The sequence below is a fragment of the Lentzea sp. NPDC020367 genome, assembly GCF_044387305.1.
Taxonomy (GTDB): Bacteria; Actinomycetota; Actinomycetes; order Mycobacteriales; family Pseudonocardiaceae; genus Lentzea.
This window is the reverse complement of sequence record NZ_JBIRVV010000007.1, coordinates 171,878-226,946: the sequence shown is the minus strand read 5'-3', so window position 1 is coordinate 226,946 and position 55,069 is coordinate 171,878. Positions and strand designations below refer to the sequence as shown.

The following is a 55,069-nucleotide window of genomic DNA, read 5'->3' as shown; positions in this document are numbered from 1 at the left end:
GTTCTCGAAGACCTGCTCCGGACGCGACGCGCCGATGATGGCGGACGCGACGTTCGGGTTCTTCAGCACCCACGCGACGGCGAGCTGCGCCAGCGTGATGCCCGCTTCCTCGGCGATCGGCTTGAGCTGCTGAACGGCGTTGAGCACGTCGTCCCGCATCCAGCGCGCGATCATCTGCGACCCGCGCGCGTCGGCCAGGCGCGACCCCTCCGGCACCTCGGCGCCCGGCAGGTACTTGCCGGTCAGGATGCCCTGCGCGACGGGGGAGAAGACGATCTGGCTCAGGCCCTCGCGCTCGCACGCCGGGATGACCTGCGGCTCGATCACGCGCCACAACATCGAGTACTGCGGCTGGTGCGACACGAACGGGACGTTCAGCTCACGGGCCAGCGCGGCACCGCGGGTGATCTGCTCGGCGGTCCACTCGGAGACACCGACGTAGAGGACCTTGCCCTGGCGGACGAGGTCGGCGAACGCCAGCATCGTCTCCTCGAGCGGGACGCTGTAGTCGAACCGGTGTGCCTGGTACAGGTCGACGTAGTCGGTCTGCAGCCGCTTCAGCGACGCGTTGGCCGACTCCATGATGTGCTTGCGGCCGAGCCCGCGGTCGTTGGGGCCGCCAGGACCGGTCGGCCAGTAGACCTTGGTGAGGATCTCGAGCGACTCGCGCCGCTGACCCTGCAGCGCCCGGCCGAGCACCGACTCCGCGGCGGTGTTGGCGTAGACGTCGGCGGTGTCGAAGGTCGTGATCCCCGACTCCAGCGCCGCCTTCACACAGGCGTGGGCCTGGTCCTCTTCGACCTGGGAACCGTGCGTGAGCCAGTTGCCGTACGAGATCTCACTGATGGACAGGCCGCTGCGGCCCAGTCGACGGAACTTCATACATCCGAGCTTAAACCGAAATCGTTCGTGCTGCTAATGAACTTCGGGCGCGTGCCACACCATGGAATACCGCCAGAACAGGTGCCTCCGCACGCATGCGCCGGGCACGATCTCCGCCGCGGCCGCGCGGATCTCCGGCAACGTCGGCGCCGTCATCACCATCGGCATCTCGGCGTCGTGGGGATTGCCACCGGTGCCGTTGATCGCTTTCACCAGACCGACAACGGCGTTCGCCGGCAACGTCACGAACTCCATCGCGCGGTCTGATCGCGTCGCGGTCAGGTAGAGCCCGATGACGACGAGCGTGCCGCCGGGCTTGGTCAGCTCGGCGAGCCGGACGAGGCCTTCGCGCAACGGCAGGTGGTGCAGGCTCGCCTCGGCGGTGACGACGTCGTAGCGACCCAGGTCGTGGGTGAGGACGTCGCCGTGGATCCAGTTGACCCGATCGCTGCCGGCGCTCGCGCGTTCGATCATGCGCGCGTTCGCGTCGATCGCGGTGACCTCGCGGGCCTTCAGCGATCGAGCCAGATCACCCAGGCCACAGCCGACGTCCAAGGCCGAATCGACCCCGGACGGCAACTGCCGGAGCAGCCAGCGGCGGTACCACTCGTTGTGGTTCCACCGCAGCTTCTCCGGCAGCTGAAGCTTGCGCGGTTGCTGACGCACCATCTACTTGATGGCGTCGCCCGGCTTCACGCGCGGCTTGGGCACGCGCAGCTTGCGGATCTGGCTCGCGCGGATGAACGAGTACCAGCCGATCGACAGGCCCTTGATCGGCTCGGTCGGGAACTTCGCCCGCACCTTGCGCGTGACGAGGCGGCCGAGCACGAAGCCCTCGATGATCATCGCGATCAGCATGAACGTCGTCGCCAGCGTCGCGTACCGCTGCACGGCCAGCGATGGCGTCAGCAGCGCCACGAACACCAGGACGGCGAGCGGCATGAACAGGCCCATGAGGTTGCGCCGCGAGTCGACGAGGTCGCGGATGTACGCCTTCACCGGACCGCGGTCACGCGGCAGCAGGTACTTGTCGTCGCCCGCCATCATGCGCTGACGACGCTCGGTGGCCGCGGCACGGCGGTCTTCCTTGCTCACCTTGTTGCCGCGCATGCGCTTGAACGCCTCGCGCTGCGTGCGGGGCGGCGGCGGCACCGGACCGGAACGCCTGCCCTGGGCCTCACGCCGCTTGGGCGTGGGCCTGCCCTTGCCCGCGGAGCGGTTGGAGTCGGTGGCCTCGTCGGCCGACTCGGTGGCCGGGGCATCGGTATCAGCGGCGTTGCGACGCAGGAACCTCACAACGACAGGGTAGGACAGTGGTTCTTCTGTACCTTTCGCGAGGTGCGCGTACTCATCGCTCCGGACTGCTTCGGCGGCACCCTGACCGCCCGCGAGGCCGCTGACGCCATCGCCACCGGCTGGCACGACGCCAAGCCCGACGACATCGTCACCCAACGCCCGCTGGCCGACGGAGGCCCCGGCTTCGTCGACGTCCTGCACGCCGCGACCGAAGGTGACATCCGATATATCACCGTCACCGGCCCGCTCGGCGACCCTGTCGAGGCACGCTGGCTCAGCGTGCATGCGAACGGTCGACGCCTTGCATACATCGAGTCCGCCGAAGCCTGCGGCCTCCACCTCATCCCCGCAGACCTCCGCGCGCAGTCCTGCGAGACGGCGACAACGCGAGGCGTCGGCGAACTCATCGCGGCAGCTGCGGACGACAACGATGTCATCACGGTCGGCCTCGGTGGCTCCGGCACGACCGACGGCGGCGCCGGCATGCTCGCCGCCTTGTCGGACGCGGGCGTCGACCTCACTGATATATCGCTGGTGGCCGCGTCCGACGTGGAGAACCCGCTCCTCGGCCCGCACGGCGCCGCGCGCACGTTCGGCCCGCAGAAGGGCGCGTCCCCGGAAGCCGTGGAACGTCTCGAAGCGAAGCTCGCCGCCATGGACGTCCTCAAGCCGGTAGCCGACATGTCGGGCGCCGGAGCGGCGGGCGGCCTGGGCGCGGCGCTCCTCTCGCTGGGCGCGACGGTGACGTCCGGCGCGGGCCTCGTCCGCGAACTCACCGGCCTCGACGCCGCCCTCGACGACGCCGACGTCGTCCTCACCGGCGAAGGCAGCTTCGACTGGCAGTCACTGCGCGGCAAGCTCATCACCGCCGTCGCCTCGGGCGCCGCCGAACGAGGCATCCCGTGCATCGCCGTCGCGGGCCAGGTCAGCGTCGGCCGCCGAGAGATGGGCGCCGCCGGCGTCCAGGCCGCCTACTCGGTGTCCGAGCACGTCGGCTCTGTGCAAAAGTCGATTGCGGACGCCCGCAAAAGTCTCATTGCAACGGCCCGGCACGTGGCCACGCAGTGGTCTCGTTGATAGCCGCACCTCGGGGCGCACTGATATATCGGTTGGCTTGAGCGTGGTCTACGTGACAGTCGACACTTGAGGCGACGTGGCCCGTCGTTGTGGGACCATGGGAAGTGGAACAAGGCGGGGAACGCCCGTGTTGTTGATGGGTGAACCGCCCGCAAAGGACCTCTTAGGAGAGCCATGACGACCGCTCAGGATGCCGCTTCGACCACTGAGGCGCCCAGCCACGGCGTGACGCTGACCGATGCGGCCGCCGTCAAGGCGAAGGCGCTGCTCGACCAGGAGGGCCGCGATGACATGCACCTGCGCATCGCCGTCCAGCCCGGTGGTTGCGCCGGCCTTCGTTACCAGCTGTTCTTCGACGAGCGTGCGCTCGACGGTGACGCGATGGTCGACTTCAACGGCATGAAGGTCGCCGTCGACCGCATGAGCGCCCCGTACGTCGAAGGTGCTGTCATCGACTTCGTGGACACGATCGAGAAGCAGGGCTTCACGATCGACAACCCGAACGCCGGCGGGTCCTGCGCCTGCGGCGACTCGTTCCACTAAGGCGAACACGCGGAGAGGCCGCGTTCCCGCATCGACGGGAACGCGGCCTCTCCGTGTGTGGACCAGGAAATCTGCCAGGTATGACCCGGACAGACTGAGAAGCCGGTAGGTAGACCCAGAAGGGTCAGACCCGGAAAGTCAGACCCAGAAGTCAGACGCCGTATTCGGCGAGGCCTTCGACCTGGTGAGCGCACCGCTCGTCGACCTGCCAGGGCGCGGCGTCGCGCGGGGCGGGAAGGGGGTGCTCGGGGTGGGTCAGAGCGAAGGGGAGCTGCGCGCAGTCCTCGATCAGTTCACTCATCGTGGTCGCCTCTGGGATCGTCACCTTCTGACCGTATGACGGCGGTCTGACCTGCGGTAGCCCTACCAAACAGTAGTCTTCACAGCGGTACTCGTCCGGGTGAGTTGTCACGTAGCGCAACAAGAAAAGAGGAGCCGACGTGCCCCTAGCCGTGTGCGGCAGCATCGCGACCGACCATCTGATGCACTTTCCGGGTCGTTTCGCGGACCAGCTGGTCGCGGAGCGTCTCGACCGTGTGTCGCTGAGCTTCCTGGTCGACGACCTCGTAGTCCGGCGTGGTGGCATCGGCGCGAACATCGCGTTCGGCCTCGGTGTGCTCGGGGTGCGGCCGGTGCTCGTGGGCGCCGTCGGCCAGGACTTCGACGACTACCGCTCGTGGCTCGAGCGGCACGGTGTCGACACGTCCGGCGTGTACGTGTCCGAGGTCGCGCACACCGCGCGGTTCGTCTGCACGACGGACGACGACATGTGCCAGATCGCGTCCTTCTACGCCGGTGCGATGGCCGAGTCGCGCAACATCGAGCTCGCACCGATCGCGAACCGCGTCGAGAACCTCGAACTCGTCATCATCAGCCCCGACGACCCCGCGGCGATGCTCCGTCACGCCGACGAGTGCCGTCAGCGCGGCTACAAGTTCGCCGTCGACCCGTCGCAGCAGCTCGCCCGCATGGACGGCGAGCAGGCGCGCGCGTTCGTCGAGGGCGCCGAGTACCTCTTCAGCAACGACTACGAGTGGGAACTGCTGCTGCAGAAGACCGGCTGGACCGAGGCCGACGTCCTCGCCCGTGTCGGCAAGCGCGTCACCACGCTCGGTGCCAAGGGCGTCGAGATCGTCGACCGCGACGGCTTCTCGCTGCACGTCCCCGCCGTTCCCGAGGTCGCGAAGACCGACCCGACCGGTGTCGGCGACGGTTTCCGCGCGGGCTTCCTGGCCGGCATCACCGCGGGCCTGAGCATCGAACGCGCTGCTCAGCTCGGCTCGTTCATCGCCGTCGAGGTGCTCGAGACCGTGGGCACGCAGGAGTGGGTGATCGAGCGCGAGTCGGCTCTCGCTCGCATTCGTGGCGCGTTTGGTGCGGAAGCCGCTGAGGAGATCGCTCCCGTCCTGCCATGATCGGACAATGGGGACGTACCTGTTCGGCGACACCGGTGAGTCGCTCGATCCTAAGTTCGACGCGCTGAGCTCTCTGCTCGACGCGGGCACGTTCGCCCGCGTCGAGCAGCTGGGTGTGGCGGACGGCTGGCGCTGCCTCGAAGTCGGAGGTGGTGGCGGGTCGGTGGCGAACTGGCTCGCCGACGTCGTCGCTCCGTCCGGGCACGTGACGGTCACCGACATCGACGTCACCCGGCTCGAGGAACGTGACAACGTCACCGTTCTGGAGCACGACGTGGTATCCAACATATTGCCCGGCAACGCGTTCGACCTGGTCCACGCGCGCCTGGTGCTCTTCTACCTCCCCGCCCGCGACCTCGTCCTGCGCAAGCTGCGCGACTCGCTGCGTCCCGGCGGATGGCTCGTGCTCGAGGAGTTCGACTGCCTCCCGCTCGAAGTCCTCTCCACCGGGCCGTCGTCCGGTCCCGAGGACGCGAAGCTGATCATGCGGGTGAAGAACGCCCTGCTGACGTTGCTCGACCACGCGGGCGCCGAACTGGCGTGGGGCGCGCGCATCGAGAGGGCGCTGCACGACGCCGGTCTGAACGACGTCAGCGGCTCCCGCGAGGTGCGGGAGTGGGAGGGCGGTTCCGCGGGATGCCGCCTGCTCGCCGCGACCGCGCGGCTGATGCGCCCGAAGCTCCCGCTCACCGACGACGAGTTCGCCCGCTACCTGGAACTGATGGCGTCTCCGGACACCGTCGTCAGCTCGTACGCGATCTGCAGTGCTCAGGGACGTCGCTGAAACGAGAAGGGCCCCTCCGGAGAGGGGCCCCAACCGCTAGAGCTTGACCGGGTAGTGCGGCTCCGGCACCACCGGCTGGATGCGGCCCTCGACGAAGATGCCGTGCCAGATCATGAACACCAGCAGTGCCCAGATGCGGCGGCTGTGGTCGAGCACGCCGGAGCGGTGCTCCTCGATCAGCCGAAGCACCGCGGACTTGTCGATGTACTGGTCGGTCTGCGACGTGCGCACGATGTCGACGGCCCAGTCGTGCATCTCGTCCTTGAGCCAGTGCCGGATCGGCACCGGGAAGCCGAGCTTGCGGCGGTTCAGCACGTGCGCCGGCACGATGTCGCGGATCGCCTTGCGCAGCGCGAACTTCGTGGTGTCCTTCGTGATCTTCAACTCACTCGGGATCTGCGACGCGATCTTGAAGACCTCGGGGTCGAGGAACGGGACGCGCAGCTCCAGCGAGTTCGCCATGGTCATCTTGTCGGCCTTGACCAGGATGTCCCCGCGCAGCCAGGTGAACAGGTCGACGTGCTGCATGCGCGTGACCGGGTCCCAGTTGCGCGACTCGCGGTACGGCTGGGCCGTCGCGTCCATGTGGGACACCGCCGGGTCGTACGTGCGCAACACCTGCCGCAGGTGGTCGTCGAGGAAGATGCGCGCGTTGCCGTAGTAGCGCTCCTCCAGCGTCAAAGCCCCGCGACGCAGCAGGTCCTTGCCGCGCACGCCGTGCGGGATCTTCGTGGAGACCTTGCCCATCGCCTTGCGCAGCGCGCCCGGCACCTTCTCGAACCCCGCCAGCGACAACGGCTCGCGGTAGATCGTGTATCCGCCGAAGAGCTCGTCCGCGCCCTCACCGGACAGGACGACCTTCACGTGCTGACGCGCCTCACGGGCGATGAACCACAACGGCACCAGCGCCGGGTCGGCCACCGGGTCGTCGAGGTACCAGGTGATCAACGGCAGGGAGTCCATCATCTCCTGCGCGCTGACCGTGCGGACCACGTGCTTCACGCCGATCAGCGCGGCGGACTCCGCGGCCACGTCGACCTCGGAGAACCCCTGCCGCTCGAACCCCGTGGTGAACGTGATCAGGTCCGGGTTGTGCTCCTTGGCCAGCGCCGCGACCACCGTCGAGTCGATGCCGCCCGACAGGAACGAGCCGACCGTCACGTCCGCGCGCATGTGCTTGGCGACCGAGTCGCGCAGCGCGGCGGTGATCTCGTCGTAGAGCGCGTCGGCCTCGCCCTCGCTGCGGACCGTGCGGACCTTGAAGTTCGCCGGGAAGTACCGCTCGAACCTCGGCGACTCGCCCGGCACCAGTGTGAACGAGTGGCCGGACTCGACGCGGTAGATCTGGTCGTGCAGCGAGGCGGGCTCCGGCACGTACTGCAGCGTGAGGTAGTGCTGCAGCCCCTTGACGTTCATCTTCGGGGCGATGCCGATCGTGGTGGCGATCTCCAGCAGGAGCTTCTTCTCGCTGGCGAACGCGACGCCGCTCTGACCCTGCGCCCAGTACAGCGGCTTGATGCCGAACGGGTCGCGGCCGCCGAACACGATGTCGCGCTCGGAGTCCCAGATCATGAAGGCGAACATGCCGCGCAGCCTCGTGATCGCCGCGGGCCCGAAGTAGTGGTAGGCGGCGACGATGGTCTCGGTGTCGCCGTCGGTGTGGAAGACCGCGCCGTGCTTCTCGGTGAGCTCCGCGCGCAGTTCCAGGTAGTTGTAGATCTCGCCGTTGAAGTTGATCGTGTACCGGCTCGGCGACTCCGCCGGACCCCAGGTCAACGGCTGGTGGGAGTGCTCGATGTCGATGATGGCGAGCCGGTTGAAGCCGAACACGACCTCGTCGACCCGCCTGGTGCCGCTCTCGTCCGGGCCGCGGTGCCGCATGCAGCGCAGCGCCGCCTCCATGGCCGGGCGCGCGTTCTCGGCCTCGTTCTCGCTAGGGCATACAAGTCCTGCCAGGCCGCACAAGGCTCTCGCACCTCTCAAGAAACACGAAGGGGAAGACCACGGGGAAGTCCTCAGTATGCCGAAGGGCCTCTGTGTGACCGAAACTGCACCGCAGCGGCGGTGCCCCCAAGGGGTGAGCGCCGTTGCGCTGGGCTACGCTCCCGCTTGATCCGTTGGCATGGAACGAGGAGGCGGGCGAGCAGTGGGCCTGAAGGAGGGCACCAGGGCATCCCGGCTGGTGAAGACCGCTGGGCTGGTAGGCCTGGTCGGCATCGGGGCCACCGGTTGCTCCACGGACGAGGTGCTGCGCTTCGGATGGCCGCAGGCCGTCACGCCGCAGGCCGAGAAGATGCGCGAGCTCTGGACCTGGTCCGTGGTCGCCGCGCTCGTCGTCGGCGTCATCGTGTGGGGCCTGATCCTGTGGTCGGTGGTGTTCCACCGCAAGAAGTCGGAGGAGCTGCCGCGTCAGACGGCGTACAACCTCCCGCTGGAGATCGTGCTCATCGTCGTGCCGACGGTGATCGTGGCGGTGTTGTTCTACTTCACCGCCGTCACGCAGAACTACGTCACGGACAAGTCGGGCAAGCCCGACGTCAACGTCGACGTGATCGCGTTCCAGTGGAACTGGGAGTTCCAGTACCCGGACCACAAGACCGAAGAGGGCAACGTCGTCAGCACGGTCGGCACCTCGGGCGAAGTCCCGATCATGGTGCTGCCGGCCGGCAAGCGCATCCAGTTCACGCTGCGCTCGACGGACGTCATCCACTCGTTCTTCGTGCCGGAGTTCCACTTCAAGCGGGACGTCTTCCCGATGCCGGAGAAGAACAACCAGGACAACGTCTTCCAGATCGACCAGATCGACCGTCCTGGCGCGTTCGTCGGCCGTTGTGCCGAGCTCTGCGGCTCGTACCACGCGGTGATGAACTTCGAGGTCCGCGCCCTTGAGGAAGCCGACTTCGAGAAGTACATCGAGCTGCGCAAGCAGGTCAACGAGAAGACGGGCAAGCCGTACACCACGGCCGAGGCCCTCTCTCAGGTGAACTGTGACAAGTGGTGTTCGCCGCTTGCCACGACGACCACCCCGTTCAACACCGACCGGACGGCGCGCGAAGCCTCCGGTGCGGGCCAGAAGTAGGGAACGCCTCGCGATGAAGATCGAAGCTCGCGTATTCGACCTGGTGATGGCCTTCTCGTTCCTGATGGCCATCGTGTACGGCTACTGGACGCACCTGGCGACCGGCCACGTCGAGCCCACCGGCACGGTGGCGCTCGCGCTGACCGGTGGCCTGGCCCTCATCACCGGCACCTACTTCCGGTTCGTCGCCCGCCGCATCGAGGTGCGGCCGGAGGACAACCCCGACGCCGAGGTGTCCGACGGCGCCGGTGAGCTGGGCTTCTTCAGCCCCGGCTCGTACTGGCCGGTCGGGCTCGCCGCCGCGGCGGCGACCACCGGTGTGGCGCTGGCGTTCTGGCACGTGTGGCTGCTGGTGATCGCCATCGTCATGGTGCTGGTCATGGTCGGCGGTCTGGTGTTCGAGTACCACACCGGTCCCAACCACGACTGATATCCCATATCCGATACATCGGATATTGCTTCGACTGAGGCCCCCTCCACAGTGGAGGGGGCCTCAGTCGTGTGTGGACGGACTGATGTCCCGTATGTGATACATCGCATATCGCACGAGAAAGGGCCCTCCCCGCCGACAGCGGGGAGGGCCCTTTCGCAGGCCTGGAACGAAGCTCTGGCGGCTACGCGGCGGCAGAGACCTTCTCGGGCGTCTTCTGGTACGCGTCGACGTACTCCTGGCCGCTCAGGTCGAGGATGCGGTAGATGATCTCGTCGGTGACGCTGCGCAGCACCGGCAGCGACTCCTCCATGCCCTCGTAGCGGCTGAAGTCGAGCGGCTCACCGAAGCGGACCGTCACCGGGACGATCTTCGGGAACCTGCTGCCGACCGGCTGCACCTTGTCCGTGCCGATGATGCCGACGGGGATGACCGGGGCCCCGGACTCCAGCGCCATGCGGGCCACGCCCGTGCGGCCGCGGTGGAGCATGCCGTCGAGCGAGCGCGTGCCCTCCGGGTAGATGGCGAAGGCGTCGCCCCGCGCGAGGATGTCGGCGGCCGTGTCGAGCGCTGCACGGGCGTCACGGCCCTTGCCGCGGTGCACCGGCACGTGGCCGAGCGAGGAGAAGAACCAGCGCGACAGCGAGCCCTTCAGACCGGTGCCCGTGAAGTACTCCGCCTTCGCGAGGAACGACACCCGGCGCGGCACGACCATCGGGATCACGACGCTGTCGATGAAGCTGAGGTGGTTGGCCGCCAGGATGACGGGGCCGTCGGTGGGGATGTTCTCCAGACCGTCCACCACCGGGCGGTAGACCAGACGGGCTGTGCGCGCGACGACGTGCTTCATCACCGGGTAGAGGAGGGCCATGACTCCAGCATTCCAGGTGGCGATTGCGACGGCGTTACCACGTGGCGCGCATCTCTGGCCCATCACTCGCTCGGACTACACCGATGCGGCGGCCGTGCGAGCAGGGTCACGCGTCGGCGACGACGCGTGACCGGAACCCGTTCAGTCAGTCGTTCGGTTACTTCTTCGGGGACGCCTTCAGAGCCTGTGAGAGCTCCACCCAGCGGCTCAGCAGCGTCGCCGCCCTGCCTGAGTCGATCGCGTCGGCCGCGCGGCTCAGCGAGGCCGTCAGGTCGGCGTGCAGGTCGTCGGAGAACCCGCCGTGCGCCGCGATGGCGCCCGCCGCGTTCACGAGCACCGCGTCCCGCACCGAACCCGTCTTGCCGGCCACGAGGTCGCGGACCACCTGGGCGTTGACCGACGAGTCGCCGCCCTTCAAGTCCTCCTCGCGCGCGGGCTTCACACCGAGCACGGACGGATCGATGGTCTCCGTGCGCACCACACCGTCCTGCGCGAGCCACGCGGACGTCGTCGTGGTCGTGGTGATCTCGTCGAGCCCGTCGTCACCCCGCACCACCAGCGCGGTGTTGCGCCGCCGCGCGAACACGCCGGCGATCAGCGGCGCCGCCGACGCCCGCGCACAGCCGATCAGGCCGACCGTGGGCTGCGCCGGGTTCGTCAGGGGGCCGAGCAGGTTGAACGACGTGGGAATGCCGATCTCGCGTCGCACCGGGCCCGCGTGCCGGAAGCCGGGGTGGAACACCGGCGCGAAGCAGAAGCCGATGCCGAGTTCGCGCACGGTCTCCTGCACACCGCCGGCGGGCAGGTCGATCGCGACGCCCAGCGCCTCCAGGACGTCCGCCGTGCCGCACTGCGACGACGCCGCGCGGTTGCCGTGCTTGACCACGGGCACGCCCGCGGCGGCCGTGATGATCGCGGCCATCGTCGAAATGTTCACCGAACCGGAATGATCGCCGCCGGTTCCCACGATGTCGGTCGCCCGCACGTCCACCGTGAACCGGTTCGCGTGGTTGAGCATCATCGTCGCGAGGCCGTCGACCTCCTCCGGCGTCTCGCCCTTGGCGCGCAACGCGACGACGAACGCCGCGATCTGCGCCGCGGTCGCCTCGCCGGACATCACCTGGTCCATTCCCCAGGCGGTGTCGTCAGCGGTCAGGTCGACGCCGTCGAGCAGCCGGTTGAGCAGCGAGGGCCAGGTGCGCTGGCTCATGACGGGATCAGCCCTTGACGACGGGCAAAGCCAAGCCCCGCAGCACCTCGGCCACGGTCTCGGCGGCGGCCAGCGGGTCGAGCGGGTGCACCAGCACCGCGTCCGCCTGCGACCAGGTCGCGAGCCACCTGTCGTCCTTGCGGCGCACCGCGACGACGATCGGCGGGCAGTTCGTGATCTCGTCCTTGAGCTGGCGGGACAGGCCCATGCCACCGGTCGGCTGCGCCTCGCCGTCGAGGATCAGCAGGTCGACGGTGCCGTTGTCCACCTCGTAGAGGACGTCCGCGATCGCGCCGACCTCGACGTACTCGACGCGCGCGAGGTCCGGCGCGGGACGGCGGCCGACCGCAGTGATGATCGTCTCACGCACCTCGGGCCGGTGGCTGAACACCAGGATCTTCGTGGTCTGCGTGCTCATCTCTGGATCCTCCGCTGCGACTGCCGACTGCGGTCGTGAAGAAAGTGACCAAGGTCGCCGTGATGCTATCGGGCCGGTTCGTGTGGTTTCTGCAGGGCGTCCCACCCCAGGGCGTCGCCACCGAGTCGTTGCGCCAGTGAGGCCATCCTCGACCGCTCCTGAGCGCAGTGCAGGGCGTCCAGCTTCTGCACCCGACTGATATGCGATATATCACCGGCGGCGAGCACCCAGCCGTCGGGCGTGAGCAGTTCTCGCGCGCGTTCGACCTGGTCAGCGGGGATGCGCACGTGGTGGCGGAGCACGGCGAGCTCGTCGGCGCGCCACTGCGGCGAACGGGCCAGAGCGGCCGAATCGGCCTCCGCGATGTCGAACGCCTCGACCACGACGACCAGCGCCGGATCGTCGATCGACAGCGTCGGCTCGTCCTCCCGCCGCAGCATGTCCCGCAATCGGCCCAGCAAACCCATTCGTTGATCTCCTCGCGATCACCCGCTGTGTGACCCAGCCGACCCATGATCCGCGCAGGACCCGATGGGCGGACGGAAATTCCGCAGGCAATAATGCTGCGCGTGACCACGGCAGCGCCTTCAATCGGCCAGCGCGTGCACTCGCTGAACCGCCCGAACATGGTCAGCGTCGGCACGATCGTCTGGCTGTCCAGCGAGCTCATGTTCTTCGCTGGCCTCTTCGCCATGTTCTTCACGGTGAAGGCCCAGAACGACACTGGGCATTGGCCCCCAGCGCCCACCCACCTGAACGTTCCCTACGCGGCGGTCTTCACGATCATCCTGGTCGCGTCGTCCTTCACGTGTCAGTGGGGCGTGTTCGCCGCTGAGCGGGGCGACGTGTTCGGTCTGCGTCGTTGGTACATCGTGACGTTGATCATGGGAGCGATCTTCGTCGGAGGCCAGGCGGGTGAGTACTTCACCCTCGTCGAGGAGGGCACGACGATCCCGTCGTCGGCCTACGGCACGGTCTTCTACCTCACGACCGGCTTCCACGGCTTGCACGTCATCGGCGGTCTGATCGCGTTCGTCTACCTGTTGATCCGGACGAAGCTCAGCAAGTTCACGCCGGCGCAGGCCACCTCCGCCATCGTCGTGTCGTACTACTGGCACTTCGTCGACGTCGTGTGGATCGGGCTCTTCGCCATCATCTACATCGTGCCCTGACCTGCTCCCCAGCCACGAGCTCCCGAACTGACAGCAAGGGTTGCCGCACACCATGACCACCACTACGAAACGCCCGCGCGGCGCCCGCACGAAGCTGCGCCGCCGGGTCGCCGGTCTGCTCGCGCTGGGCTTCGCCCTGCTCAGCGCAGGCATGCTGTTCGTCGCGTTCGCGCCCCAGGCGCAGACCGCCCAGGCACAGCAGGAGGACGCTCTGGTCCGCCAGGGCGAGCAGATCTACCTGAACACCTGCGCGGGCTGCCACGGCAAGTCCCTCGAGGGCGTCAAGGACCGCGGGCCGAGCCTGATCGGCGTCGGTGACGCCGCGGTGTACTTCCAGACTTCCTCCGGCCGCATGCCCATGGCGCGGCAGGAGGCCCAGGCCATCCGCAAGCCGGCGAAGCTCACTCCTGAGCAGATCAACGCGCTGATGGCCTACATCACCGCCAACGGTGGCGAGGGCCCGAAGAAGCCCTCCGAGTCCGGCGAGGCCCTGCGCGGCGACAACCCCGCGCGCGGTGGCGAGCTCTTCCGCCTCAACTGCGCCAGCTGCCACAACTTCACGGGCCGTGGCGGCGCGCTGTCGTCCGGCAAGTTCGCGCCGGAGCTCGACGGCGTGACCGAGGACCAGATCTACACGGCGATGCTGACCGGCCCGCAGAACATGCCGAAGTTCGGCGAGCGCCAGCTCACGCCGGAAGAGAAGAAAGACATCATCGCGTACGTCAAGTCGGTCACCGACGGAAACAACAACTCCGGCGGTAACCCCCTGGGCGGGTTCGGACCCGTCTCCGAGGGATTGATCGCGTTCATCGTGGGCATCGCCGCGCTCATCGGCGTGACCCTCTGGATCGGAGCCAAGGCATGAGCGGCGACAAGCCGACCGAGCTGCCCAGCGAGGCAGAGCTCGCGGAGATGAGCCGGGACGACCTCGTCAGGCTCGGCACGAAGATGGACGGCGTCGAGCTCGTCCACTACGAGGAGAGGTTCCCGGTCCCCGGGACGCGTGCCGAGCGTCGCGCCGAGCGCGTCGTCGCGCTCTGGTTCGTGATCTCCGCGCTGTCCGGACTGGCCTTCCTCGGCGTGTTCCTGTTCTGGCCGTGGCAGTACGAGGCCCCGCACACCGACGGCCACCTGCTGCACATGCTCTACAACCCGCTGATCGGCCTGTTCCTGGGCCTGTCGGTGGTGGCTCTGGGCGTCGCCGCGCTGCTCTACACCAAGAAGTTCATCCCCGAAGAGCTCGCGGTGCAGCAGCGCCACGACGGCCCGTCGGCCGAGGTCGACCGCGCCACGCTGGTCGCGGAGCTCGCCGACGCCGGTGAGCGCAGCGGCATCGCGCGCCGCAGCCTGATCAAGCGCACCGCGGGCCTCGGCGCCGGCGTGCTGGGTCTGGGCGTCGCGGCCGTTCCGCTGGGCGCGCTCATCAAGAACCCGCACGCGGACAGCGAGACCAAGAACTCGCTGTGGCACACCGGCTGGAAGGCCGAAAAGGGCGAGAAGGTCTACCTGCGCCGCCACACCGGCAACTTCCACGAGGTCTCCCTGGTGCGTCCCGAGGACGTCGAGCCGGGCGGCTTCGAGACGGTGTTCCCGTTCCGGGAGTCCGAGCGCGAGGACGAGCACGCCCTGGTCGCGGCCCTCAAGCGGGCCGACGCGCCGGTCATGCTCATCCGCATGCGCCCGAACCAGGCGGTCACCAAGCGCGCTGGTCAGGAAGACTTCAACTACGGCGACCTCTACGCGTACTCCAAGATCTGCACGCACCTTGGATGCCCGACGTCGCTGTTCGAGCAGCAGACCGGTCTGCTGCTCTGCCCGTGCCACCAGTCGCAGTTCGACGTGTTCGAGTACGCCAAGCCGCGGTTCGGTCCGGCAACCCGTCCTCTTCCCCAGCTTCCGATCACGGTGGACGAAGACGGATACTTGGTTGCCCGCAGCGACTTCATCGAGGCTGTGGGTCCGGCGTTCTGGGAGCGTAAGTCATGAGTGCCATCACCACGCCGACGAAGCCGGCCAACGCGGCCGCGCGCGTCGCAGGGGCGGCGGCCAACGCTGCCGACGAGCGGTACCACGCGGCCTCTGGCCTGCGCAAACAGCTGAACAAGGTGTTCCCGACGCACTGGTCGTTCCTGCTCGGTGAGATCGCCCTGTACAGCTTCATCGTGCTGTTGCTGTCGGGTACGTATCTGGCGTTGTTCTTCGACCCGTCGATGACCGAGGTCACCTACAACGGCACGTTCGAGAACCTGCGCGGGATCGAGATGTCGCGGGCGTTCGCGTCCACGCTCGACATCTCGTTCGAGACGCGTGGTGGCCTGTTCGTGCGTCAGGTGCACCACTGGGCGGCGTTGCTGTTCATGGCGGCGATCGTGGTGCACATGTTCCGGATCTTCTTCACCGGCGCGTTCCGCAAGCCGCGTGAGATCAACTGGGTCATCGGCATCGTGCTGTTCATGCTCGGCGCGATCGAGGGCTTCCTGGGCTACTCGCTGCCCGACGACCTGCTCTCGGGCACGGGCCTGCGCGTGATGGCGGCGCTGCTGATCTCGTTCCCGGTGGTCGGCACGTGGATCAACTGGTTGATGTTCGGCGGGGAGTTCCCGGGCACGGACATCATCCCGATGCTCTACACCGCGCACATCCTGATCATCCCGGCGATCATCCTGGGTCTGATCGCGGCGCACCTGGCGCTGGTCTGGTATCAGAAGCACACGCAGTTCCCGGGTGTGGGCCGCAAGGAGACCAACGTCGTCGGCGTCCGGATCATGCCGGTGTTCGCGGCGAAGGGCGGTGGCTTCTTCGCCATCGTCGTGGGTGTCATCGCGATCATGGGCGGGGTGTTCCAGATCAACCCGATCTGGAACTTCGGCCCGTACAACCCCGCGCAGATCTCCGCCGGCTCACAGCCTGACTGGTACATGGGCTGGACCGACGGTCTGGTCCGCATCTGGCCCGCGTGGGAGTTCTACCTGGGCAACTACACGATCCCGGCCGCGTTCCTGCCGTTCATCCTCGGTTTGCCGCTGCTGACCGGTATCGCGGCGGTGTATCCGTGGATCGAGCGCAAGATGACCAAGGACTACGCGCACCACAACCTGCTGCAGCGCCCGCGTGACGTTCCGGTCCGCACGGCGCTGGGCTGGATGGCGATCACGTACTTCATGGTGCTGCTGCTCATGGGCGGTAACGACATCTTCGCCTACCAGTTCGACATCTCGTTGAACCTGACGACGTGGATGGGCCGCATCGGCATGCTGGTGCTGCCGCCGATCGCGTACTTCATCGCGTACCGGATCTGCATCGGTCTGCAGCGCGGTGACCGGGAGGTGCTCGAGCACGGTGTCGAGACCGGCATCATCAAGCGCCTGCCGCACGGCGAGTTCATCGAGATCCACCAGCCGCTGGGCCCGGTGGACGACCACGGTCACCCGATCCCGCTCGCCTATCAGGGCGCGTCGGTGCCGAAGAAGATGAACAAGCTCGGCTCGGCCGGTCACCCGGTCGCCGGCAGCACGTGGTCGCCGGACCCGGTCGAGGAGACCGTGGCCCTGCAGAACGCGAAGCACACCAACCTGCTCGACACCGGTTCTGAGGACAAGGCCGGCGAGCTCGCGGGCAAGCCGTCCGACCCGAAGGCCTGATCTGCAGGCTTGAAGCGCTGAAAAGCCCCCGTGACTCGTCACGGGGGCTTTTCGCTGTTCTGGTGGTTCGAGCTACTGGGCGTCGTCCAGGCCGATGGAGAACGCGGCCTCGTCGTCGCGCTTCGAGTAGCTGCGGAACGCGATGTGCGTGTCGGTGTTCAGCACACCGGCGACCTTGCTGATCTTGCCGGGCACCAGGGCGGCGAGGTCCTCGTGCTTGCTGACCCGCACCAGCGCGATCAGGTCCACGTCACCGGCACAGGAGTACACCTCGGTGACTCCGTCGATGTCGGCGATCTCCTGCGCGGCCTCGGGAATGCGTTCGGCGGCGGCCTGGATCAGCACGATGGCGGTGACCACGGCGTCCTCCTCGGGTCTGGGCTCCGGTGTCTCAAGCACCCGTAGTCTGCCCTACCGCCTGATCACCGGCGTGAGGACGTCGGCGGTCGCGGCACGCGAGCTGGACTCACCTTGCACGTGTCGCTTTGTCGACATCCCCACTGATATATCGGTTGCCGCCACCGCCTCTGACCTGCCCTTATCCACCCTTATGCAAAAGACGTTTGCGGACGTCCGCAAACGTCTTTTGCATAAGGGTCTTGCAACGAGGGCGTGCGGGGTCAGTTCCAGCGGTCGTGAACGGGGCGGGCGCTCGCGGCTTGTTCGGCCCACGGCACCCATGCCGCGGCGGCGGCGGCGGGGGAGGACCAGGGCTCGTCGGCGTAGACGAGGCGGGTGCCGGGTTGGTCGAGCCAGCGCAGGACGACCCCGGCTTCTTCCGGCGGCGCGCCGCGCAGTGGACCTGGGGTCGGGATGACCGTTTCGGCGGACGCGACGAGTGCGTCGACGACCGGCATCGGGCGGGTGCCTCGGCGGGCGACTCCGGCGGAGGCCAGGCGGCCGTAGCGCACGACGGAGAACTCCCAGCCGCCTTCTCGGTCCGGTCGAGCGGCCACCAGTTGGGGCAGGGAGGCGAGGGCGGCCAGGCGCTGGGCTCGGTCCAGGGACCGGACCAGGCCTGCCAGGCGGTCGCGGCGGCGGGCGGCCTCCTCGAAGCGTTCGGCGGACGCGAGGCCGTCGAGTTGGGTGACGAGAGTGCGCAACGGGTCCGCGCTGCGGCCGATGACCAGATCCTGCACGGCCACGACGGCGGGGGAGTACTCGTCGACGGTCTGCCGGCCCGCGCACGGCGCCTTGCAGCGATCGAGTTCGGCCAGCGCGCACGGGGAGGCTCGTTGGTTCGCCGCGGGGATCTTGATGGTGCAGGAGCGCAGCGGGACGGCGTCGAGCAGCGCGTCCGCGACCGACTCGGCGGCCTTGCGGGTGCGGAACGGGCCCAGAGCGCCGTCTCGCGGGACCTTGACCAGCGAGATCCGCGGGAACGGCTCGTCGGTCAGGGTCAGCCACCAGGCGTGGTGGGGGTTCTTCGAGCGTCGGTTGTACGCGGGGCGGTGTGCGCGCAGCAGCCGTAGCTCGCGCACCTCGGCCTCCAGCGGGTGGGCGCACTCCACGGCGTCGACGCGCACCGCGAGCGCGACCATCTCGCGCAGCCTGCGGCGGCCCTCGCTGGCCGTGAAGTACTGGCGGACCCGGCGGCGCAGGTCGGACGCCGTGCCGACGTAGAGCACCTCCTCCTTCGGGCCGCGGAACAGGTACACGCCCGGCGTGGACGGCAAGTGGGCGGCCAGGGAGCGTTTGCGGCGTTGTTCCGGCGTCACCTCCGGCAGGTACGCCAGCAGCTCCTCCAGGGAGTGCACGCCGACGTTGCCGACGCGTTCCAGCAGCGCGTGCAGCACCTCGACGGTCGTGCGGGCGTCGGCCAGCGCCCGGTGCGTCGGCTTGGTCTCCGTGTGGAACAGGTCCGAGAGCGCGGACAGCCGGCACGACGGCGCCTCGTCACGGCTCAGCACACGCCGTGCGAGCTTCACCGTGCACACGACCGACGGCTTCGGCCAGCGGTAGCCGTGCCGTTCGCAGGCGGCCTTCATGAACCCGACGTCGAAGCCCGAGTTGTGCGCCACCAGCACCGCCCCGGCCGCGAACTCGAGGAACGCGGGCAGCACCGTCTTCATGGTCGGCGCGCCCGTCACCATCAGCTGCGTGATCCCGGTCAGCTGGGCGACCATCGGCGGGATGCCGCGTTCGGGGTCGACGAGCGTGGCGAACTCGCCGATGACCTGGCCGCCGCGGACCTTCACCGCGCCGATCTCGGTGACGGCGTCCTCCTCGGCGCTGCCGCCCGTCGTCTCCAGGTCGAAGACGACGAACGTCGTGTCGCGCAGGGGCGTCCCGAGCTCGTCGAAGGACAGTTGTCCGGTCACGTGGCCGACGTTAGCGACGGGGTCTGACAATTTTCGGCGGTGGCCCATCGCGGTGCCCTGACCTGCGGTTGCTCCGTTGGAGTGATCTTCGGGTGATCTTTTCCAGATCGTTGTTCCGAAGGGCGGACACGTCCGTGCGCTGCTCAAGCGCGAGGGCTCTAGCCTGTTGGGGTGCCCGACCCGATGCCCGCGCCTGAGTTCGACCAGCCTGCCGACGAGGCAGGTGAGTCCGCAGAGGAATCCCCAGAGGAATCCACTGTGGACTGGTCGGCCCTGCCGGAGCCGTTGCGGGTGAGGCTCGCGGAACTCGGTGCCGACGCGCTGGGCGAGATGGCGAAGGTCGACGTGCCCCAGCACCTGCGTCCGGTGGCGAAGTTCGCCCCGACCAAACGCGCTCGTCTGGGCGGCACGCAGGTCGTCGCCGGCCTGCGGGACTCGGCGAACTTCCGCACCGCCGTGATCGAGTGGCTGCGCAAGAACAGGCCGTCGACGCTGGAGGTGACCTCGCCGGATCCGGTGACGGCGGCCGCCGCGGCGGTGCTGACCGGGGACGACGTCGCGCTGCACTACGTGGAGCTGGTCTCGCGACGGGTCGGCGACGCGACGCTGCGAGCCGAACGGGACGCGGCCGTCGTGCGGGCGGAACGGATGGAAGTAGAGCTGGAACGGCTCCGGGCCGAGCGCACCCACCTCGACGGTGCCACCGAACGCGTCCGAGCGGACGCCGAGATCGAGCTGGAACGCCTGCGCAAGCGGTTGCGCGAGCAGGGCGTGAAGCTGCGTGAGGCCAAGGACGCGGCCGCGGCGGCGGCCACCGAGGTCGGCAAGATCCAGGAACGCACCGCGGACGAGGTCAAGCGCCTGTCCGCCGAGCGCGACCGGGAACGGGAACGCGCCGAGACCGAGCGCGGCAAGGCGCAGCGGGCGATCGCCGACGCCGAGGTGGCCCGGCAGTCCGCGCGAGAGGCCAGGCAGGCCGACGAGGTGCGGCTCGCGCTGCTCGTGGACACCCTCGACGGCGCCGTCACGGGCCTGCGTCGTGAGCTGGCCCTCGGGGAAGGCACCGGGCCGCGTCCCGCCGACCTCGTGCGCGGCGCCAGCGCGTCGCAGGGGGCCGTGGGACGGGTCGAGGACCCGGCCGCGCTGGACCGGCTGCTGGCGTTGCCCGCCGTGCACCTCGTGGTGGACGGCTACAACGTCACGAAGACCGGATATCCGGAGCTGTCGTTGTCAGATCAACGCGATCGGCTCGTGCACCAGCTGGCGGTGCTTGCCGCGCGCACAGGTGCCGAGGTGACGTTGGTGTTCGACGGTGCTGGGGTGGTGGCGGTGCCTGCCGCGGCTCCTCGTGGCGTGCGCGTGCTGTTCAGTGATCCCGGTGTTCTGGCCGATGACGTGATTCGTGCGCTGGTCACCGCGGAGCCCGAGGGGCGTCCTGTGGTGGTGGTGACGTCGGATCGCGCGGTCGCGGATTCTGTGCGACGCCGCGGTGCGCACCCGGTGCCGTCCGCTGTGTTGCTGGCCCGTCTCGGGCGCGTTTGATCACCCGGTAGCCTGACGCCGTCGATCTTGACGGGCTTGTTCTGGCGAGGGGGATCGGCGACCTCATGTCGCGCAACTTCACCCGTGGTTTTGTAGTTCTCCTGCTGTTGCTTTCGGCGACTCCGGCTGTGTCTTCAGCCGCGCAGCCGGCTGATCCCGCGCGCGCGTACGCGGATCTGACGGCGCAGGCGACGAAGCTCAACGAGGAAGTCCTGCGCGCGCAGGAGGATCTCGTCCAGCGCAAGGCCGAACTCGACCGTGCGACCGCGACGGTGTCGGCGGCGCAGCAGGTCGAACGGCAGGCCAAGCGGGACGAGGACGACTTCCAGGGGCAGGTCGACCTCATCGCCCAGGCGTCGTTCGAGGGTGCGCGTTTCAACCAGCTGTCGGCGCTGCTCGTGGCGGACTCGCAGCAGGACTTCCTGATCCGCCTCGAGATGATGCGGGTGCTGGCCGCCGACAAGGCGGAGTCGCTCGCGCGGCTGTCCGGCGCGGTGGAGAAGGCCCGGCAGGCGCACCAGGTGGCGGAGAACGCGCGCGCTCGTGCCGCGGAGACCACCGCGGCGGCCGAGAAGCTGAAGAGCGACCTGGACGGGCGCAACCAGGCCCTGCAGGCGCAGATCACCGAGGTGCGTTCGGCGCTGACGCGGTTGCCGCCCCCTGTCGTGACCCAGTTGCGTGATCCGGGGGATCGCTCGCAGGTCAGCGTTCCTTCCGGAGCGGCGGGCCTCGCGCTGAACTTCGCGCTGGGCCAGCGAGGGGACGACTACCAATACGGCGCGACCGGGCCTGACCGCTGGGACTGCGCCGGGCTCACGATGAAGGCGTACGCGGCGGCCGGGTTCACGATCCCGCGCACGTCCGGTGGCCAGGCTGGCGTCGGACGCGCCGTGTCGCGTGGCGAGGTCCGTGCGGGCGATCTGATCATCTACTACTCGAGCCGGTCGCACGTCGCCATGGCCGTCGACAACGGGCGGGCGGTGCACGCCTCGACGGAAGGCCAGCCGGTGAAGATCGCGCCGATCGACGCCATCGGGCCCATCGCGGTGATTCGGCGCATCGAGGGCTAGCGTTGCGCCGGTGAAGCACCTCCGGACGTTGCTGGCGGTCACCGTCGCCATGACGTTCCTGCTGGGCGTCAGCGTTGCACTGCGGCCCGTTGAGTTGCAGCCGACCGCAACACCTCATTGCAATGAGGCCGTGCTGACGGCGGCGTCAGGCACTGTGACCAGCAGTTCTTGTGACGGTGCGTTGGCGTCGCGGGTGTCGGGGTCGTTGGACTCTTCGGTGCGCGAAGTGGCCGATGTATTGGATGTCAGTTGGAGTCGGCGGGTCGACGTCGTTGTTCCGGCTACGGACAGCGAGCTGGTGTCGCTCGTCGGGCCTGCGTTCGCGGACATGGCCGGAATCGCCATTCGGGACAGCGACGGCTCCGGGCAGCGCGTCGTCATCAACCGGGTGCGGGCATCGGCGTTGTCGGACGTCGAGTTGCGCGTGCTGCTGCGGCACGAGATCACGCATGTCGCGACGCGGGACCTGACCTCGGACTCCGCGCCGCTGTGGCTGGTCGAGGGATTCGCGGACTGGGTGGCGTTCCACGGCATGGGGTTGTCGCTTCGCCAGGCCGCGCCTTTGCTCAAGTCGGACGTCTCGGCGTTGCCGGTCGACTTCGGCGGCACCGGGCGTGATCTGGCCTACCAGCAGGCGTACTCGATCATGGTTTATCTGGAGTCGCGGCTGGGGGAGCGAGGCGTCGTGGACTTCTTCCTGCGGCACGCGTCGTTGTCTTCTGTGGACCCGAGCGTCATTGACGTGGCGGGTTGGCGTGAGTTCCTGAAAACGAGCATCGGATAGCGTTGAGTTCGTGCGCCGAACCTTGCTGGTGACCAACGACTTCCCGCCCCGCCCCGGTGGCATCCAGTCCTACCTGCACGCTTTGGCGACACGGATGCCCGCGGACTCGCTCGTCGTGTACGCGCCGAAGTGGAAGGGCGCGGAGGAGTTCGACGCCGAGCAGCCGTTCCCGGTGGTGCGGCACCCGACGTCGTTGATGCTGCCGACGCCGGACGTCCTCGCCCGCGCCCGCGACATCGCCCGCGCTGAGTCCTGCGAGGCCGCGTGGTTCGGGGCGGCGGCACCATTGGCGTTGCTGGCGCCGTCGCTCGGACTCAGCCGCGCGGTGGCGTGCACGCACGGGCACGAGGTCGGCTGGTCGATGCTGCCGGTGGCGCGGCAGGCGTTGCGGGCCATCGGGTCCGGAGTGGACGTCGTGACCTACGTCAGCCGCTACACCCGTTCGCGGTTCGCGGCGGCGTTCGGCCCGATGGCGGCGCTCGAACACCTTCCCTCCGGTGTGGACACCGAGCTGTACCGGCCGGATCCCGCCGCGCGCGCCGAGATCCGCCGCCGGTACGGGCTGGGCGACCGGCCGGTGATCGTCTGCGTGTCGCGTCTCGTGCCGCGCAAGGGACAGGACGTCCTGATCCGCGCGCTGCCGCTGATCCAGCGGTCGGTGCCGGACGCCGCACTGCTGATCGTCGGCGGCGGGCCGTACCGGGCGACGCTCGAGAAGCTGGCCGCCGGGTCGAAGGACATCGTGCTGACCGGCTCGGTGCCGTGGGAGGAACTGCCCGCGCACTACAACGCCGGCGACGTCTTCGCGATGCCGTGCCGCACGCGCGGCCGTGGCCTCGACGTCGAAGGCCTCGGCATCGTCTACCTGGAGGCCTCGGCCACCGGGCTGCCCGTGGTGGCCGGACGGTCCGGTGGTGCTCCGGAGACCGTGCGCGACGGCATCACCGGCAACGTCGTCGACGGCCGCGACGTCGAGAACGTCGCCGAGCGGATCGCGTCGCTGCTCGCCGATCCCGAGACGGCGGCCAAGATGGGGCGCACGGGCCGGGAGTGGGTCAGCGACCACTGGCGCTGGGACCAGCTCGCCCACCGCCTCGAGAACCTCATCGGCTGACCTGATATCCGATATATCGCGGCACACGCGGTAATCGGGTTGACCTTCCAGCGGGTGGAAGGTGCAGGTTGGCGGCATGGACGAAGAGATGGGCCGCTACACGATCGGAGAGCTGGCTCGCCGCACGGGGCTGCCGGCGCGCACGATCCGGTTCTGGTCCGACAGCGGAGTGGTACCGCCTTTGGAACGGAACTCCGGTGGCTACCGCGTCTACGGTGCCGACGCGGTCGGCCGCCTGCGCCTGGTCCGGACGCTTCGCGAGCTGGGTCTAGGCCTGGAGGCGGTGCGGAGGGTGGTCGACCGGCAGTCCACGCTGGCCGAGGTCGCCGCGGCCCACGTCGAGGCCCTGGACGCCCAGATCCGGGTGTTGCGGCTGAACCGCGCGGTCCTCCATCACGCCGTCTGCCGCGAGAACAAGACTGAAGGACTGTCCCTGATGCACGAACTCGCCCGGCTGTCGGCTCAGGAACGGCAGGAGCTCATCGACGGCTTCGTCGACAAGATCTTCGCCGGCGTCGAGGACGCGGACGTGCTGGTCATCGCGGGCTTCATGCGGGAGATGCCCCCACAACTGCCAGACGACCCCACCTCGGCGCAGGTCGACGCCTGGGTGGAGTTGGCCGAACTCGTCTCCGACGCCGACTTCCAGCGCGCCATGCGGCAGATGGTGTTGCACGGCGGAGGCGGCGACCGCATCGACTTCGGCCTCAACGTCCGGCCCCTGGTTCTCGAGCACGCGGGCCCGGCCGCCGAGAAGAAGATCGCACCGGAGTCCGGCGCCGGCCGCGCGATCCTCGACCGCGTCGTTCCCACCGACCTCGCCGGCACGGAGTCACAGGCACTGCTCGAATGGCTGGATCTGGTGGCCGAGCCTCGCGTCGAACGCTACTGGGAACTGCTGGGCCTGATCGGCGATCGTCCGCCAGGACCGCGCAGCGTGCCCGCGTTCGCCTGGCTCGCCGCCGCCCTGCGCGCACACCGATAGCCGCGATATATGGGATATCGCGAGCTGGAGTAGTGGACGTCGACGCGGGTCAGGCTAGTTCGCGGGCCCTGTTCTCCAGGGCGCGCAATCCGAGTTCGGCGCCGCGTCGCGCGGCCAGTTCGGCGGCCGACCGCGAATCGGCGTCGCGGTCGAGGTCCCGCAGCACCACGGCGAGGTCGATCAGCGCGCGGACCTCGCCCGACGCGTAGCCGATCCGCCGGGCCGTCGCGAGAGCCTGTTCGAACAGGCCGGCGGCGGCGTCGAGGTCGGCCAGGGCGCGGCGGATCTCGCCGAGCGTGATCCGGGCCGTGGTCGCCACCTGCTGGTCGCCGCCGTCCGCGACCAGGGACAGGGCGCGCGAGGCCAGGGACAGGGCCGCCTCGGCGTTGCCGGAGGCGAGTTCCAGGGCGGCGAGGTTCTCCAGGGTCTCGGCCTCGCCGGCGGGGACGTTGCCGATCTCCAGGGCGCGGTCGAGGTGGGCGCGGGCCTCGTCGAGGCGTCCCTGCAGGCGCAAAGCCATGCCCAGGTAGGTGTGGCTGTCCGCGTTCGGTGCCAGCACCAGTGCCTGCGAGAAGTGTTCGACGGCGCCGTCGATCTCGCCGAGTTCCACGGCGAGCTGGCCGAGGTTGTACAGGCCGGTGCTGACGCTGTCCGCCGGCGCCGAGCGCAGCATCTCCAGGCAGCGGAGCAGGGCGTCCTTCGCGGCGGCCAGGTCGCCGGAACGCCGGTGCACGAGGCTGAGGTTGTTCAGCACGCTCGCCTCGGCGTCCTTGTCGCCCAGCGCCCGGTACAGCTCGATCGCGTGGTCGTGGTGCTCGACGGAGCGCGCGTACTCGCCCAGCCGCAGGTAGAGGGTGCCGAGGTTCGCGTGCATCGCGGCCTCAGCCGGGCGGTGCCCGGACTTCCGCGCGGCCTGCAGGCCGTGGTGCGCCGTCGCGAGCCATTCGCCGACGTGCTGACCGATCCACAGGTAGCCGCGCAGCGCGTCGGCGAGCTGCCAGGCCATCTCCGCGGGGCCGTGCTCGGCCGCGTGCCGGATGGCGGCGATCAGGTTTGAGCGTTCCGCGTCGAGCCACGTCAGCGCCTCGGCGGAGGTGGAGATCCGCGGCGCCGGCCCCGAGGCCGACGACGGCAGCCGCACGATTCCGGGGTAGAGCAGTTCGGCACAGCGTTCGACGCCACGCAGGTAGTGGTTGAGCAACGCCGCCCACGACGCCTGCTGCTCGGACGGGCTGTCCGACTCCTCGCGCAACGAGGCCGCGTAGCGGACCAGCTCGTCGTGGAACCGGTAACGACCAGGCGCCACCCGCACGACCAGACGCGCGATCGCCAGCACCGTCAGCAGGCCCTCGGCGTCCACGTCGGCCAGCGCGGACGCGGCCTCCGCGGTGAAGTCCGGTCCCGGCACCAGCGACAGCAGCCGGAACAACCGCTGCGGCGCGGGAGGCAGCGCGGCGTAGGCGAGTTCGATCGGCGAACCGGAGATCGTCACGTCGTCCCGCCCGGCCAGGTACGCCGCAGCCACCCGCAACGCCAGCGGCAGGTGCCCGCACCGCGACGCCAGCTCCGCGTGGTCACCGGGCCCGAGCAGCTTCGTCAGCAACGACGCGGACTCCGCGGCCTCGAAGACGTCCACCGGCACAGTCCGCGCGCCGTTCATCGCGATCAGCCCGCGCAGGTCGTCCCGCGACGTCACGATCACCCGGCACGACGCCGTCCCCGGCAGCAGCGGCCGCACCTGGTCGGGCGCGGAGGCGTTGTCCAGCAGCAGCAACATCCGCCGGCCCGACAGCAACGACCGCAGCATCGTGCTCTGCTCGTCCGCGTCCGGCGGGATCTCGTCCGGCGGCACGCCCAGCGCCCGCAGGAACCGCGACAGCACGTCCATCCCGTCCGCCGGCGCCCCCAGCGCATAGCCGCGCAGGTCGACGTAGAGCTGCCCGTCCGGGAACCGGTCCCGCAGCAGATGCGCCACGCGCACCGCCAGCGTCGTCTTGCCCACCCCCGGCGGCCCGGCCAGCGTCACGATCGGCACCGACCCGCCCGTGATCAGCCCGGAGATCCGCTCCACGTGCCGGGACCGCCCGGTGAAGTCCGCGATGTCGTCCGGCAGGCGCATGGGTGACGCCGGCGCGCGTTCCGGTTCCCGCGCCACCACCGGCGCAGCCAGCTCTCGCGCCCCCATCAGGATCGCCTGGTGCAACGCCCGCAGCTCGGCCGACGGGTCGATGCCCAGCTGGTCGTCCAAGGTCCGGTCGAGCTGCCGGAACGCCTCCAGCGCCTCCGCCTGCCTGCTGCAGCGGTACAGCGCGAGCATCAGCTGCGCCCAGAACCGTTCCCGCAACGGGTGGTCCCGCGTCAGCGTGAACAGCTCCGGCACCAGGTCCGCGTGGTTGCCCAGCGCGAGCTCCACGTCGATCCGCTGCTCGTGCACCGTCATCAGCAGCTCGGTCAGCCGCGGCGCGTGCTCCGCGTACAGCGTCTCCGAAGGCACGTCCGACAGCACCGGCCCGCGCCACAGTTCCAGCGCCTCGGCAAACGCTTTCCGCGCCGTGACCAGGTCCTCCGACGAGACGGCCGTCCGTCCGCGAGCCGCCGCGTCCGCGAACCGATGCGCGTCCACGGCCAGCGGGTCCACGAGCATCCGATAGCCGTCGGGGGCCGTCTGGATCAACGAGGGATCGCCCAACGCCGCCCGCAGCCGCATCACGTACGTCTGCAATGTCCCACGCGTGCGCGCGGGCGGTGTGTCCCCCCACACGTGCTCGACGAGTTCCGTCACGGGAACCACGCGGTTCGGCCGCAACAGCAACGCCGCCAGCAACGCTCTGTGCTTGCCCGCTCGCAGTACGACAGCGGAGCCGGCCAGGCGTACTTCCATCGGGCCGAGCAGCCGGAACTGCGGACCCGAAGCCATTGCCAACCCCTCGTGCGCGCCAGATGATCCCCGTCTGACTCACAGCCTATTAGCGCGCTGTCGCCAAGTGACATCGGCGCGTCAGCGATACGTCAGCGCCGTACGGCAATCTTCTTCATGTCCCGGTCGGGGGGCCGGGGCAACACACTTCTCGGGTTCCGCGGAAAGTTCGCGGATCACGATCGCTGGGGGTCGAAAGGCCCAGGAGCACTCTCTCAGCTCCTGGGCCTTTCGCGCATTTGACCTGCGGTTACTTCGCGTAGATGGCGTCGATGTCGGACGAGTAGGTCGTCGCCACGACAGAGCGCTTCAGCTTCAGCGACGGCGTCATCTCGCCGCCCGCCTCCGTGAAGTCCACCGGCAGCACCCGGAACTTGCGGATCGCCTCGGCCTTGGACACCGACTTGTTCGCCTCGTCCACCACGGCCTGGATCTCGGCCAGCAGGTCCGCGTCCTCGATCAGGTCGGGCACCTCGGCCGAGCTCGGCTTGCCGTGCGACTCCTTCCACGACGGGAAGAACTCCGGGTCGATCGTGATCAGCGCGCCGATGAACGGCTGCTTGTCGCCGACGACCATGCACTGCGAGATCAGCGGGTGCGCCCGGATCCGGTCCTCGAGCTGCGCGGGGGAGACGTTCTTGCCACCGGCGGTGACGATGATCTCCTTCTTGCGGCCCGTGATCTTCAGGAACCCGTCGTTGTCGAGCTCGCCGATGTCACCTGTGTGGAACCAGCCGTCCTCCAAGGCCTCCTTGGTGGCGGCCTCGTTGTTCCAGTAGCCGGTGAACACGATGTCGCCCTTGATGAGGATCTCGCCGTCCTCGGCGATCTTCACCGACGTGCCGGGCACCGGCAGGCCGACCGTGCCGACCTTCTCCTGGCCGCGGAACGTCACGCACGCCGCCGCCGACGTCTCGGTCAGGCCGTAGCCCTCGTAGACCGGGATGCCCGCGCCGCGGAAGAAGTGCGACAGCCGGTCGCCCAGCGGAGCGCCACCGGAGACCGCCGCGATCGCGCGACCACCCAGGGCACCGCGCAGCTTCGCGAACACCAGCTTGTCGAACACCGCGTGCTTGATCCGCAGCCCGAGTCCAGGACCGCCGTTGTCCAAGGCGCTCGAGTATGCGACGGACGTCGCCTCGGCGGCGTCGAAGATCTTGCCCTTGCCGCCGGCGTGCGCCTTCTGCTTCGCGCCGTTGTAGACCTTCTCGAACACGCGCGGCACCGCGACGACGAACGTCGGGCGGAACTGGCCGAGGTCCTCGACGAGGTTCTTCACGTCCGCCGTGTGGCCCACGGTCGCCCGCGAGTACACGCACGCCAGCGCCAGGGCACGCGCCAGGATGTGCGCGAGCGGCAGGAACAGCAGCAGCGAGTTGCCGGCCGTGAGGATCTCCGGGAACCGCGACAGCGCCGACCGCACCTCGGACAGCAGGTTGCGGTGCGTCAGCGTGCAGCCCTTGGGGCGGCCGGTGGTGCCGGAGGTGTAGACCAGCGTCGCCGTCTGGTCCGCCTGCACCTGCCCGCGACGCTCGTGCACCTGCTCGTCGGTGATCTCGGCGCCCAGCGCGGTCAGCTCGTCGACCGCAGCCGCCGCACCGTCGATCTGCCACACGTGGCGCAGCTCGGGCAGCGTGCCGACGACGTCGTCGACCATCGCGCGGTGCGAGGGCGCCTCGACGAACACCGCCTTCGCGCCGGAGTCGGACAGGATCCACTCGATCTGGTCCGCCGACGACGTCTCGTAGATCGGCACCACGACGCCGCCCGCCGCCCAGATGGCGAAGTCGAGCAACGACCACTCGTAGCGCGTCTTGGAGACCAAACCGACCCGGTCGCCGAGCTCGAGACCGGCTGCTACCAGGCCCTTCGCGACGGCCATGACCTGCGCGGCGAAGTCACGCGCGGTGATGTCGACCCAGGTGCCGTCGACCTGCCTGCGGAAGCTGACGGCGTTGCCGAAGCGCTCCGCGTTGGCCCACACCATGTCGGTGAGGTTTTCCTCCGGAGCCACAGCGGCGGTGGCGGGGACGCTGAACTCGCGCACGTCAACCTCCGTACGGTGAAATGTTACTGGTGGGGAAACTTAGCGTGTGATTCCGGCGATACAAAGGTTGGTACGCCCTTCCGTTACCTTTTGTCCTCATGGCCAGCGTGGACGTCGTCGACGAGACATTCCTCGCGGTACCACCCAGCGTGGTCGCCGCAGCCTTCGCCACGGCCTCGTCGTGGCGGGCCTTCTGGCCTGATCTCGAACTGGACGTCTACGCCGACCGTGGCGAAGAGGGGCTGCGCTGGACCGTGGGCGGCGCACTCGTCGGCACGATGGAGGTCTGGCTCGAACCTATGCTCGACGGCACCGTGTTGCACTACTTCCTCCGCGCTGATTCTCCCGCCGGTTCGCTCACACCCCGCAACGCCCGTCGCGAAGTGCAACGCCGTCAGCTCGACGCGAAATCCGTCGCACTGGGGCTCAAGCTGACTCTGGAGGACGGTCGTCCGGCCGGCTGCCCGCCGGCAGGGTGATCTTGCTTGACGTGCGTCTCACAGAACACCCCCATGCGGCGTCAACTAAGTTGGAACCGTGCGGGTTCACGTGGTCTCGGATGTGCACGGCAACGCTGAGGCGCTGGCGCGTGCCGGCGACGGGGCTGACGCTCTCGTCGTGCTCGGCGACCTGATCGACTTCGTCGACTACTACGACCACTCCAAGGGGATCCTCGGCCGCGTCTTCGGCGCGGAGAAGGTCGGGATCTTCGCCGAACTGAGACGCGGCACCAGGCGCGCGGACACGGCGAGCTACATCCGATCGCTGTGGGACGGTCTCGCCGACGCCCGTTCCGTCGTGGAAGAAGCGGTGCTGGAGCAGTACCACGCGTTGTTCAGCGCCATGTCCGCGCCGACGTACGCGACACCGGGCAATGTGGACAGTCCGCACCTGTGGCCGCAGTTCGCCCGTGACGGCGTGCACGTGCTCGACGGCGAGGCCGCGGAGATCGGCGGGCTGAGGTTCGGCTTCGCGGGCGGCGGCCTGATGGTGCCGGGACTGGTCCGCAACCCCAACGCGCCGTGGTTCCCGTACCTGCGCACGGAGGAGGACATGGCGGCCGCCCTGGAGCGGATCGGCCAGGTCGACGTGCTGTGCACGCACATACCGCCGCTCGTGCCGGAGCTGACCTACGACGTCGTCGCGCGCCGTCCCGAATGGGGATCGAGGGCCGCGCTGGACAAGATCGTGCGCGAGCGTCCGCGCTGGTCGGTGTTCGGGCACGTGCACCAGCCGTTGGCCAGGCGCGTGCGCGTCGGCTACACCGAGTGCGTCAACGTCGGGCACTTCCAGCGCAGCGGCAAGCCTCACGTCCTCAACTGGTAAAGACGCGAGTAACCTCCTCACACATGGCCGACGAGTCCACTCAGTCCATCGTCATCGACGCTCCGCCTGAGAAGATCATGGCGATCATCGCGGACTTCCCGTCGTACCCGGACTGGGCGAACGGGATGAAGGAAGTCGAGGTCCTCGACTCCCGCGACGACGGCCGTGCCGAGCAGGTGCGGTTCGCGATCGACCAGGGTCCCGTGAAGGACGAGTACACCCTGAAGTACGACTGGGCCGCCGACGGTCTGTCGGTGAAGTGGCAGCTCGTCAAGGGCACCATGCAGAAGGCGCAGCAGGGCAGCTACGTGCTGGCGCCGTCCGGTACCGGGACCAAGGTCACCTACACGCTGTCGGTGCAGCTGGTGATCCCGATGATCGGGCTGTTCCGCCGCAAGGCCGAGAAGCTGATCCTCGACACCGCGCTCAAGGAACTCAAGAAGCGCGCGGAGAAGGCGGCTTGAGCCGGGTCCTGCTCTTCACCGGCAAGGGCGGGGTCGGCAAGACGACGCTGTCGGCCGCGACGGCCGCCTCACTGGCCGCGCACGGCCGCAAGGCGCTCGTGGTCTCCACCGATCCCGCGCACTCGCTGGGGGACGCGCTCGACGTGCGTCTCGGTGCCGAACCGTCCGAAGTGGACGGATCGGATGGCTTGTTCGCCTGCCAGATCGATCCTCGCGGCCTCGTCGACGAGGCCTGGGGTGATCTGCGCGGGCACCTGCGGACCGTGCTGGCGGGCGCCGGTGTCGACGAGCTCGACGCCGAGGAACTGACCGTGCTTCCCGGTGTCGAGGAACTCCTCGCGCTGGCGGAGGTGCGGCGGCTCGCGTCGTCCGGGCCGTGGGAGGTCGTGGTCGTCGACTGCGGGCCGACCGCGGAGACGTTGCGGCTGCTGTCGCTGCCCGAGGCGTTCGCCGGCTATCTCGAGCGGCTCTTCCCGACGCACCGGCGCGTGGTGCGCGGGCTGCTCGCGGGCGTCGCCGGCACCGGGACCGTCGAGAAGTGGGACGCGACGGCCGACGCGCTGAGCCGGCTCGCCGAGCGGCTGGACGCGTTGCGCTCGATGCTCACGGACTCGTCGTCGTGCTCGGTGCGGCTGGTGCTGACGCCCGAACGCGTCGTCGCCGCCGAGACCCGCCGCACGCTGACCGCGTTGGCGTTGCAGGGAATCCGGGTCGACAGCGTGATCGCGAACCGGTTGGTGCCCTCGCCGGGTGCCGCGCGCGGTGCCGCCGCCTCGTGGCTGCGCACGCGTCGCCACGAGCAGGACGCCGTGCTGACCGAACTGACCGGGATCGGTGAGATCCGCACGGTCGACCACCGCGCGTCGGAGCCCGTGGGCGTGCCGGCACTGCTGGAGGTCGCCGAGCAGCTCTACGGCGACTCGGACCCGTTGCCGGGCGCTGCGGTTTCTGCGTCGTTGCTGGAGGTGTCGGGCAGCGGTCGCGGGCTCGACGCCCGCTATTCGTTGCGGATCGCTTTGCCGCTGGCCGACGACACGGAGCTGGACCTCGCGCGCGTGAGCGACGACCTGGCGCTGACCGTCGACGGCCGGCGTCGGCTCGTGGCGCTGCCGTCGTTGCTGAGGCGCTGCATCGTCACCGGTGCGGAGATGGACTCGGGTGGCGTGACGGTGGGGTTCCGCCCGGACCCTTCCCTCTGGCGCTGATCAGGAGCTTGTAGATGACTCAGGACAACACCGGCAAGCTCGCCGAGGAGCTGCGGCTGCTCATCGACACGGCCGCCGAGCGCATGCAGCCGTGGTTGCAGCGCGTCTCCGAGGCCGGCGACGGCTCGCACACGCCCGAGACGTGCGGCTGGTGTCCGTTGTGCAACGGCGTCGCACTGCTGCGCGGCGACCGTTCCGAACTGGCCGCCAAGGCCGCCGAACACGCGGCCGGCCTGGTAGCGGTGCTGCGGGCCGCCCTGCGCGAGCCCGGCACCCCGCCTCCCGCGGAGCACTCCGAGGAGCCCGCGCCGGAGGCCGGACAGCGCGTGCAGCACATCAAGGTCGTCAGGAAGACCGACTAGTGCTCACGGTCGGAGTGGACATCGGTGGCACCAGCGTGCGCGCGGGCGTCGTGGACCCGCGCGGCTCGGTGCTGGACACCTCCCGCGCGCCCACCCCGGCGGGCGAACGCGCTCTCGAAGACGCGATCGTCGCCGCCGTGGAGGAGGTGGCGGACCGCCACGCCGTGAGCGCCGTCGGACTGGCCGTGGCGGGCTTCATCGCCTCAGACCGCCGCACGGTCCGTTTCGCGCCCCACCTGGCGTGGCGGCAGGCCGACGTGGCCGACCGCATGAGCGACCGCCTGGGCATGCCGGTCGTGCTGGAACACGACGCGAACGCCGCCGCCCTCGCCGAACACCGCTTCGGCGCCGCCCGAGGCGCCAAGACCGCCGTCCTCGTCGCCATCGGCACGGGCATCGGCGCCGCGCTGCTGCTCAACGGCGAGGTCTTCCGCGGCGCGTACGGCGTCGCCCCCGAACTGGGCCACCTGCGCGTCGTCCCGGACGGTCGCCCCTGCCCGTGCGGCAAGAACGGCTGCTGGGAGCGCTACTGCAGCGGCACGGCCCTGAGCGCCACGGCCGTGGAACTGCTCGCGAAACACCCCGGCGTCTCCACCGTCCTGGCCCGCGAGGCCGCCGGCGACTCCCGCGCGGTGACCGGCCGCCGGGTGGCAGGCGCGGCCCGCGACGGCGACCCGCTGGCCAAACGCGCGATGGCCGACCTGGCCCGCTGGCTCGGCGAGGGCCTGGCACTCGTCGCCGACGTCTACGACCCCGAGGTGATCGTCATCGGGGGAGGCGTGTCGACGTCGGCGCCTCTGTTCCTCGACGACGCCCGCGAGCGCTACTCCGCCGTGGTGACGGGAGCGGGCCACCGGCCGCTGGCCCGGATCCGCACCGCCCAGCTCGGCGACGACGCCGGCATCGTGGGCGCGGCGACCCTGGCCCGCGAGATGGCCGCCCAGATGACCTCCCAGACGCCCTCACGGGCAGGGAAGAACCACTCGCGCCGCTCCTGACCCCCACCCGGCACGCCCTCCCTCTCCGCGCTGATATACCGCCATCACGCCGATATATCAGTCTTGCGACGGCGCTGACCTGCCGCTTAGCAATGACTCTTTGGACTTCGTCCGCAAATGACCCATTGCAAAGGGTGCGAGGAGGTGTTCGGTGTCGCGTGCTCGGGTACCTGGCCGGGGTCGGCGAAGCGGACGTCAGGAGGCTCCGATGACGAAGCATCCGTACGAGCCGGGGGACCAGGTCGAGTGGTCGAGTCACGGCTCGCAGACTCACGGCGAGGTCGTGGAGGAGATCACCGGCGAGACGCGGGCCGCCGGGCGCAAGGTGGCGGCTTCGGAGGAGGAGCCGCAGTACCGGGTGCGCAGCGCCAAGAGCGGCAAGGACGCGGTGCACAAGCCGGACGCGCTGCGGAAGAGGGAGTGAGGGTTCGCGGCGAGCGTGTCGGGGTTGTTCACCCGCCGCGAACACCTGGCTCGAACGACCGGCCGAAGCGGCCGGACCCAGATCTAGCGGCCGAGCAGGCGCAGGATGCGCGGGCGGCGGCGCTTGGCGCGCTCCGCGTCCTTCTTGCTCAGGGTCGCCATGGCGCGGGCCATCATCAGGTGCTGCATCTGGTCCATGGGCGACACGGTAAGCACGACCGAATCGTTATCTGAAGGTTTGAGTGGCTGTTATCACGTCGTTACCAAGCAAGACGTGACGTGTCACACCTGGGCGCCGTCGTCCCAGCCCGAGTCGGGCGGAGGGGTGTTGCGCATGCGCAGGATCAGCCAGCCGACCCCCGCGCACAGCGCCACCAGGGACAGCGGCGTGCCGATGCGCGCCTGCAGTCCGAAGATGCCGGGCGCGACCAGCAGGAGGATGCCCAGCACGAACAGTCCGAGGGCCGCGAACGTGGAGGCGCGCAGCACCGGGAACGGCGGCGGCTCCGGCGGGACGTAGTGGTCCTCGTCGGCCGGATCGCGGCCTTCGGGCTCGTCAACGGGGTCCGGTGCCGGTTCGTCGGCCACGACGGTGCGTGGTTCCGGTTCTTGCGGGCCTGCCTCGTCGAGGTCGAGCCAGTCCTTGCCGACCCCGTCCCGTTCGAGACCCGCGACGATCTCGGCAAAGAGCTCGTCGACGTTCTCCGGTCCGTCGGTCGAGTCGCGCCGGGCGTTCATCCAGAGCCTCTCCCACGTGCCGCCACCCTCTGACCCCACATCGTTGCACGGGCGGGATGTGTTGCGGGTTACGGCAGTCGGCCTAGTCGCCTTCCCGGCCGCATCCCCGGGCGCGCTTCCCGGAACGCACTTCGGCGCGGCCGTGACGCACTAACTTGGGACTCGTTGTGTGAGGTGCGGTCGGCTCCGTAGGCTGATTGTCGGGATCAAGGTTTCGCGGGGTCTTAAGGGAGGCGCTTCCCAAGGTGCTGTACTGGTTGATGAAGCACGTCCTCCTGGGACCGATTCTGCGGCTGTTCTTCCAGCCGAAGATCATCGAGGGTGCCGAGAACATCCCCAAGGAAGGCGGAGCGATCCTGGCGAGCAACCACCTCGCCGTGTCGGACTCCTTCTTCCTGCCGCTGTTGCTGTCGCGGCGCATGACCTTCCCCGCCAAGATCGAGTACTTCACCGGCACGGGGATCAAGGGCAAGCTGCAGAAGTGGTTCTTCACCGGCGTCGGCCAGGTGCCGATCGACCGGTCCAGCGCGTCCGCCGCGCAGGGAGCGCTCGACACCGGCGTGCGGATCGTGCGCGAGGGCAAGCTGCTCGGCATCTACCCCGAGGGCACGCGGTCGCCGGACGCACGCCTCTACAAGGGCAAGGTCGGCGTCGCGTGGATCGCGCTGGAGTCCGGGGCGCCGGTCATTCCCGTCGCGATGTTCGGCACGGACAAGGCGAACCCCATCGGCTCCAAGATGTGGAAGCCCTACCCGATCCGCATCAAGATCGGTAAGCCGCTCGACTTCTCCCGCTACGAGGGGCTGTCCGGCGACAGGTTCGTGCTGCGCTCGATCACCGACGAGATCATGTACGCGTTGATGGAGCTCTCCGGTCAGGAGTACGTCGACGTCTACGCGGCGAAGGCCAAGGAGCAGACCGCCGACGTGCCGGAACAGGGCAAGAAGGGCGACCGGGTGCCCGAGAAGAAGGCGAGCTGAGCGCACCCCTAGGGTGTCGCGGTGCGGTTTTTCTACGACTGTGAGTTCATCGAGGACGGGCTGACGATCGACCTCGTGTCGATCGGTGTGGTCGACGAGGAAGGCCGCGAGTTCTACGCCGTGTCCACCGAGTTCGATCCCGATCGCGCGGGACCGTGGGTGCGGCAGAACGTTCTCAACCAGCTGCCCTCGCCCGCGGACAAGGCGTGGCGCGGCCGCGAACGCATCCGCGAGGACCTGCTCGACTTCCTCAACGCCCGCAACGCGGCGCGCGACGAGGTCGAGCTGTGGGCCTGGTTCGCCGCCTACGACCACGTGGCGCTCGCGCAGCTGTGGGGTGCGATGCCGGCGTTGCCGCGCGCGCTGCCCCGCTTCACACGTGACCTGCGGCAACGCTGGGACGACGTCGGCCGCCCCAAACTGCCGGCTCCTCCGGCGGACGCGCACGACGCCCTCGCCGACGCGCGGCACAACCTCGCGCGGTGGAAGGTGATCGAGGAGCAGCGGCGGAAAATCGGCTTTCCCGTCCGGTAAGTGAGACCCGCGTTGCTGCACCGATACAGCTCGTGAAAGTCTGCGTGACACAGAACACGAGAGATGGGGAAGCAGATGCGCATCGGTGTGCTCACTGGCGGTGGTGACTGCCCCGGTCTGAACGCCGTGATCCGGGCCGTGGTCCGCAAGGGCATCAAGGCACACGGCTGGGAGATCGTCGGGTTCCGCAACGGGTGGCAGGGCCCGATCGAGAACCTCACCAAGGAGATCGGCCTCGCGGACGTCGAGGAGATCCTCACCCGCGGTGGCACCATCCTGGGCTCGTCGCGCACGAACCCCTACAAGGTCGAGGGCGGTGTCGACCGCATCCGCGAGACCATCGCGGCGAACAACATCGACGCCATCATCGCGATCGGCGGCGAGGACACCCTCGGTGTCGCGAAGCGCCTGACCGACGACGGCATCGGCGTCGTCGGTGTGCCGAAGACGATCGACAACGACCTCGGCGCCACGGACTACACGTTCGGCTTCGACACGGCCGTGCACATCGCGACCGAGGCCATCGACCGCCTGCGCACCACGGCCGAGTCGCACCACCGTGCGCTCGTCGTCGAGGTCATGGGCCGGCACGCCGGCTGGATCGCGCTGCACTCCGGTCTCGCCGGTGGCGCGAACGTCATCCTCGTGCCCGAGCGCCCGTTCAACGTCGACAAGGTCGTCGGATGGGTCGAGCGCCGCTTCGAGAGCGAGTTCGCGCCGATCATCGTCGTCGCCGAGGGCGCGATCCCCGAGGGCGGCGCCGAGGTGCTGCACTCCGGTGAGCGCGACGCCTTCGGCCACGTCCGCCTCGGTGGCGTCGGCCAGTGGCTCGCGGAGGAGATCGCGGACCGCACCGGCAAGGAGTCCCGCGCGGCCATCCTCGGCCACATCCAGCGCGGTGGCACGCCGACCGCCTACGACCGCGTCCTCGCGACCCGCTTCGGCCTGCACGCCGTCGACGCCGTCGCCGCCGGTGACTTCGGCACCATGGTCGCGCTGCGCGGCACCGACATCGTCCGCGTGAAGCTGTCGGAGGCGACGGCCGAGCTCAAGACGGTCCCGACCGAGCGTTACGAAGAGGCCGAGGTCTTCTTCGGGGCCTGACCCTCGGGCAATATCCAATATATCGCTTGTGCAAAAGACGTTTGCGGTCGTCCGCAAACGTCTTTTGCATTGAGCGGGGCGGTCCCGCTCGCTGGGACTCCTGCTGTGATCGCGCGCTCGCTCGCTGCGATGGTGAATTCATCATCCGTTGAGCAGTCAAGGGAGACCTCATGAGCGACGCGCGAGTCGTCCTGCCCGAGCCGGACGCCGACGAGACCGGGCCCTACGCCCACCTGGGGTTCGCCCAGGCCAAGCAGGGCCACGAGGACCAGGTGGAGGCACTGATCCTCAGCCTCGTGGAGCCGTTGCGCGCCGAGGCGGGTTCGATCGAGTTCCACGTCCATCGGGACCGCGCTGACCGGTCGCAGTTCGTGATCTACGAGATGTTCCGGTCGAAGCAGGACCTGGAGAAGCACCTCACCGAGCCCTACGTCCAGGAGTTCCGGCGCGCGATCCAGCCTCTGGTCGAGGGCCCGCTGCGCCAGCAGTTCCTGCGCATGTCCAGCGACCTGCCGGCCGGGTGGTAGACCGTGGGCCTGCTGATCATCGCCATCGTCACGCTGCTCTTCCTCCTCACCCGCCGCCTGTGGGGCAGGTTCACCGGCAACCCGCTGCCACAGGTCACCGCCCGTCCGGGCAGCGGGTTGCTGACCCGTCTGGGCAAGTCCCGGACCCGCCCGGTCAACCCGCCGCCGAAACCCGGGGCGGCGATGTCCCGGCTGTCCCGCTACGACTGCGACGTGCTCGTCGTCGGCGCTGGCCCGAGCGGCCTGATGACGGCGGCGCTGCTGGTCCGCCAGGGCGTCCGGGTGTGCGTGGTCGACGCCAACGCCGGTCCCGCCACGGAGTCGAGGGCGTTCGCCGTCCAGGCCCGCACCATCGAGCTGTTCCGCAGCATCGGACTCGCCGAGGAGCTGCTCGAACGCGGCGTGGTCACGACCGGCATCCGCTTCCACATCAGGGGCAAGCAGGCCGGCGGCCTGGACTTCGACCGCGCGAAGGCGGCGACCACGCCGTACCAGTTCATCCTGATGGCGCCGCAGTCCGAAGTGGAGGAGGTGCTGCTCAAGGACCTCGCGCGGCACGGCGTCACAGTCTGGCGCGGCACCAGGCTCACCGAACTGAACCAGACCGAGGACGCCATCACCGCGACCCTGGGAGAACGGACCATCACCGCCCAGTACGTCGTCGGCGCGGACGGCGCCCACAGCACCGTCCGCCAGCGGCTCGGGCTCACCTTCGACGGCGACAAGTACGGCCAGCGCTATCTCCTGGCCGACTGCAAGGTCGAGTGGCCGCTCGACCACGCGCACTTCCGGGTGTTCATGAACCGCGACCGCATCGGCCTCTTCCTTCCCCTGAAAGGCGCCGAGACCTCACGCGTGATGGTCACCGACTTCGGCGACCCCGGAGCGGACTTCGACCTGGCGGTCCTGCAGGACGAGCTGCGCAGGGCGATGAACCTGCCCGTCACCCTCAGCACCCCGATCTGGACCAGCCGCTACCAGGTCCACCTGCGTGGCGTCGACGACTACCGCCGCGGCAGGGGGTTCCTCGTCGGCGACGCCGCCCACATCCACTCCCCGGCGGGCGGCCAGGGCATGAACACCGGCCTGCACGACGCCGCCAACCTCGCCTGGAAGCTCGCGGCGGCGATCAACGACGACGTCGACCTGCTCGACACCTACTCCGCCGAACGTCATCCGGCGGGCATCAGGTTGCTGAAGTTCACCGACCGCCTCTACCGGGTCGCGGCGGGCCTGCGCGGCTGGCAGGCGTGGCTGCGCGACACCGCGGGACCGTTCCTGATCGGACGGATGTCGGCGGCACCGATCCCGCACCGCAAGTCGTTCCACCGCCTTTCCCAGCTGAGCCTCGGCTACCGGCCCAGCGAGATCAACGTCAACGAGCTGCTCTACTCGCTCAAGGGCCCACTGGCGGGACACCGCGTTCCCGACGCCAGGATCAACGACCGCGAGCAGATGTTCGACCTCCTGCAGGGCTATCAGTTGCACGTGATCGCGTTGTCCCGCAAGCACCTCACCGGCAACGAGATCACCGAGCACATGACCGCGCTGAACGAACTCGGCGTCACCAGCCATCTCGTCGCGCGAGTGGAAGCCAGGCCGGACGGCCGGGTGCACCGAGCCGACTCGGCGCAGGTGTTCGAGCACTACGGCCTCACCGAACCGGAATCGCAGGCCCTCTACGTCATCCGCCCGGACGGCCACGTCGCGTGGCGCTGTGACGAGCTCGACTTCGAGGCCTGCCGGCGGTTCCTCGCCACGGTGCACCGCCCGGCCGCACAGCAAACCCAAGCTGCATAACGAGAAGAGGGGCCCGGCGAACCGGGCCCCTCTTCTCACGCCATCGCCGGCGATATGTCCATGTGCACGCGATAGTCGACGATCTCGTCGCCCGACATCCAGATCACCGTCACACAGGGCAACGCGAGCTGTTTCCCGTCCGGTGCCTCGGTCTCGATGGTGAACCGGCAGAACAACTGGTCCCCGACCTCCGCGACCTGGTCGACCACGTGCCGGACCCACGGCAACGCACCGGCGGCGCCGGCAGTCGCCGCAACGACCGCGGCACGCCCGATCAACGGCTCGTTGTTGCCGAAGACGTAGGTGGCATCGGAGGCGAACCACGCACCGAACGCTTCAGCGTCACCGGAATCCACAGCGGCACACATCTGCCGCACCATATCGGCGCGCGTCATGGCTTCTTCTGCAACGAAAGCCCGTGCTGCACCATGATCTCCGCGACCAGCTTCATGTCCCGCGGCCCCGGCGGCAGCTCCGACAACGCCTGGTAGTAGTTCTCCAGACCCGGCGGCGACACGACGGCCACCACGCGCGTCTCCTCGTCGAACGGGTTGTGGAACATGTGCGGCACCCCGCGCGGCATCAGCAGCGAGTCCCCTGGCTCCAGCACGTGTTCCTCGCTGTCCAGTTCGACGACGACCCGTCCCTGCACGCACGTGAACAGCTCGTCCTCGCGGCTGTGGATGTGCGTGGGCGGCCCGCCCAGGTTCGGCGGCACGACGTACTCGAAGAGCGAATAGGCGCCCTTGGTGTCCGCGCCGGTCAGCCTCGTGTAGATGCCCAGGCCGATCGCGCCGACGTTCGTGCCCTCACCGCTGCGGTAGACGTGATGCTTCACGGGGGTTTCCATGGTCTCCAACCTCGTTTCGACTGATCCGGGCGAGCAACTGGGGCGTGACCTTGCGGTACGCGGAGGGCGCGACCGGGTTGAGCCAGTGCGACGCGCGGGTCGTCCGGCTGATCTGCAGGCCGAGGTCCGCGAGCACCTCGTCGGCGTTCTTCAGCGAGAACGGGATGATCTTCGTGCCGCGGCAGTGGTGCGTGTTCGTCGCCTCGTCCATGAACGCGAGCTGTGCCGCCACATCCGCCCGGCGCGCGGCGGCGTCCGGCAGCGAGAGCGCTCCCGCGAGGTCGGCCGCGATCCACAACGCCGCCATCTCCGCGTTGAGCGGGCTGAAGAACGACGAGTTGTAGCCGTTGAAGTAGAGCCCGGGCACGCCGATCGGCTGGATCTGCCGGTACAGCGCGAAGTTGCCGCGCTCGTCGAACAGCCGTTCCTGCACGGAGTCCGGCAGGAACGGCACGCCCTGCGTGAACCCGGTGGCGCAGACGATCAGGTCGGCGGGCAGCACCGTGCCGTCGGAGAGCTCCGCGCCACCGGCCTTGAGCCGCGCGATCGTCCGGTCGCGGTGCACGCGGATCTCGCCCGACTCGACGCCCTCGAAGAACCCCTCGGTCGCGAGGCCGATGGCGCCCTTGACGATGTCCTCCATCTGCCCGGACGGCACCAGGTCGTGCTTCGCCAGCCCGAACTGCCGCACCGACACCGATCCGAGCGAGTTGAGCATCGAGCGCCGCATCCCGTTCGCGGGGCCGTGCAGGAACTTCTCGAACCCGCGCAGCCACCGGTAGCGGAACAGCGCCTCGCCCATGCGGGTCAGCAGCAGCATCTTGAAGTTGACGACGCCGCCGATCTTGCGCGGGACCTTCCACAGCAGCTGCCGCGCGATGATGTCGGTGCTCGCGGCGACACCGCTGATCGGCACCGTCACGTCGCACGCCGACTTGCCGTACCCGACGACGAGCGCGTGCTTGTCCCGCGCCTCCTCGACGTCGAGGAACTCGGTGCCCGCGAGCACTCGCCCGCCGGCCGCCTCGAACTCCTCACGGCCCGGGAACGCCGGCACGGACGGTTCGCAGAACACGCCGTTGGCCACGATCACGCTGTCGTAGCGATATGTCGTGCCGGTGTGCGTGGTCAGATCCCACGCGTCGCCAACGGGCACGACGGACGTCACGGTCGTCTCCAGGCGCAGGCACGCGTCGACACCGAAGTGCCACGTGTAGGCCTCCAGGTACGCCTGCACCTGCTCGCCGGTCGGCCACTCCGGCAGGTCCTTCGGCATCGGGAAGTCCGAGAACGAGTACTGGGCCTTCGGGCTCTGCGTGGTGAGGCCGGGGTAGCGCCGGGTGCGGCTCCACACGCCGCCGACGTCCGGTGTCCGGTCGAACACCTCGACCTCGTGCCCTGCCTGCAGCAACACCTTCGCGGTGGTGAGGCCGGCGACTCCGGCGCCGATGATCGCGACTCGCATCCTGGGGCCTCCTCGGTGAGGACGTGACAGACCACACTGTGGAGCGCTGCCGTGTCGGCGGCCAACCAGAAGTCCCGGCTAGTGGGACTCCCAGCGACGGGTCGAATAGGCACGCGTCGCCGCCGCGGCCGCCATCCGCACGGCGGGGCCGATCCGTTCCGGGCGCACCGCCGCACTCGGGCCGGTCACCGACAACGCCGCGGCGACCTCGCCACCCGCGTTGAAGATCGGTGCCGCGATGCAGCTGATGCCGACGATCCCCTCCTCCCGGTCGTAGGCCCAGCCCCGATCGGGGATCGCGGCGAGCTCACGGCGCAACGTGGTCGGGCTGGTGATCGTGCGGGGAGTGCGGCGTTCCAGCCCCGCGGCGATCACCGCGTCCACAGTGGACGTGTCGGAGTAGGCGAGCATCGCGCGGCCCAGACCCGAGCAGTGGGCCGGGATCACGCCGCCGACCTGGTCGAGCATCGGCATCGGCCGGTGTCCGGTGATCTTGTCCACGACCAGCACGCGGGTGCCGTCGAGCACGCCGAGTTGGACCGTGACGCGGGCGGCCGCGTAGAGGTCCTGCAGGAACGGCAGCACGGCCTCACGCAGCTCGTGCCGCACCGGCACCAGGCTGGAGAGCTTGAACAGGCCGGTGCTGATCCGGTAGCGGTCGCCCGGCTTGTCGAGCCAGCCCAGCTCGATCATGCGGCCCGCCGTGCGGTGCACCGTCGAGCGCGGAAGGCCGGATCTGCGCACGAGTTCGGCGAGGCCCAGCTCGCGGTGCCCGACGTCGAAGGCGTCCAGGATCGCCGCCGCGCGTTCGAGTGAACCGCTCGGCTCGGTTGACTGCGAGTCCCGGTCACTGGGACTCATCCTTGGTGGACCATTCGCACACGGCGACTGTAGGAGCTCATGGACGCAAACACCACGCGGGTCGCGCTCGTCGGGGGCGGCGCCGGCGGAATCGGTGCGGCGACGGCCGCGGCGCTCGTCGAGAGCGGATACCGCGTCGTGCTGGCCGGACGCACCGAATCCACGCTGAAGGATACGGCCGCGCCCCTCGGCGCTGACCACCTCGTCTGCGACCTCGCCGATCCCGGTGAGGCCACCACTGTCGTCGGCAACGTCGCCGGCCGGTTCGGTTCGCTCGACGTGCTGGTCGTGAACGCGGGCGGGCCGTCACCGGGCGGGATCTTCGAGGTGCCGGACGCGCAGTGGCACCGCGACCTCGACCTGTTGTTGCTCGGGCCGCTCGCGTTGCTGCGCGAGGCGTTGCCCCTCATGGCCCGGCGCGGGTTCGGCCGGGCCGTCACGATCACGTCGACGGCCGTGCGGCAGCCGCAACCCGGCTTGGCGTCGTCGACGGTGCTGCGCGCTGCCGTGACGTCGGCGATGAAGCTCGCGTCACGGCAGTTCGCGGCGGACGGCGTCACGGTCAACTGCGTCGCTCCCGGCGCGACTTTGACGCCTCGACGGCTGGAGGTGTTGCGCCGCAGGGCCGAGGCGGCGGGCGTGGACCTCGACACCGCCGCCGCACACGATCTCGCGGACATTCCGGCCCTGCGTGCCGCGGATCCGAGGGAGATCGCCGCCGCCGTGGCGTTTCTGGCTTCGCCACAAGCCTCCTACGTCAACGGCACCGTGCTGACCGTCGACGGCGGTCGCACCGAGTTCTCAGGCTGAAAGGGAAAGCGCGTTGGCCACCTCAGGACCCGACTTCGCCATGACCGACTTCCTCGGGGCGCTCACGCACGCGGTGCGGCCCGACGGCGGGCGTCCGCTGGTCGTGCACGACGACGAGCTGGAGACGATTCCCGCCGGCGCGGTGCCGAACCCGACCACGCTGCGGATCGCGGGCAAGCTGCCGACGTCGACGTTCGAGCTGTTCCGCCAGGTGATCCCGGCGGGCGAGAGCTCGGACATGCAGCGGCACTACCACGAGACCGTGCACTTCGTGATCTCCGGCGACGGGCACAGCGAGATCCAGGACGCCGAACCCGACAAGTTCGAGACGGTGGCGTGGACTTCCGGCTCGTTCGTCTACACGCCGCCGTGGACCTGGCACCGCCACTACAACGACTCCACCTCGGAGCCGGTCGAGTTCCTCACGATCGAGAACTCGCGACTGCTGGCCCTCTTCGGGCTCGCCCGCAGGCAGAGCGCCGGCCTCGCGACCTTCGACGAGGCCCGCGCCCGTTTCGACACATCAGGGGAGGACCAGTGATTCCCGAACACGTCAGCATCTGGGGCGAACTGTCGCATGTGGACCACACCGTGCGGCACATCGACGTCCCGGTGCGCGGCCACACCGTGCGGACCAGGATTCTGCAGGCAGGCTCCGGCCCGGAACTCGTGCTGCTGCACGGCACCGGCGGCCACCTGGAGGCCTACGCGCGGGACGTCGCGGGGCTGGCGGAGGACTTCCACGTCACCGCCTACGACATGATCGGCCACGGCTGGTCCGACCTGCCGGACCTGCCGTACACGATCGACGTGCTGTCCGAGCACCTCGTGGGGCTGCTGGACGCGTTGGGCGTCGAGAAGGCGCACCTGTCCGGTGAGTCGTTGGGCGGCTGGGTGGTCGCGTGGGTCGCCGCGCACTTCCCGGACCGCGTCGACCGGCTCGTGCTGAACACGCCGGGCAACATCGCGAACAAGCCCGAGGTCATGCAACGCATGCGGGACAGCACGATGGCCGCCGTGCTCGACCCCAGCGAGGAGACCGTGCGCCGCCGGGTGGAGTTCCTGTTCCACCACAAGGAGATGGTCACCGACGAACTGGTGAACCTGCGCCGTCAGGTGTATTCGCGGCCAGGGTTCGTGCAGGCGATCACGAACACGCTGGTGTTGCAGGACCCCGTGGTGCGCAAGGACTTCGCGTGGGACCCGGCGTGGGTGGGGAAGGTCTCGGCGCCGACGTTGTTGCTGTGGACCAGCCACGACCCGACGGGCGGGCTGGACGAGGCCGACATGCTGCTGGGGTGGTTGCCGGACGCGCGGTTGCACGTCATCGACGACGCCGGGCACTGGCCGCAGTGGGAGAAGGTCTCCGAGTTCCTCGACACGCACCGCACCTGGCTGCTGCACGGAAAGGACCCGTCCTGATGGCGGAGATCATCGGATTCGCGGGGATGTCGCACAGCCCGTTCGCGACGCTGCTGCCGCCGGACGGTTCGGACGGGCCGGGGTCGGTGTTCCTGCGGGACGCGGACCGCGTGCGGCTCGCGGTGGAGAAGCTGGCGCCGGACGCGATCGTGGTCATCGGGCCGGACCACTTCCACGCCAACTTCTACGACGTGATGCCGCCGTTCGTGCTCGGGGTCGAGGAAGCGGTGGGGTTCGGCGACTTCGGCAGCAGCTCGGGGCCGTTGCCGGTGGCGCAGACGCTGGCCTGGTCGGCGCACAGCGGTCTGGCGGACGCGGGGTTCGACGTGTCGCTGTCGTACTCGCTGACCGTCGACCACGGCATCGTGCAGAGCTACGAGATGATCACCGGCGGCACGACGCTTCCGTTGGTGCCGTTGGTGGTCAACACGGCCGCGCCTCCGTTGCCGTCGCTGGATCGTTGCGTGGAACTGGGGCGCGCGTTGGGGGCCGCGCTGCGGTCGTCGGTGTTTCCGGGACGGGTGCTGGTGGTCGCTTCCGGCGGCCTGTCGCACTGGTTGCCGTCCAACGACCCGCGCGATCCGTCCGTGGTGGGGGAGCGGCGCGAGTCGTTGATCCGGGGACGGGCGTACGCGAAGGAGTTCGCGGCGGCGCGCGAGCCGCGGGTGAAGGCCATGGGCGGCAACCCCGACGCGAAGGTGAACGCGGTGTGGGACGGGTGGTTCCTCGACCGGCTGTCGGCGGGGTCTGCCGGTGAGATCGCCTCCCTCGGGCACGAGGCGCTGGAGGACCACGCCGGCAGCGGCGGGCACGAGATCCGCTGCTGGCTCATCGGGCAGGTCGCCGTCGGCCTGCCGCTGGCGTGGACGAGTTACGAGCCCGTGCCGGAGTGGATCACCGGCATGGGCATCGGAACTACGTTTGCCGTGTGAGATCCAGGGCGATGTCGGTGAGCATGTCCTCCTGACCGCCCACCAGGCGCCGGCGTCCGGCCTCCAGCAGGAGAGTCCGGACGTCGGCGCCGGTGCGTTGGGCGGCCGTGTCGGCGTGGCGCAGGAATGAGCCGTAGACGCCCGCGTAGCCCAGGGTGAGGCTCTCGCGGTCGACGCGCACCGGGCGGTCCATGATCGGCCGCACGAGGTCGTCGGCGGCGTCCTGGAGCGCGAACAGGTCGGCGTTGTGCTGCCACTGCTGGAGGTTCGCGACGGCGACGAACGGTTCGATGGGGCAGTTCCCCGCTCCGGCACCGAGTCCGGCCAAGGAGGCGTCGACCCGCGTGGCGCCTTCTTCGACGGCGGTGATGGAGTTCGCGACGGCGAGAGACAGGTTCTCGTGCGCGTGGATGCCGATCTCGGTGTCGGCGTCCAGGACGTCCTTGTAGGCACGGATCCGGGCGCGGACGTCGTGGGGGAGCAGGCGACCGCCGGAATCCGTTACGTAGACGCAGTTCGCGCCGTAGGACTCCATCAGCTTCGCCTGGCGTGCGAGCTCCTGCGGTTCGGCGAGGTGACTCATCATCAGGAACCCGGACACGTCCATGCCGAGGTCGCGCGCGCCGGCGATGTGCTGGGCGGAGATGTCGGCCTCGGTGCAGTGCGTGGCGATGCGAACCGACTGCACGCCAAGGCTGTGGGCGCGCTTGAGGTCGTGGAGCGTGCCGATGCCGGGCAGCAGCAGCGTCGTGAGTCTGGCCTGGGTCAACGCTTCCGCGGCCGCCTCGATCCACTCCCAGTCGGTGTGGCTGCCGGGACCGTAGACGAGCGAGCCGCCGCTGAGGCCGTCGCCGTGCGACACCTCGACGGCGTCGACCCCGGCCTGGTCCAGCGCCCTGGCGATCTCGGTGACCTTCCGGGGATCGATGCGGTGCCGCAGGGCGTGCATGCCGTCCCTGAGCGTCACGTCCTGGAGGTAGATCTTCATGCGCGCACGACCGCCTTCGCCATGGTCTCCGCGACTCGCAGCGCCGCGCTGGTCATGATGTCCAGGTTGCCCGCGTAGGCAGGCAGGTAGTCAGCCGCTCCCTCGACCTCCAGCAGCACGGTGACCTGGTGCGTCACCGGTTCCTCGGTGAGCGTGTGCGGCTGCTTGACCGGGTCGATCTGCACGGGCTGCTTGAGGCGGTAGCCGGGAACGTACGCGGCCACCTGAGTGATCATGTACTCGACGGAGGCGCGGATCCGGTGCTGCGTCTGGGGATCCGGTGCGTTCACGAGCGCGAGAACGGTGTCCCGCATGGTGATCGGCGGGTCCGCCGGGTTGAGCACGATGACGGCCTTGCCTCGGCGCGCGCCGCCCACGTCCGCGATGGCCTGCGCGGTCGTCTCGGTGAACTCGTCGATGTTCGCTCTCGTACCCGGCCCCGCGCTTCGTGACGAGATCGAGGCGACGATCTCCGCGTACGGCACCGGAGTGACCGTGTTGATCGCGGCGACGATCGGGATCGTGGCCTGACCGCCGCAGGTGACCATGTTGACGTTCGGCGCGCTCAGGTGTTCGTCGAGGTTGACTGTCGGCACCACCATCGGCCCGATCGCCGCCGGGGTGAGGTCGATGACCCGCTTGCCGTGCGCGGCGAGGATTTCGGCGTGTTTCGCGTGGGCGCCCGCCGAGGTGGCGTCGAACACGATCTCGACGTCCTCGAACCCCGGCATGCCGACGAGGCCCTGGATGCCGTCCGAAGTGGTCGGAACGCCGAGCTTTCGCGCCTTGGCGAGGCCGTCCGACGCGGGGTCGATGCCGACCAGTGCCGCCACCTCGAGGGTGGTGGACCGCTTGAGCACCTTGATGACGAGGTCGGTGCCGATGTTGCCCGACCCGATGATCGCGACCTTCGTGCGCATCACGCCTCCTGCTTCGCGAAAGTGGCCCGCACGGTGCCGAGCCCGGTGATCGTCGCCTCGACCTGGTCGCCCGGTTCGACCGCGACCATCGGGCCGAGCGCGCCGCTGAGCACGACGTCGCCCGCCTTCAACGGGGCGCCGAGGTTCGCGGCGGCCGTGGCGAGCCAGGCGAGCGCGGTCAGCGGGTCGCCCAGGCACGCGGTACCGGCGCCGGCTGAGCGCTCCACACCGTTGACGCTGAGCACCATCTCCACGTTCTTCGGCACGACCTCGCCCAGGTCCGCCTGCTCGGTACCCAGGACGAACAGCCCCGACGAGGCGTTGTCCGCGACCGTGTCGGCGAAGGTGATGTCCCAGCCGCTGATCCGGCTGTCCACGATCTCCAGCGAGGCTTTGACGTGCCCGACGGCGCTCGCGACCCGCTGCTCGTCGAACGGCCCTTCGGTGAGGTCCGCCTTCAGCACGAACGCCAGCTCCGCCTCGACCTTCGGCTGCAGCAGCCCGGACACCGGCAGCTCGTCGCCGTCCTCGTAGGCCATGTCGTCGAGCAGCACCCCGAAGTCCGGCTGGTCCACGCCGAGCTGCTGCTGGACCGCCGGAGAGGTCAGGCCGATCTTGCGACCGACTGCCGTGGCGCCGTCCGCGATCCGTGCGGCGATGTTGTGCTGCTGCACCGCGTACGCCTCGGCTTCACCGATGAGGTCCCGCACGGGCGCACACGGGACCTTCTCGCGCGCCGCCGTCGCCAGGCGCTCCGCTGCAATGAGGACTTCGTTCATGCCGCTCATCGTGGCGGTGTTCTTCGTCCTGTGGGGACTTCAGAGTTCCGCTGACCGGAACTCAGTGGCACGATCAGGTGATGACCGAGGTACCGAACACCCTGCTCGGCAAGGTGATGTCGGTGCTGAACGCCTTCGGCGCAGACGACGACGAGCTCGGCTTCGCGGAACTGGGCCGACGCACCGGCCTGTCGAAGGCGACGCTGCACCGCCTGCTGGGCGACCTGGCCGAGGTCCGCCTGCTCGACCGGGGCACGCGCGGCTACCGCCTGGGCGGCCACCTGTTCCAGCTGGGCATCCGCGCGTCGGTCGAACGCCGCCTGGTCGAGGTGTCCACGCCGTACCTGGAAGACCTCTACGAACGCACCCACGAGACCGTCCACCTCGGACTCCTCGAGGGCCACGAGGTCGTCTACGCCGCCAAGATCGGCGGCCACCGCCAGGCGTCCTCGCCGTCGCGTCTGGGCGGTCGCATGCCCCTGCACGCGACGGCGATCGGCAAGGCCCTGCTCGCCCACGCGTCGCCGTCGTTGCGCACCGAGGTGCTCGGTTCGCCGCTGGCCCGCCGGACGCCCCGCACCGTTGTCACCCCCGGCATGCTCCGCCGCCAGCTCACCACGATCCGGCAGACGGGCGTGGCCTACGAGTTCGAGGAGTCCAGGGTCGGCCTGGCGTGCGTGGCGTCACCGGTGCTCGGCCACGACGGCGCGGTGGTGGCGGCGGTCAGCGTCGCCGGCCCGACCATCCGGTTCGATCCTCGGGTGCACGCGGCCTCGGTGCACGCGGCGGCAACGGGCATCGCCCTGACCCTGATCCGGCGCGCGACGCTGTCGTCGGGCACCTGATGGCGGCACCTGAAATCCAATATATCGGTGCCCGTTTTGTCCGACCTTATGCAAAAGACGTTTGCGGACGTCCGCAAACGTCTTTTGCAATGGGTGGGTAAGCGCAGGTCAGAAAGCCTTTGCGTCGAGGTAGGCGCCGAACGTGCCGAGCCAGTGGTCGGCCATGTAGCCGTGCCCGCCGAACACGTAGGTCCACCCGGCCTCGCGATGCGCGGCGGAGGCCGTCCGGGCCAGCGAGGTGTAGCGGTGGTCGGCCGGCAGTGCCTCCGCGATCGCCTCCCAGTTCCAGGCGCGCGACAACGCGAGCCCGGCCAGGTGCGAGCCGTAGGGGTCGCTGGGGTCGTCGACCGGGTAGGGCTCGCGCAGCACCCGCCACCGTTCCGACTCGAGGTCCGGCAGGTAGGCGTCGAGCCAGCCGGCGAACTCGGCGGTGCCGAGGGCGCGGCGCATCAGGTCGGCCGTCGTCAGCGCGGGGGACAGGAAGTCGGCGGCGTCCGGTTCGAAGCCGCCGTACGCGGTCTCGTCCCGGTGCCACCGCAGCGCAGCGTCGACACAGGCGGTGACCAGTTCGGAGTCGCCGTTCACCTGGGCGGCGTCGTGGACGAGGCCGGTCGCGAACGCGGTGTTGCTGTGCGTGCCGGTGCGGATCGGCAGGCGCGCCACGGAGATCCACTCCAGCCATCGGTCGCGCAGCACGTTCGCGATCGGCGCCACCGACCACGGCAGGCCGGAGGTGCGCAGTTCGGCGTCGAGCAGCAGCAGCCACGCCCACCCGTACGGGCGCTCCCAGTGCCGTCCGGCCGGGGAGGCGAAGAACGAGGCCTCGACGGCGCAGTTCTCGGGCGTGATGAGTTTGTCCAGGGCGTTGCGGGCCGTGTCCGCTCCCGCGAGAGAGGGGCGTAGCCGCAGCATGCGCACGGCGAGCCACGTCTGGTGCACGCACGAGTGCCAGTCGAACGACCCGGCGAACACCGGATGCAGCACCCGCTGAGGCACCAGCCGGTCGTCCCCGTCGATCACGTGCGACCAGTGCACCGGGTGGTCGCGCTGGATGTTTTCGATCGCGATGCCCAGCAGCCGTGTCGCGGTGCTGTCATCCAATCGGGTGGCGGTCATGGCCCACATCATGCAGTGCGACATCTCAATAGGGCAGGGGTAGATAGTTGACAAGTAACAGACCTCACCCGGCCGGCGGGATCGGCACACCGGCCGGGTGACGTGGAAAACACGTGCTGAACAGCTGACAGGCCCGGCAGGGTCTCTCAGTGTGGGACAACTAGGATGAGCAGCGTGAACTGGACCGTGGACGTGCCCATCGACACGCTTCCCGAGCTTCCGCCGCTGCCTCCCGAGATGCGCAAGCGCCTGGACGACGCACTGTCGCGCCCGGCCGCCCAGCAGCCCGACTGGCCCGACGCCGAACAGGTGCGTCGCGTGCGGACCGTGCTCGAGAGCGTGCCGCCGATCACCGTGCCCGCCGAGATCGACCGGCTGCACACGCAACTGGCGCAGGTCGCGAACGGTGAGGCATTTCTCCTGCAGGGCGGTGACTGCGCGGAGACGTTCGCTGACAACACCGAGCCGCACATCCGCGCGAACATCCGGACCCTGCTGCAGATGGCCGTGGTGCTGACCTACGGCGCGAGTCTTCCGGTGGTGAAGGTCGGCCGCATCGCCGGCCAGTACGCCAAGCCGCGTTCGTCGGGCATCGACGCTCTCGGCCTGCCGTCCTACCGCGGCGACATCATCAACTCCCTGGTCGCGACGCCCGAAGCCCGCGTCGCCGACCCCGGCCGCATGATCCGCGCCTACGCGAACGCCGGCGCGGCCATGAACCTGCTGCGGGCGCTCACCGGCGCGGGTCTCGCCGACCTGCACCGCGTGCACGACTGGAACCGCGACTTCGTGCGCACCTCGCCCGCGGGCGAGCGCTACGAGGCCCTGGCCGGCGAGATCGACCGCGGCCTCAAGTTCATGTCGGCGTGCGGCGTGAACGACCAGTCGCTGCACGGCACCGAGATCTTCGCCTCGCACGAGGCGCTGCTCCTCGACTACGAGCGCGCGCTGCTCCGCCTCGACACGACGCGCGACGAGCCCAGGCTCTACGACCTGTCGTCGCACTTCGTGTGGATCGGCGAGCGCACCCGGCAGCTCGACGGCGCGCACATCGCGTTCGCCGAGATGCTGTCGAACCCGATCGGTCTCAAGATCGGTCCGACGACGACGCCGGAGATGGCCGTCGAGTACGTCGAGCGCCTCGACCCGCGCAACGAGCCTGGTCGCCTGACGCTCATCTCGCGCATGGGCAACCAGAAGGTGCGCGACGTGCTCCCCGCCATCATCGAGAAGGTCGAGGCCAGCGGCCACAAGGTCATCTGGCAGTGCGACCCGATGCACGGCAACACGCACGAGTCGTCGACCGGCTACAAGACCCGGCACTTCGACCGCATCGTCGACGAGGTCCAGGGCTTCTTCGAGGTGCACCGCCGCCTCGGCACGCACCCCGGTGGCATCCACATCGAGCTCACGGGTGAGGACGTCACCGAGTGCCTCGGCGGCGCCCAGGAGATCTCCGACGACGACCTCGCCGGCCGCTACGAGACGGCGTGCGACCCGCGCCTGAACACGCAGCAGTCGCTCGAGCTCGCGTTCCTCGTCGCCGAGATGCTGCGTTCCTGACAGTTTCCTGAAGACGAGCTGAAGAACGAAGGGCCCCGCGTCGAGAACGCGGGGCCCTTCGCCTTTGCCGTGATCAGAGGCCGACGATCGTGATCTCGGTTCCTCGCTTCACCCGCGTCCGCGGCGGGATCGACTGGTTCACCACGGTCGCGTTGTTGCTCTTGTTGAACTCGACCTTCACCTTCAGACCGGCCCGTTCGAGCTGCTCCTTGGCTTCCCGCACCTTCTGCCGGGTGACGTCGGGAACCTCGATCTCCCGGTTGTTCTGGTAGAAGAGCGTGACCCGCTTGTTCTGCGTCGGGTCCAGCACCGTGCCCGCGGGCGGATCCGTCCGCACCACGCGCGACCCGTTGTTCTCCGGCGCGTCGTCGCCACCCGCGTCGACCGCTTCCAGGCCGGCGCGCTGCAGTTCGGCGACCGCCTCGTCCTTCGTCTTGCCCGTCACGTTCGGCACGGGCAGGCGCGGCGGCGGTCCCTTGCTCAGGATGAGGGTCACCGGGGCGTCGAGCGCGAGCGCCGTACCGGGGCGCGGATCGACGCCGACGACCTTGCCGATCGGCACGGTGTCGTGGAACGCGTCCTTCGTCGGGTCCTTGGCCGCCTTCAGGCCCGCCGCCTCGATGTCCTTGGTCGCGGCGTCCACCTCGGCGCCGGTGTTGATGAACGGCACCACGGGCTTGCCGCGTGACACGACGAGCTTCACCTGCTGGTTCTTGCGCAGCTCGGCGCCAGGACCGGGATCGGAGCTGATGACCGTGCCGTTGGGCACGTCGTTGGACGGCACCTTCTCGACCAGCCCGGTGAGGTCGGCCTTCGAGAGCAGCAGCATCGCGTTCTGCTCGGACTGCCCGGCCACCGACGGCATCTCCGTGTAGCGACCGGCGCCGACGTACCAGGAGAACAGGCCGACGATGATCGCCACCACGACGACCACGGAACCCCAGATCGTGAAGAGCTTCTTGCGCCGCTTGCGCTCCTCCTCGACCGGGTCGACCTTCGGCTTCCTCTTCTGCGGAGGACGACGGCGCGGCGGCTCCGGCCGCTGCATCGTGCGCGTGGCGGAGGCGCCGGGAGGCGGCGTTGGCGGCCCGGTGTTGACCGTCGTCATCGCCGCCGAGCTCAGGGACGGCTTCGGCACCACCGGCCTGGTCAGCTCGGCCGCCGAGGGAGGAGTGGCGCCGACCGCGACCGGAACCGGCCGCATGATGACCGTCCTGTCGTTCTCGGGCGCCGAACCGGGCACGGGCACCGGCTGTGGCGTGAGGCCCAGGTCCGTGCCCACGCGCTCCAGCTCGGCCAGGAACGCGTCGGCGTTCGCGGGCCGCAGCACCGGGTCGCGCCGTGTCGCCTTGCGCACCAGCGTGTCGAGCGCCAGCGGGATCTCCGGAACCGACGGGACGTCCGAGTTCACGTGCTGATAGGCCACCGAGATGGCCGTCTCACCGCGATAGGGCGCCTGACCCGCCAGCATCTCGTAGAGCACGATCCCGGCCGCGTAGACGTCACTGCGCGCGTCCGCGGCGCCCGATTCCACCTGTTCAGGTGAAAGATAGGCGACTGTGCCCAGGATCTCGCTGTCGCTCGTGACGCCGTTCTCGGCGATCGCACGGGCCAGCCCGAAGTCCGCCACCTTCACCTGGCCACCAGGCCCGATCAGCACGTTCTCCGGCTTCACGTCCCGGTGCACGAGCCCGGCGCGGTGTGCGGCGCCCAACGCCGACAGCACCGGCCCGAGGATGCTCAGCGCCACGGCGGGAGCGAGCTTGCCGCGCTGATTGAGCAGGTCACGGAGGTTTCCGCCGTCGATCAGCTCCATCACCAGGTACACCTGGTCACCGTCGACGCCCTGGTCGTGCACGGACACCACTGCCGGGTGATGCAACTGGGCCGCCGCGCGTGCCTCGCGCTCGAAGCGCGCGACGAACGCCGGGTCCGCCGTCAGGTGCGGATCCATCACCTTGATGGCCACATCGCGATCGAGGCGAGTGTCGCGACCTCGATAGACGGTGGACATGCCACCGCGCGCGAGCACGGAGTCCACCCGGTAGCGCTGCTCCAGCAGTCCACCCATCACGTTCGAAACCGACCTCTCCACAGTGCGAGATGGTAAAGCTCAGGATGACCCGGTTGGCGGAAGGGCGTTCCCAGTTCGGTTATGGCATCGTGACCCCCGTGAGTGCGATTCCTGCCGCTGCGGATGTATTGGCTGCCGACCTGGAGGTTCTTCCTCTCCCCGAGGTGGCCGACCGAATGGGACTTCCGGTCACCCGGGTCCACCAAATGTTGCGCGACGGGCAACTGCTCGCCGAGCGGCGGGCCGGCGTTCTCGTCGTCCCCGAGGCGTTTCTCGCTGCCGGAGGGGTGGTGAAGGGTCTGCCCGGCACCATCACGGTGCTGCGCGACCAGAACTACTCCACGGACGAGATTCTGCGCTGGCTCTTCACGGAGGACGAAAGCCT

At 69.2% G+C, this 55,069-nt stretch carries 58 protein-coding genes (2 of these 58 cut by a window edge); 34 read left to right on the top strand and 24 right to left on the bottom strand.

Annotated features, from left to right (window positions below; translation table 11 throughout):
* The 3 genes in view from ACH413_RS29280 to ACH413_RS29270 are tightly spaced (at most 33 nt apart) and all read right to left on the bottom strand, a layout consistent with a single transcriptional unit that may run on beyond the window.
* Positions 1-882 carry the 5' portion of an aldo/keto reductase family protein gene (locus ACH413_RS29280; protein ID WP_360042423.1) on the bottom strand. 105 nt of this gene lie to the left of the window's left edge, so the window shows 882 of its 987 coding nt (coding positions 1-882); the start codon lies at positions 880-882; its stop codon lies off the left edge, out of view.
* 33 nt (positions 883-915) lie between these two features.
* The gene (locus ACH413_RS29275; RefSeq protein WP_360042426.1) at positions 916-1,551 is read right to left on the bottom strand and encodes a class I SAM-dependent methyltransferase; all 636 of its coding nucleotides are present in this window, start codon (positions 1,549-1,551) and stop codon (positions 916-918) included.
* A complete protein-coding gene (locus ACH413_RS29270) occupies positions 1,552-2,178 on the bottom strand; it encodes a DUF3043 domain-containing protein (RefSeq protein WP_360042428.1) in 627 nt (208 codons plus the stop codon). It lies immediately after the preceding gene.
* 42 nt (positions 2,179-2,220) lie between these two features.
* On the opposite strand from ACH413_RS29270, the gene ACH413_RS29265 reads away from it, so the two are divergent.
* Entirely contained in the window at positions 2,221-3,255 is a 1,035-nt protein-coding gene (locus tag ACH413_RS29265; protein ID WP_360042431.1) for a glycerate kinase, read from the top strand.
* Positions 3,256-3,429: 174 nt separating this feature from the next.
* On the top strand, positions 3,430-3,798 hold the full coding sequence (locus tag ACH413_RS29260) for an iron-sulfur cluster assembly accessory protein (protein WP_030474606.1): 369 nt from the start codon (positions 3,430-3,432) through the stop codon (positions 3,796-3,798).
* A 151-nt stretch (positions 3,799-3,949) separates the two neighbouring features.
* Here ACH413_RS29260 and ACH413_RS29255 read toward each other — a convergent pair whose 3' ends face one another.
* Positions 3,950-4,123 (bottom strand): hypothetical protein, encoded by a 174-nt coding sequence (locus ACH413_RS29255; protein WP_170176554.1) that lies wholly within the window; start codon positions 4,121-4,123, stop codon positions 3,950-3,952.
* Positions 4,124-4,280: 157 nt separating this feature from the next.
* Here ACH413_RS29255 and ACH413_RS29250 point away from each other — a divergent pair, with 157 nt between their 5' ends.
* Both ACH413_RS29250 and ACH413_RS29245 read left to right on the top strand, forming a co-directional pair.
* Complete coding sequence (locus ACH413_RS29250; RefSeq protein ID WP_360042483.1) at positions 4,281-5,213, top strand: carbohydrate kinase family protein; 933 nt, start codon at positions 4,281-4,283, stop codon at positions 5,211-5,213.
* A 7-nt stretch (positions 5,214-5,220) separates the two neighbouring features.
* Positions 5,221-5,997: a class I SAM-dependent methyltransferase gene (locus ACH413_RS29245; protein WP_360042436.1), complete on the top strand. Its 777-nt coding sequence runs from the start codon at positions 5,221-5,223 to the stop codon at positions 5,995-5,997.
* Between the two features lie 36 nt (positions 5,998-6,033).
* Here ACH413_RS29245 and asnB read toward each other — a convergent pair whose 3' ends face one another.
* Entirely contained in the window at positions 6,034-7,962 is a 1,929-nt protein-coding gene (asnB, locus tag ACH413_RS29240; protein ID WP_360042439.1) for an asparagine synthase (glutamine-hydrolyzing), read from the bottom strand.
* A 181-nt stretch (positions 7,963-8,143) separates the two neighbouring features.
* Between asnB and coxB the strand changes: the two genes are divergently transcribed.
* On the top strand, positions 8,144-9,076 hold the full coding sequence (gene coxB / locus ACH413_RS29235; protein ID WP_360042442.1) for a cytochrome c oxidase subunit II: 933 nt from the start codon (positions 8,144-8,146) through the stop codon (positions 9,074-9,076).
* A gap of 13 nt (positions 9,077-9,089) precedes the next feature.
* Positions 9,090-9,506: a cytochrome c oxidase subunit 4 gene (locus ACH413_RS29230; protein ID WP_360042445.1), complete on the top strand. Its 417-nt coding sequence runs from the start codon at positions 9,090-9,092 to the stop codon at positions 9,504-9,506.
* Positions 9,507-9,690: 184 nt separating this feature from the next.
* Here the strand turns inward: ACH413_RS29230 and ACH413_RS29225 are convergent, their stop codons facing one another.
* The 4 genes from ACH413_RS29225 to ACH413_RS29210 form a co-directional block, all read right to left on the bottom strand.
* Positions 9,691-10,377, bottom strand: a complete 687-nt coding sequence (locus tag ACH413_RS29225) for a lysophospholipid acyltransferase family protein (protein ID WP_360042448.1) — start codon at positions 10,375-10,377, stop codon at positions 9,691-9,693.
* A gap of 157 nt (positions 10,378-10,534) precedes the next feature.
* Complete coding sequence (trpD, locus tag ACH413_RS29220; protein ID WP_360042451.1) at positions 10,535-11,587, bottom strand: anthranilate phosphoribosyltransferase; 1,053 nt, start codon at positions 11,585-11,587, stop codon at positions 10,535-10,537.
* Positions 11,588-11,594: 7 nt separating this feature from the next.
* A complete protein-coding gene (locus ACH413_RS29215) occupies positions 11,595-12,005 on the bottom strand; it encodes a hypothetical protein (RefSeq protein ID WP_319978396.1) in 411 nt (136 codons plus the stop codon).
* A 65-nt stretch (positions 12,006-12,070) separates the two neighbouring features.
* A complete protein-coding gene (locus tag ACH413_RS29210; RefSeq protein WP_360042454.1) occupies positions 12,071-12,472 on the bottom strand; it encodes a hypothetical protein in 402 nt (133 codons plus the stop codon).
* 93 nt (positions 12,473-12,565) lie between these two features.
* On the opposite strand from ACH413_RS29210, the gene ACH413_RS29205 reads away from it, so the two are divergent.
* Genes ACH413_RS29205 through ACH413_RS29190 form a run of 4 tightly spaced genes read left to right on the top strand, consistent with a single transcriptional unit; the run spans position 12,566 to position 16,818 of the window.
* A complete protein-coding gene (locus tag ACH413_RS29205; protein ID WP_093599929.1) occupies positions 12,566-13,177 on the top strand; it encodes a heme-copper oxidase subunit III in 612 nt (203 codons plus the stop codon).
* A gap of 52 nt (positions 13,178-13,229) precedes the next feature.
* Positions 13,230-14,042: a c-type cytochrome gene (locus ACH413_RS29200; RefSeq protein WP_360042457.1), complete on the top strand. Its 813-nt coding sequence runs from the start codon at positions 13,230-13,232 to the stop codon at positions 14,040-14,042.
* Positions 14,039-15,163: a ubiquinol-cytochrome c reductase iron-sulfur subunit gene (locus ACH413_RS29195; protein ID WP_360042460.1), complete on the top strand. Its 1,125-nt coding sequence runs from the start codon at positions 14,039-14,041 to the stop codon at positions 15,161-15,163. The genes ACH413_RS29200 and ACH413_RS29195 overlap by 4 nt, the downstream gene beginning before the upstream one ends.
* Positions 15,160-16,818 carry a cytochrome bc complex cytochrome b subunit gene (locus ACH413_RS29190; protein ID WP_396425351.1) on the top strand — a complete coding sequence of 553 codons (1,659 nt, stop codon included), beginning with the start codon at positions 15,160-15,162 and terminating at the stop codon, positions 16,816-16,818. The genes ACH413_RS29195 and ACH413_RS29190 overlap by 4 nt, the downstream gene beginning before the upstream one ends.
* A 72-nt stretch (positions 16,819-16,890) precedes the next feature.
* Here the strand turns inward: ACH413_RS29190 and ACH413_RS29185 are convergent, their stop codons facing one another.
* A complete protein-coding gene (locus ACH413_RS29185) occupies positions 16,891-17,178 on the bottom strand; it encodes an Lrp/AsnC family transcriptional regulator (RefSeq protein ID WP_030465012.1) in 288 nt (95 codons plus the stop codon).
* 260 nt (positions 17,179-17,438) lie between these two features.
* The gene (locus tag ACH413_RS29180) at positions 17,439-19,187 is read right to left on the bottom strand and encodes a DEDD exonuclease domain-containing protein (RefSeq protein WP_396425350.1); all 1,749 of its coding nucleotides are present in this window, start codon (positions 19,185-19,187) and stop codon (positions 17,439-17,441) included.
* A gap of 135 nt (positions 19,188-19,322) precedes the next feature.
* Here ACH413_RS29180 and ACH413_RS29175 point away from each other — a divergent pair, with 135 nt between their 5' ends.
* The 5 genes from ACH413_RS29175 (at position 19,323) to ACH413_RS29155 (ending at position 24,634) form a co-directional block, all read left to right on the top strand.
* Positions 19,323-20,681 carry an NYN domain-containing protein gene (locus tag ACH413_RS29175; RefSeq protein ID WP_360043556.1) on the top strand — a complete coding sequence of 453 codons (1,359 nt, stop codon included), beginning with the start codon at positions 19,323-19,325 and terminating at the stop codon, positions 20,679-20,681.
* A gap of 128 nt (positions 20,682-20,809) precedes the next feature.
* A complete protein-coding gene (locus ACH413_RS29170) occupies positions 20,810-21,751 on the top strand; it encodes a C40 family peptidase (protein ID WP_360043067.1) in 942 nt (313 codons plus the stop codon).
* Between the two features lie 10 nt (positions 21,752-21,761).
* Complete coding sequence (locus ACH413_RS29165) at positions 21,762-22,535, top strand: hypothetical protein (RefSeq protein WP_360043069.1); 774 nt, start codon at positions 21,762-21,764, stop codon at positions 22,533-22,535.
* Positions 22,536-22,545: 10 nt separating this feature from the next.
* A complete protein-coding gene (locus ACH413_RS29160; RefSeq protein ID WP_360043072.1) occupies positions 22,546-23,649 on the top strand; it encodes a glycosyltransferase family 4 protein in 1,104 nt (367 codons plus the stop codon).
* Between the two features lie 76 nt (positions 23,650-23,725).
* Complete coding sequence (locus tag ACH413_RS29155) at positions 23,726-24,634, top strand: MerR family transcriptional regulator (protein WP_360043075.1); 909 nt, start codon at positions 23,726-23,728, stop codon at positions 24,632-24,634.
* A 49-nt stretch (positions 24,635-24,683) separates the two neighbouring features.
* Here ACH413_RS29155 and ACH413_RS29150 read toward each other — a convergent pair whose 3' ends face one another.
* Both ACH413_RS29150 and ACH413_RS29145 read right to left on the bottom strand, forming a co-directional pair.
* Positions 24,684-27,551: a BTAD domain-containing putative transcriptional regulator gene (locus tag ACH413_RS29150; RefSeq protein WP_360043078.1), complete on the bottom strand. Its 2,868-nt coding sequence runs from the start codon at positions 27,549-27,551 to the stop codon at positions 24,684-24,686.
* A gap of 250 nt (positions 27,552-27,801) precedes the next feature.
* Positions 27,802-29,598, bottom strand: a complete 1,797-nt coding sequence (locus tag ACH413_RS29145; protein ID WP_360043081.1) for a long-chain fatty acid--CoA ligase — start codon at positions 29,596-29,598, stop codon at positions 27,802-27,804.
* Between the two features lie 98 nt (positions 29,599-29,696).
* Here ACH413_RS29145 and ACH413_RS29140 point away from each other — a divergent pair, with 98 nt between their 5' ends.
* The 7 genes from ACH413_RS29140 (at position 29,697) to ACH413_RS29110 (ending at position 34,377) form a co-directional block, all read left to right on the top strand.
* On the top strand, positions 29,697-30,077 hold the full coding sequence (locus ACH413_RS29140; protein WP_360043084.1) for a polyketide cyclase / dehydrase and lipid transport: 381 nt from the start codon (positions 29,697-29,699) through the stop codon (positions 30,075-30,077).
* A gap of 58 nt (positions 30,078-30,135) precedes the next feature.
* Entirely contained in the window at positions 30,136-30,924 is a 789-nt protein-coding gene (locus tag ACH413_RS29135) for a metallophosphoesterase (protein ID WP_330270040.1), read from the top strand.
* A gap of 23 nt (positions 30,925-30,947) precedes the next feature.
* Positions 30,948-31,388, top strand: coding sequence for an SRPBCC family protein (locus ACH413_RS29130; protein ID WP_093599897.1), 441 nt, complete (start codon positions 30,948-30,950; stop codon positions 31,386-31,388).
* A complete protein-coding gene (locus tag ACH413_RS29125; protein ID WP_360043088.1) occupies positions 31,385-32,593 on the top strand; it encodes an ArsA family ATPase in 1,209 nt (402 codons plus the stop codon). The genes ACH413_RS29130 and ACH413_RS29125 overlap by 4 nt, the downstream gene beginning before the upstream one ends.
* 14 nt (positions 32,594-32,607) lie before the next feature.
* Complete coding sequence (locus tag ACH413_RS29120) at positions 32,608-32,955, top strand: hypothetical protein (RefSeq protein WP_360043091.1); 348 nt, start codon at positions 32,608-32,610, stop codon at positions 32,953-32,955.
* Positions 32,955-33,953: an ROK family glucokinase gene (locus ACH413_RS29115; RefSeq protein WP_360043093.1), complete on the top strand. Its 999-nt coding sequence runs from the start codon at positions 32,955-32,957 to the stop codon at positions 33,951-33,953. The genes ACH413_RS29120 and ACH413_RS29115 overlap by 1 nt, the downstream gene beginning before the upstream one ends.
* A 208-nt stretch (positions 33,954-34,161) precedes the next feature.
* Complete coding sequence (locus ACH413_RS29110) at positions 34,162-34,377, top strand: DUF2945 domain-containing protein (RefSeq protein WP_360043096.1); 216 nt, start codon at positions 34,162-34,164, stop codon at positions 34,375-34,377.
* A gap of 83 nt (positions 34,378-34,460) precedes the next feature.
* On the opposite strand, the gene ACH413_RS29105 is transcribed toward ACH413_RS29110, so the two are convergent.
* Together ACH413_RS29105 and ACH413_RS29100 are read right to left on the bottom strand one after the other, a co-directional pair.
* On the bottom strand, positions 34,461-34,592 hold the full coding sequence (locus ACH413_RS29105; RefSeq protein WP_360043099.1) for a hypothetical protein: 132 nt from the start codon (positions 34,590-34,592) through the stop codon (positions 34,461-34,463).
* Between the two features lie 66 nt (positions 34,593-34,658).
* The gene (locus ACH413_RS29100) at positions 34,659-35,114 is read right to left on the bottom strand and encodes a hypothetical protein (protein WP_360043102.1); all 456 of its coding nucleotides are present in this window, start codon (positions 35,112-35,114) and stop codon (positions 34,659-34,661) included.
* A gap of 245 nt (positions 35,115-35,359) precedes the next feature.
* On the opposite strand from ACH413_RS29100, the gene ACH413_RS29095 reads away from it, so the two are divergent.
* The 5 genes from ACH413_RS29095 (at position 35,360) to ACH413_RS29075 (ending at position 40,059) form a co-directional block, all read left to right on the top strand.
* On the top strand, positions 35,360-36,094 hold the full coding sequence (locus ACH413_RS29095; protein WP_360043105.1) for a lysophospholipid acyltransferase family protein: 735 nt from the start codon (positions 35,360-35,362) through the stop codon (positions 36,092-36,094).
* A 21-nt stretch (positions 36,095-36,115) separates the two neighbouring features.
* A complete protein-coding gene (locus ACH413_RS29090; protein WP_093599879.1) occupies positions 36,116-36,628 on the top strand; it encodes a polyadenylate-specific 3'-exoribonuclease AS in 513 nt (170 codons plus the stop codon).
* 75 nt (positions 36,629-36,703) lie between these two features.
* Positions 36,704-37,732: a 6-phosphofructokinase gene (locus tag ACH413_RS29085; RefSeq protein WP_330278203.1), complete on the top strand. Its 1,029-nt coding sequence runs from the start codon at positions 36,704-36,706 to the stop codon at positions 37,730-37,732.
* A gap of 170 nt (positions 37,733-37,902) precedes the next feature.
* On the top strand, positions 37,903-38,259 hold the full coding sequence (locus ACH413_RS29080; protein WP_360043108.1) for a putative quinol monooxygenase: 357 nt from the start codon (positions 37,903-37,905) through the stop codon (positions 38,257-38,259).
* 3 nt (positions 38,260-38,262) lie between these two features.
* Positions 38,263-40,059 (top strand): FAD-dependent monooxygenase, encoded by a 1,797-nt coding sequence (locus ACH413_RS29075; protein ID WP_360043111.1) that lies wholly within the window; start codon positions 38,263-38,265, stop codon positions 40,057-40,059.
* Between the two features lie 35 nt (positions 40,060-40,094).
* On the opposite strand, the gene ACH413_RS29070 is transcribed toward ACH413_RS29075, so the two are convergent.
* The 4 genes from ACH413_RS29070 to ACH413_RS29055 form a co-directional block, all read right to left on the bottom strand.
* Positions 40,095-40,454 carry a nuclear transport factor 2 family protein gene (locus tag ACH413_RS29070; RefSeq protein WP_360043114.1) on the bottom strand — a complete coding sequence of 120 codons (360 nt, stop codon included), beginning with the start codon at positions 40,452-40,454 and terminating at the stop codon, positions 40,095-40,097.
* Positions 40,451-40,909: a cupin domain-containing protein gene (locus ACH413_RS29065; RefSeq protein WP_360043117.1), complete on the bottom strand. Its 459-nt coding sequence runs from the start codon at positions 40,907-40,909 to the stop codon at positions 40,451-40,453. The genes ACH413_RS29070 and ACH413_RS29065 overlap by 4 nt, the downstream gene beginning before the upstream one ends.
* Positions 40,869-42,374, bottom strand: coding sequence for an NAD(P)/FAD-dependent oxidoreductase (locus ACH413_RS29060; RefSeq protein ID WP_360043120.1), 1,506 nt, complete (start codon positions 42,372-42,374; stop codon positions 40,869-40,871). Before ACH413_RS29060 ends, ACH413_RS29065 begins: the two co-directional genes overlap by 41 nt.
* Before the next feature lie 78 nt (positions 42,375-42,452).
* Positions 42,453-43,235: an IclR family transcriptional regulator gene (locus ACH413_RS29055; protein WP_360043123.1), complete on the bottom strand. Its 783-nt coding sequence runs from the start codon at positions 43,233-43,235 to the stop codon at positions 42,453-42,455.
* Between the two features lie 39 nt (positions 43,236-43,274).
* Here ACH413_RS29055 and ACH413_RS29050 point away from each other — a divergent pair, with 39 nt between their 5' ends.
* From ACH413_RS29050 to ACH413_RS29035, 4 genes are read left to right on the top strand one after another with little or no spacing between them, the layout of a single operon-like run.
* Positions 43,275-44,045 (top strand): SDR family oxidoreductase, encoded by a 771-nt coding sequence (locus tag ACH413_RS29050; RefSeq protein WP_360043126.1) that lies wholly within the window; start codon positions 43,275-43,277, stop codon positions 44,043-44,045.
* A 13-nt stretch (positions 44,046-44,058) separates the two neighbouring features.
* Positions 44,059-44,586, top strand: coding sequence for a cupin domain-containing protein (locus ACH413_RS29045; RefSeq protein WP_360043129.1), 528 nt, complete (start codon positions 44,059-44,061; stop codon positions 44,584-44,586).
* Positions 44,583-45,467 carry an alpha/beta fold hydrolase gene (locus tag ACH413_RS29040; protein WP_360043131.1) on the top strand — a complete coding sequence of 295 codons (885 nt, stop codon included), beginning with the start codon at positions 44,583-44,585 and terminating at the stop codon, positions 45,465-45,467. Before ACH413_RS29045 ends, ACH413_RS29040 begins: the two co-directional genes overlap by 4 nt.
* Positions 45,467-46,399, top strand: a complete 933-nt coding sequence (locus tag ACH413_RS29035) for a 2,3-dihydroxyphenylpropionate 1,2-dioxygenase (RefSeq protein WP_360043133.1) — start codon at positions 45,467-45,469, stop codon at positions 46,397-46,399. The genes ACH413_RS29040 and ACH413_RS29035 overlap by 1 nt, the downstream gene beginning before the upstream one ends.
* Here ACH413_RS29035 and dmpG read toward each other — a convergent pair.
* Genes dmpG through ACH413_RS29020 form a run of 3 tightly spaced genes read right to left on the bottom strand, consistent with a single transcriptional unit; the run spans position 46,383 to position 49,086 of the window.
* Positions 46,383-47,387 (bottom strand): 4-hydroxy-2-oxovalerate aldolase, encoded by a 1,005-nt coding sequence (gene dmpG, locus ACH413_RS29030; RefSeq protein WP_360043136.1) that lies wholly within the window; start codon positions 47,385-47,387, stop codon positions 46,383-46,385. The genes ACH413_RS29035 and dmpG overlap by 17 nt on opposite strands.
* Complete coding sequence (locus tag ACH413_RS29025; protein WP_360043139.1) at positions 47,384-48,307, bottom strand: acetaldehyde dehydrogenase (acetylating); 924 nt, start codon at positions 48,305-48,307, stop codon at positions 47,384-47,386. The genes dmpG and ACH413_RS29025 overlap by 4 nt, the downstream gene beginning before the upstream one ends.
* Positions 48,307-49,086 (bottom strand): fumarylacetoacetate hydrolase family protein, encoded by a 780-nt coding sequence (locus ACH413_RS29020; protein ID WP_360043142.1) that lies wholly within the window; start codon positions 49,084-49,086, stop codon positions 48,307-48,309. The genes ACH413_RS29025 and ACH413_RS29020 overlap by 1 nt, the downstream gene beginning before the upstream one ends.
* Positions 49,087-49,166: 80 nt before the next feature.
* Between ACH413_RS29020 and ACH413_RS29015 the strand changes: the two genes are divergently transcribed.
* A complete protein-coding gene (locus ACH413_RS29015) occupies positions 49,167-49,931 on the top strand; it encodes an IclR family transcriptional regulator (protein ID WP_360043145.1) in 765 nt (254 codons plus the stop codon).
* Positions 49,932-50,039: 108 nt separating this feature from the next.
* Here ACH413_RS29015 and ACH413_RS29010 read toward each other — a convergent pair whose 3' ends face one another.
* Positions 50,040-51,047, bottom strand: coding sequence for a DUF2891 domain-containing protein (locus ACH413_RS29010; RefSeq protein ID WP_360043148.1), 1,008 nt, complete (start codon positions 51,045-51,047; stop codon positions 50,040-50,042).
* A 174-nt stretch (positions 51,048-51,221) separates the two neighbouring features.
* Here ACH413_RS29010 and ACH413_RS29005 point away from each other — a divergent pair, with 174 nt between their 5' ends.
* Positions 51,222-52,610: a class II 3-deoxy-7-phosphoheptulonate synthase gene (locus ACH413_RS29005; protein WP_319978357.1), complete on the top strand. Its 1,389-nt coding sequence runs from the start codon at positions 51,222-51,224 to the stop codon at positions 52,608-52,610.
* Positions 52,611-52,683: 73 nt separating this feature from the next.
* Here the strand turns inward: ACH413_RS29005 and pknB are convergent, their stop codons facing one another.
* Entirely contained in the window at positions 52,684-54,705 is a 2,022-nt protein-coding gene (pknB, locus tag ACH413_RS29000) for a Stk1 family PASTA domain-containing Ser/Thr kinase (protein WP_360043151.1), read from the bottom strand.
* A gap of 77 nt (positions 54,706-54,782) precedes the next feature.
* On the opposite strand from pknB, the gene ACH413_RS28995 reads away from it, so the two are divergent.
* On the top strand, positions 54,783-55,069 hold the 5' portion of the coding sequence (locus ACH413_RS28995; RefSeq protein WP_030474641.1) for an Rv2175c family DNA-binding protein. 79 nt of this gene lie beyond the right edge of the window; only the first 287 of its 366 coding nucleotides appear in the window; the start codon lies at positions 54,783-54,785; its stop codon lies beyond the right edge, outside the window.

Excerpts from the sequence above, each read along its gene's own strand:
- ACH413_RS29275 (WP_360042426.1), bottom strand. The coding sequence starts at position 1,551 with ATGGTGCGTCAGCAACCGCGCAAGCTTCAGCTGCCGGAGAAGCTGCGG.
- ACH413_RS29260 (WP_030474606.1), top strand. The coding sequence starts at position 3,430 with ATGACGACCGCTCAGGATGCCGCTTCGACCACTGAGGCGCCCAGCCAC.
- ACH413_RS29250 (WP_360042483.1), top strand. The coding sequence starts at position 4,281 with ATGCACTTTCCGGGTCGTTTCGCGGACCAGCTGGTCGCGGAGCGTCTC.
- ACH413_RS29245 (WP_360042436.1), top strand. The coding sequence starts at position 5,221 with ATGGGGACGTACCTGTTCGGCGACACCGGTGAGTCGCTCGATCCTAAG.
- ACH413_RS29230 (WP_360042445.1), top strand. The coding sequence starts at position 9,090 with ATGAAGATCGAAGCTCGCGTATTCGACCTGGTGATGGCCTTCTCGTTC.
- ACH413_RS29225 (WP_360042448.1), bottom strand. The coding sequence starts at position 10,377 with ATGGCCCTCCTCTACCCGGTGATGAAGCACGTCGTCGCGCGCACAGCC.
- trpD (WP_360042451.1), bottom strand. The coding sequence starts at position 11,587 with ATGAGCCAGCGCACCTGGCCCTCGCTGCTCAACCGGCTGCTCGACGGC.
- ACH413_RS29215 (WP_319978396.1), bottom strand. The coding sequence starts at position 12,005 with ATGAGCACGCAGACCACGAAGATCCTGGTGTTCAGCCACCGGCCCGAG.
- ACH413_RS29210 (WP_360042454.1), bottom strand. The coding sequence starts at position 12,472 with ATGGGTTTGCTGGGCCGATTGCGGGACATGCTGCGGCGGGAGGACGAG.
- ACH413_RS29205 (WP_093599929.1), top strand. The coding sequence starts at position 12,566 with ATGCTGCGCGTGACCACGGCAGCGCCTTCAATCGGCCAGCGCGTGCAC.
- ACH413_RS29200 (WP_360042457.1), top strand. The coding sequence starts at position 13,230 with ATGACCACCACTACGAAACGCCCGCGCGGCGCCCGCACGAAGCTGCGC.
- ACH413_RS29195 (WP_360042460.1), top strand. The coding sequence starts at position 14,039 with ATGAGCGGCGACAAGCCGACCGAGCTGCCCAGCGAGGCAGAGCTCGCG.
- ACH413_RS29190 (WP_396425351.1), top strand. The coding sequence starts at position 15,160 with ATGAGTGCCATCACCACGCCGACGAAGCCGGCCAACGCGGCCGCGCGC.
- ACH413_RS29180 (WP_396425350.1), bottom strand. The coding sequence starts at position 19,187 with ATGGGCCACCGCCGAAAATTGTCAGACCCCGTCGCTAACGTCGGCCAC.
- ACH413_RS29175 (WP_360043556.1), top strand. The coding sequence starts at position 19,323 with ATGCCCGCGCCTGAGTTCGACCAGCCTGCCGACGAGGCAGGTGAGTCC.
- ACH413_RS29155 (WP_360043075.1), top strand. The coding sequence starts at position 23,726 with ATGGACGAAGAGATGGGCCGCTACACGATCGGAGAGCTGGCTCGCCGC.
- ACH413_RS29150 (WP_360043078.1), bottom strand. The coding sequence starts at position 27,551 with ATGGCTTCGGGTCCGCAGTTCCGGCTGCTCGGCCCGATGGAAGTACGC.
- ACH413_RS29140 (WP_360043084.1), top strand. The coding sequence starts at position 29,697 with ATGGCCAGCGTGGACGTCGTCGACGAGACATTCCTCGCGGTACCACCC.
- ACH413_RS29130 (WP_093599897.1), top strand. The coding sequence starts at position 30,948 with ATGGCCGACGAGTCCACTCAGTCCATCGTCATCGACGCTCCGCCTGAG.
- ACH413_RS29120 (WP_360043091.1), top strand. The coding sequence starts at position 32,608 with ATGACTCAGGACAACACCGGCAAGCTCGCCGAGGAGCTGCGGCTGCTC.
- ACH413_RS29110 (WP_360043096.1), top strand. The coding sequence starts at position 34,162 with ATGACGAAGCATCCGTACGAGCCGGGGGACCAGGTCGAGTGGTCGAGT.
- ACH413_RS29100 (WP_360043102.1), bottom strand. The coding sequence starts at position 35,114 with ATGAACGCCCGGCGCGACTCGACCGACGGACCGGAGAACGTCGACGAG.
- ACH413_RS29085 (WP_330278203.1), top strand. The coding sequence starts at position 36,704 with ATGCGCATCGGTGTGCTCACTGGCGGTGGTGACTGCCCCGGTCTGAAC.
- ACH413_RS29080 (WP_360043108.1), top strand. The coding sequence starts at position 37,903 with ATGAGCGACGCGCGAGTCGTCCTGCCCGAGCCGGACGCCGACGAGACC.
- ACH413_RS29070 (WP_360043114.1), bottom strand. The coding sequence starts at position 40,454 with ATGACGCGCGCCGATATGGTGCGGCAGATGTGTGCCGCTGTGGATTCC.
- ACH413_RS29065 (WP_360043117.1), bottom strand. The coding sequence starts at position 40,909 with ATGGAAACCCCCGTGAAGCATCACGTCTACCGCAGCGGTGAGGGCACG.
- ACH413_RS29060 (WP_360043120.1), bottom strand. The coding sequence starts at position 42,374 with ATGCGAGTCGCGATCATCGGCGCCGGAGTCGCCGGCCTCACCACCGCG.
- ACH413_RS29055 (WP_360043123.1), bottom strand. The coding sequence starts at position 43,235 with ATGAGTCCCAGTGACCGGGACTCGCAGTCAACCGAGCCGAGCGGTTCA.
- ACH413_RS29050 (WP_360043126.1), top strand. The coding sequence starts at position 43,275 with ATGGACGCAAACACCACGCGGGTCGCGCTCGTCGGGGGCGGCGCCGGC.
- ACH413_RS29035 (WP_360043133.1), top strand. The coding sequence starts at position 45,467 with ATGGCGGAGATCATCGGATTCGCGGGGATGTCGCACAGCCCGTTCGCG.
- dmpG (WP_360043136.1), bottom strand. The coding sequence starts at position 47,387 with ATGAAGATCTACCTCCAGGACGTGACGCTCAGGGACGGCATGCACGCC.
- ACH413_RS29025 (WP_360043139.1), bottom strand. The coding sequence starts at position 48,307 with ATGCGCACGAAGGTCGCGATCATCGGGTCGGGCAACATCGGCACCGAC.
- ACH413_RS29020 (WP_360043142.1), bottom strand. The coding sequence starts at position 49,086 with ATGAACGAAGTCCTCATTGCAGCGGAGCGCCTGGCGACGGCGGCGCGC.
- ACH413_RS29015 (WP_360043145.1), top strand. The coding sequence starts at position 49,167 with ATGACCGAGGTACCGAACACCCTGCTCGGCAAGGTGATGTCGGTGCTG.
- ACH413_RS29010 (WP_360043148.1), bottom strand. The coding sequence starts at position 51,047 with ATGACCGCCACCCGATTGGATGACAGCACCGCGACACGGCTGCTGGGC.